At 43.3% G+C, this 57,671-nt stretch carries 45 protein-coding genes and 7 pseudogenes (1 of these 52 running past the window's edge); 44 read left to right on the top strand and 8 right to left on the bottom strand.

Annotated features, from left to right (window positions below; all coding sequences use genetic code 11):
* The 3 genes and pseudogenes from HH215_RS35335 to HH215_RS37210 all read left to right on the top strand — a co-directional run.
* Nucleotides 1-788: the 3' portion of an EAL domain-containing protein gene (locus HH215_RS35335; protein WP_169284746.1), read on the top strand. Its footprint begins 643 nt before the window's first position; the window shows 788 of its 1,431 coding nt (coding positions 644-1,431); the start codon falls outside the window, past its left edge; its stop codon occupies nucleotides 786-788.
* Nucleotides 737-1,891 (top strand): PAS domain-containing protein, encoded by a 1,155-nt coding sequence (locus HH215_RS35330; RefSeq protein WP_169284745.1) that lies wholly within the window; start codon nucleotides 737-739, stop codon nucleotides 1,889-1,891. The genes HH215_RS35335 and HH215_RS35330 overlap by 52 nt, the downstream gene beginning before the upstream one ends.
* A 15-nt stretch (nucleotides 1,892-1,906) precedes the next feature.
* Nucleotides 1,907-2,017, top strand: a pseudogene (locus HH215_RS37210) (ATP-binding protein); the annotation flags it as partial.
* A 756-nt stretch (nucleotides 2,018-2,773) separates the two neighbouring features.
* On the opposite strand, the gene HH215_RS35320 reads toward HH215_RS37210, so the two are convergent.
* From HH215_RS35320 to hxlA, 3 genes are read right to left on the bottom strand one after another with little or no spacing between them, the layout of a single operon-like run.
* Nucleotides 2,774-3,490, bottom strand: coding sequence for a 3-ketoacyl-ACP reductase (locus tag HH215_RS35320; protein WP_169284744.1), 717 nt, complete (start codon nucleotides 3,488-3,490; stop codon nucleotides 2,774-2,776).
* Nucleotides 3,491-3,512: 22 nt separating this feature from the next.
* Nucleotides 3,513-4,070: a 6-phospho-3-hexuloisomerase gene (gene hxlB, locus HH215_RS35315; RefSeq protein WP_372490926.1), complete on the bottom strand. Its 558-nt coding sequence runs from the start codon at nucleotides 4,068-4,070 to the stop codon at nucleotides 3,513-3,515.
* 9 nt (nucleotides 4,071-4,079) lie between these two features.
* Nucleotides 4,080-4,712: a 3-hexulose-6-phosphate synthase gene (hxlA, locus tag HH215_RS35310; protein WP_169284742.1), complete on the bottom strand. Its 633-nt coding sequence runs from the start codon at nucleotides 4,710-4,712 to the stop codon at nucleotides 4,080-4,082.
* A 150-nt stretch (nucleotides 4,713-4,862) separates the two neighbouring features.
* Between hxlA and HH215_RS35305 the strand changes: the two genes are divergently transcribed.
* The 4 genes from HH215_RS35305 (at nucleotide 4,863) to HH215_RS35290 (ending at nucleotide 9,733) form a co-directional block, all read left to right on the top strand.
* Nucleotides 4,863-5,225, top strand: a complete 363-nt coding sequence (locus HH215_RS35305; RefSeq protein WP_169284741.1) for a winged helix-turn-helix transcriptional regulator — start codon at nucleotides 4,863-4,865, stop codon at nucleotides 5,223-5,225.
* Between the two features lie 865 nt (nucleotides 5,226-6,090).
* A complete protein-coding gene (locus tag HH215_RS35300; RefSeq protein WP_169284740.1) occupies nucleotides 6,091-7,548 on the top strand; it encodes a spore germination protein in 1,458 nt (485 codons plus the stop codon).
* Nucleotides 7,545-8,660, top strand: a complete 1,116-nt coding sequence (locus tag HH215_RS35295; RefSeq protein ID WP_169284739.1) for a GerAB/ArcD/ProY family transporter — start codon at nucleotides 7,545-7,547, stop codon at nucleotides 8,658-8,660. The genes HH215_RS35300 and HH215_RS35295 overlap by 4 nt, the downstream gene beginning before the upstream one ends.
* Before the next feature lie 2 nt (nucleotides 8,661-8,662).
* Nucleotides 8,663-9,733: a Ger(x)C family spore germination protein gene (locus HH215_RS35290; protein ID WP_169284738.1), complete on the top strand. Its 1,071-nt coding sequence runs from the start codon at nucleotides 8,663-8,665 to the stop codon at nucleotides 9,731-9,733.
* A gap of 110 nt (nucleotides 9,734-9,843) precedes the next feature.
* On the opposite strand, the pseudogene HH215_RS35285 reads toward HH215_RS35290, so the two are convergent.
* A pseudogene (locus HH215_RS35285) lies at nucleotides 9,844-10,118 on the bottom strand (IS110 family transposase); the annotation flags it as partial.
* Nucleotides 10,119-10,317: 199 nt separating this feature from the next.
* On the opposite strand from HH215_RS35285, the gene HH215_RS35280 reads away from it, so the two are divergent.
* The 16 genes and pseudogenes from HH215_RS35280 to HH215_RS35205 all read left to right on the top strand — a co-directional run bounded on the left by HH215_RS35280 (nucleotide 10,318) and on the right by HH215_RS35205 (nucleotide 34,106).
* The gene (locus HH215_RS35280; protein WP_169284737.1) at nucleotides 10,318-11,967 is read left to right on the top strand and encodes a hypothetical protein; all 1,650 of its coding nucleotides are present in this window, start codon (nucleotides 10,318-10,320) and stop codon (nucleotides 11,965-11,967) included.
* Nucleotides 11,968-13,029, top strand: a complete 1,062-nt coding sequence (locus HH215_RS35275) for a hypothetical protein (RefSeq protein WP_169284736.1) — start codon at nucleotides 11,968-11,970, stop codon at nucleotides 13,027-13,029.
* A gap of 340 nt (nucleotides 13,030-13,369) precedes the next feature.
* Nucleotides 13,370-13,855 (top strand): aldo/keto reductase, encoded by a 486-nt coding sequence (locus HH215_RS35270; RefSeq protein WP_169284735.1) that lies wholly within the window; start codon nucleotides 13,370-13,372, stop codon nucleotides 13,853-13,855.
* Between the two features lie 253 nt (nucleotides 13,856-14,108).
* A complete protein-coding gene (locus tag HH215_RS35265) occupies nucleotides 14,109-15,533 on the top strand; it encodes a Wadjet anti-phage system protein JetA family protein (RefSeq protein ID WP_169284734.1) in 1,425 nt (474 codons plus the stop codon).
* Nucleotides 15,533-16,141 (top strand): DUF4194 domain-containing protein, encoded by a 609-nt coding sequence (locus HH215_RS35260; RefSeq protein ID WP_169284733.1) that lies wholly within the window; start codon nucleotides 15,533-15,535, stop codon nucleotides 16,139-16,141. The genes HH215_RS35265 and HH215_RS35260 overlap by 1 nt, the downstream gene beginning before the upstream one ends.
* Nucleotides 16,110-19,517 carry an ATP-binding protein gene (locus HH215_RS35255; protein WP_169284732.1) on the top strand — a complete coding sequence of 1,136 codons (3,408 nt, stop codon included), beginning with the start codon at nucleotides 16,110-16,112 and terminating at the stop codon, nucleotides 19,515-19,517. Before HH215_RS35260 ends, HH215_RS35255 begins: the two co-directional genes overlap by 32 nt.
* A gap of 38 nt (nucleotides 19,518-19,555) precedes the next feature.
* Nucleotides 19,556-20,857, top strand: a complete 1,302-nt coding sequence (locus HH215_RS35250; protein WP_169284731.1) for a Wadjet anti-phage system protein JetD domain-containing protein — start codon at nucleotides 19,556-19,558, stop codon at nucleotides 20,855-20,857.
* A gap of 616 nt (nucleotides 20,858-21,473) precedes the next feature.
* Nucleotides 21,474-22,766: an RES domain-containing protein gene (locus HH215_RS35245; RefSeq protein WP_169284730.1), complete on the top strand. Its 1,293-nt coding sequence runs from the start codon at nucleotides 21,474-21,476 to the stop codon at nucleotides 22,764-22,766.
* A 41-nt stretch (nucleotides 22,767-22,807) separates the two neighbouring features.
* Nucleotides 22,808-24,799, top strand: coding sequence for an ATP-dependent nuclease (locus tag HH215_RS35240; protein WP_169284729.1), 1,992 nt, complete (start codon nucleotides 22,808-22,810; stop codon nucleotides 24,797-24,799).
* The gene (locus HH215_RS35235; RefSeq protein WP_169284728.1) at nucleotides 24,792-26,783 is read left to right on the top strand and encodes an ATP-dependent helicase; all 1,992 of its coding nucleotides are present in this window, start codon (nucleotides 24,792-24,794) and stop codon (nucleotides 26,781-26,783) included. The genes HH215_RS35240 and HH215_RS35235 overlap by 8 nt, the downstream gene beginning before the upstream one ends.
* 14 nt (nucleotides 26,784-26,797) lie before the next feature.
* Nucleotides 26,798-27,145, top strand: a pseudogene (locus HH215_RS37125) (IS5 family transposase); the annotation flags it as partial.
* Nucleotides 27,126-27,428 carry a transposase gene (locus HH215_RS36645; protein ID WP_248551630.1) on the top strand — a complete coding sequence of 101 codons (303 nt, stop codon included), beginning with the start codon at nucleotides 27,126-27,128 and terminating at the stop codon, nucleotides 27,426-27,428. The pseudogene HH215_RS37125 and the gene HH215_RS36645, both read left to right, overlap by 20 nt.
* An 843-nt stretch (nucleotides 27,429-28,271) precedes the next feature.
* Nucleotides 28,272-29,501 (top strand): DUF4062 domain-containing protein, encoded by a 1,230-nt coding sequence (locus tag HH215_RS35220; protein WP_169284725.1) that lies wholly within the window; start codon nucleotides 28,272-28,274, stop codon nucleotides 29,499-29,501.
* A 475-nt stretch (nucleotides 29,502-29,976) separates the two neighbouring features.
* The gene (locus HH215_RS35215; RefSeq protein WP_169284724.1) at nucleotides 29,977-31,626 is read left to right on the top strand and encodes a hypothetical protein; all 1,650 of its coding nucleotides are present in this window, start codon (nucleotides 29,977-29,979) and stop codon (nucleotides 31,624-31,626) included.
* A complete protein-coding gene (locus tag HH215_RS35210) occupies nucleotides 31,626-32,684 on the top strand; it encodes a hypothetical protein (protein ID WP_169284723.1) in 1,059 nt (352 codons plus the stop codon). Before HH215_RS35215 ends, HH215_RS35210 begins: the two co-directional genes overlap by 1 nt.
* 396 nt (nucleotides 32,685-33,080) lie before the next feature.
* Entirely contained in the window at nucleotides 33,081-34,106 is a 1,026-nt protein-coding gene (locus HH215_RS35205) for a tyrosine-type recombinase/integrase (RefSeq protein WP_169284722.1), read from the top strand.
* A gap of 71 nt (nucleotides 34,107-34,177) precedes the next feature.
* Here the strand turns inward: HH215_RS35205 and HH215_RS35200 are convergent, their stop codons facing one another.
* Nucleotides 34,178-35,149, bottom strand: a complete 972-nt coding sequence (locus tag HH215_RS35200) for a tyrosine-type recombinase/integrase (protein WP_169284721.1) — start codon at nucleotides 35,147-35,149, stop codon at nucleotides 34,178-34,180.
* Entirely contained in the window at nucleotides 35,146-36,099 is a 954-nt protein-coding gene (locus HH215_RS35195; protein ID WP_248551631.1) for a tyrosine-type recombinase/integrase, read from the bottom strand. The genes HH215_RS35200 and HH215_RS35195 overlap by 4 nt, the downstream gene beginning before the upstream one ends.
* A gap of 441 nt (nucleotides 36,100-36,540) precedes the next feature.
* Between HH215_RS35195 and HH215_RS35190 the strand changes: the two genes are divergently transcribed.
* The 12 genes from HH215_RS35190 (at nucleotide 36,541) to HH215_RS35135 (ending at nucleotide 48,239) form a co-directional block, all read left to right on the top strand.
* Nucleotides 36,541-37,044 (top strand): NUDIX domain-containing protein, encoded by a 504-nt coding sequence (locus HH215_RS35190; RefSeq protein ID WP_169279568.1) that lies wholly within the window; start codon nucleotides 36,541-36,543, stop codon nucleotides 37,042-37,044.
* Nucleotides 37,045-37,363: 319 nt separating this feature from the next.
* A complete protein-coding gene (locus tag HH215_RS35185) occupies nucleotides 37,364-37,768 on the top strand; it encodes a RidA family protein (RefSeq protein WP_169279567.1) in 405 nt (134 codons plus the stop codon).
* A gap of 625 nt (nucleotides 37,769-38,393) precedes the next feature.
* Nucleotides 38,394-38,615, top strand: a complete 222-nt coding sequence (locus HH215_RS35180) for a helix-turn-helix domain-containing protein (RefSeq protein WP_169279566.1) — start codon at nucleotides 38,394-38,396, stop codon at nucleotides 38,613-38,615.
* Nucleotides 38,616-38,973: 358 nt separating this feature from the next.
* Nucleotides 38,974-39,852, top strand: a complete 879-nt coding sequence (locus HH215_RS35175; protein ID WP_169279565.1) for an AraC family transcriptional regulator — start codon at nucleotides 38,974-38,976, stop codon at nucleotides 39,850-39,852.
* 151 nt (nucleotides 39,853-40,003) lie between these two features.
* On the top strand, nucleotides 40,004-41,056 hold the full coding sequence (locus HH215_RS35170; RefSeq protein WP_169279564.1) for a Gfo/Idh/MocA family protein: 1,053 nt from the start codon (nucleotides 40,004-40,006) through the stop codon (nucleotides 41,054-41,056).
* A gap of 33 nt (nucleotides 41,057-41,089) precedes the next feature.
* Entirely contained in the window at nucleotides 41,090-41,911 is an 822-nt protein-coding gene (locus HH215_RS35165; protein WP_169279563.1) for a sugar phosphate isomerase/epimerase family protein, read from the top strand.
* Nucleotides 41,901-42,818, top strand: a complete 918-nt coding sequence (locus tag HH215_RS35160) for an ABC transporter permease (RefSeq protein ID WP_169279562.1) — start codon at nucleotides 41,901-41,903, stop codon at nucleotides 42,816-42,818. Before HH215_RS35165 ends, HH215_RS35160 begins: the two co-directional genes overlap by 11 nt.
* A 19-nt stretch (nucleotides 42,819-42,837) precedes the next feature.
* Nucleotides 42,838-43,737, top strand: a complete 900-nt coding sequence (locus tag HH215_RS35155) for a carbohydrate ABC transporter permease (RefSeq protein WP_254450422.1) — start codon at nucleotides 42,838-42,840, stop codon at nucleotides 43,735-43,737.
* A gap of 64 nt (nucleotides 43,738-43,801) precedes the next feature.
* Nucleotides 43,802-45,409, top strand: a complete 1,608-nt coding sequence (locus tag HH215_RS35150) for an extracellular solute-binding protein (protein WP_169279561.1) — start codon at nucleotides 43,802-43,804, stop codon at nucleotides 45,407-45,409.
* A gap of 64 nt (nucleotides 45,410-45,473) precedes the next feature.
* Nucleotides 45,474-46,481 carry an ROK family protein gene (locus HH215_RS35145; protein ID WP_169279560.1) on the top strand — a complete coding sequence of 336 codons (1,008 nt, stop codon included), beginning with the start codon at nucleotides 45,474-45,476 and terminating at the stop codon, nucleotides 46,479-46,481.
* On the top strand, nucleotides 46,459-47,592 hold the full coding sequence (locus tag HH215_RS35140) for an N-acetylglucosamine-6-phosphate deacetylase (RefSeq protein ID WP_169279559.1): 1,134 nt from the start codon (nucleotides 46,459-46,461) through the stop codon (nucleotides 47,590-47,592). Before HH215_RS35145 ends, HH215_RS35140 begins: the two co-directional genes overlap by 23 nt.
* A 134-nt stretch (nucleotides 47,593-47,726) precedes the next feature.
* A complete protein-coding gene (locus HH215_RS35135; RefSeq protein ID WP_169279558.1) occupies nucleotides 47,727-48,239 on the top strand; it encodes a DUF2179 domain-containing protein in 513 nt (170 codons plus the stop codon).
* Nucleotides 48,240-48,595: 356 nt separating this feature from the next.
* Here the strand turns inward: HH215_RS35135 and HH215_RS35130 are convergent.
* Nucleotides 48,596-48,952 (bottom strand): annotated as a pseudogene (locus HH215_RS35130) (transposase); the annotation flags it as partial.
* Nucleotides 48,953-49,319: 367 nt separating this feature from the next.
* On the opposite strand from HH215_RS35130, the gene HH215_RS35125 reads away from it, so the two are divergent.
* From HH215_RS35125 to HH215_RS35085, 9 genes and pseudogenes are all read left to right on the top strand, one after another.
* On the top strand, nucleotides 49,320-50,129 hold the full coding sequence (locus HH215_RS35125; protein ID WP_169279557.1) for a class I SAM-dependent methyltransferase: 810 nt from the start codon (nucleotides 49,320-49,322) through the stop codon (nucleotides 50,127-50,129).
* A gap of 286 nt (nucleotides 50,130-50,415) precedes the next feature.
* Nucleotides 50,416-51,114: an MBL fold metallo-hydrolase gene (locus tag HH215_RS35120; RefSeq protein ID WP_169279556.1), complete on the top strand. Its 699-nt coding sequence runs from the start codon at nucleotides 50,416-50,418 to the stop codon at nucleotides 51,112-51,114.
* A 291-nt stretch (nucleotides 51,115-51,405) separates the two neighbouring features.
* Complete coding sequence (locus HH215_RS36635; protein WP_254450651.1) at nucleotides 51,406-52,008, top strand: AraC family transcriptional regulator; 603 nt, start codon at nucleotides 51,406-51,408, stop codon at nucleotides 52,006-52,008.
* Nucleotides 51,953-52,183, top strand: coding sequence for a GyrI-like domain-containing protein (locus tag HH215_RS36630; protein WP_310735627.1), 231 nt, complete (start codon nucleotides 51,953-51,955; stop codon nucleotides 52,181-52,183). The genes HH215_RS36635 and HH215_RS36630 overlap by 56 nt, the downstream gene beginning before the upstream one ends.
* A gap of 278 nt (nucleotides 52,184-52,461) precedes the next feature.
* On the top strand, nucleotides 52,462-53,109 hold the full coding sequence (locus tag HH215_RS35105) for a TetR/AcrR family transcriptional regulator (protein WP_169279554.1): 648 nt from the start codon (nucleotides 52,462-52,464) through the stop codon (nucleotides 53,107-53,109).
* Nucleotides 53,110-53,178: 69 nt separating this feature from the next.
* A pseudogene (locus HH215_RS35100) lies at nucleotides 53,179-55,498 on the top strand (ABC transporter permease).
* Nucleotides 55,499-55,502: 4 nt separating this feature from the next.
* Nucleotides 55,503-56,263, top strand: a pseudogene (locus tag HH215_RS35095) (ABC transporter ATP-binding protein).
* Nucleotides 56,264-56,323: 60 nt separating this feature from the next.
* Nucleotides 56,324-56,761: a GNAT family N-acetyltransferase gene (locus HH215_RS35090; RefSeq protein ID WP_169279551.1), complete on the top strand. Its 438-nt coding sequence runs from the start codon at nucleotides 56,324-56,326 to the stop codon at nucleotides 56,759-56,761.
* A gap of 62 nt (nucleotides 56,762-56,823) precedes the next feature.
* Complete coding sequence (locus tag HH215_RS35085) at nucleotides 56,824-57,114, top strand: hypothetical protein (RefSeq protein ID WP_174887715.1); 291 nt, start codon at nucleotides 56,824-56,826, stop codon at nucleotides 57,112-57,114.
* A gap of 101 nt (nucleotides 57,115-57,215) precedes the next feature.
* On the opposite strand, the pseudogene HH215_RS35080 reads toward HH215_RS35085, so the two are convergent.
* A pseudogene (locus HH215_RS35080) lies at nucleotides 57,216-57,434 on the bottom strand (transposase); the annotation flags it as partial.
* Between the last annotated feature and the right edge of the window lie 237 nt (nucleotides 57,435-57,671).

Genomic DNA, 57,671 nt, shown 5'->3' with positions numbered 1-57,671 from the left:
AAGGAATCGAATCGAAAGAGCAATTGATATTTCTCCAACAAAACCTCTGCGATTTAGGGCAAGGTTATTTGTTTAGCAAACCTTTGCCGCCATCGGAATTTCTGGTGGCATTCCATCAAATAGAGAAGATTTTTAGTAGAGATGGAATACCTTCAGCATTATTCAGAGAAAAATGGTTACAAGAAGCTTTGCACAAAACAAAGCAGGAATTAGCAGTTACGTTGAGATACCAGCAAGGTATGACTTTTAAGTTGACTCGGCATGATGGAAAATTTATTCATACTTTGTGTGATGGTGAATTGTTATATCGCATGGGTCTAACACCCGAACAAGTCGTAGGAAAGGAGCCTCATGAATTCCTCCCGCTCAATGATGCTGAACGGAAGTCTCAATATTACGAAAGAGCTTGGGGTGGAGAGGAGAACGTCACTTATGAAGGTCAATACAACGGAATTTGGTATTTGGCTTCCTTACGCCCTATCCATAGAGGGAGACAAGTAGCAGAGGTAATCGGCTCGGCTGTCGATATAAGTGATCGTATCAAAAAAGAAAGGGAAGCGTCTCTTCTCACACAATACCTCGTGGAGCAAGAGTCAAAATACCGATTGATTGGGGAGAATTCACAAGACCTGATTGCCATCTTGGATACTAATGGTGTATTACAGTACGCTTCGCCATCCCACATTCGGATGTTCGGGGGGAAGCTTCCCAATTTGAAGGAAACTACCCTTTCTCTATGGTACACCCCGATGATCTTGCACTCATCAGAGAACGTTGGGATGAAATGATATCCACCAAGACTTCGGTACGTCTTGAGTGGCGATTCGTTAAAGTGGACGAGACCTGCATTTGGCTCGAAGGCATAGGGACTCCCATTCTAACGTCCGATGGTAAGATTGATAGCATCTTAGTAACTGGTCGGGAGATTACAGAACGCAAGATACAGGAATGGAAACTCCGTGAGAGCGAACAACGGTATCGTGATATCTCTGAACGTCTCGCTGAGAGAGAAGAAAAGTATCGTTTTATTGCCGAAAATACCCAGGATTTAGTCGGTGTCGTGGATATGGAAGGTATAGTTCTATACGCCTCGCCGTCCCATGAATTGGTCTTGGGGTTTTCGTCCAGCGAATTTGAAGGAAATTCTGCTTTTTATTTCGTTCATCCTGACGATCTTGCGTATGTTAAGAAGCAATTCAATGACATGGTTACATTAAAATCAACGTTCGATTTTGAGTGGAGGTGTAAAAAAGCAGATGGCAGTTGGGTATATATCGAGACCAGGGGCACTCCTATATTTGATGAAAATCGCAAAGTAGTGCAATGCGTGTACGCGTCTCGTGATATTTCGGAACGAAAGAAGGCAGAAGAACTCCTTCTACGAACTGAAAAGCTATTGATAGTAGGTCAAATGGCTGCAGGGGTTGCACATGAGTTTAGAAATCCTCTAACCTCGATCAAGGAATTCGCCCAGCTGTTACAACAAGGTAACGAAAAACCCGAGTATATTGAATTGATTCTATCTGAGGTTGGGAGATTGGAAGCTATAGTATGGGGATTTTTAACACTTGCCAAACCCCAAGCTCCGGAAATGCAGGAAGTTGATGCGGCGGTTGTTTTACAACAGGAGGTGTTGTTATTCAGTACACACTCCATATTAAACAACATTGAAATTATTGAAGAACACGACTCGGAAGTACCACGTATTTACTGCTATGAGAATCAAATCAAGCAAGTAATTATTAACATTCTCCAGAATGCGGTTGACGCTATGCCAAACGGTGGAATCATCAAAACACAGATTCTATGCCACGATTCAGAATTTATCAAATTTCGATTTGTAGACCAAGGAAGTGGCATTTCATTGGAACGAATTAAATCCATTGGTTAACCCTTTTATAGTTCCAAAGAAAAGGGGACGGGATTAGGCCTAACGGTCAGCAACAAGATTGTCCACGTACACGGAGGGAGTATTCACATCGAAAGCACGGTCAACGAAGGAACCATTGTTGATGTGATTTTACCCATCAGATACGGACAGAGCTTGCTCCAGGAATCCCAGTTACGGTTGTATTCGTACGTCACCGATCCAAGAATGAATGGCTTGCCATTCTGATCCCTAATATTGAAGAAAAAACTCAAAATTTCACTCGAATCAGAAGCAATTTCCTCGGCCGCTTCTTGTAAAACAATCGGTGTACGCACTTTTATTGACTACAAAGTCCTGATTCTTAATGGAATTTTGTCATTCGTCGGTAACCAAAGTTGAGATGATTCATTATAGATTTCATCAATTCGATGCATGATCCTTAAAGTGGCTATTGTCTTTGCTCTACGCCAATCGGCGAGAGACTGCGTGCTCTTGCGACCCCTTTGTAGACCGAGAGGGGATTAGTAAGCATGTCGGTGACTATTGCTGAATATCACCGACATTGTCTGTCCCTAAATTTCTGTGTTGGAAGGGGTAGAGGTGCGAAAAAAGGCCGGTGTGGGTAGGGTGAGGGAATGGGGAAGATGAAGCCCGATTAGCTTGGTATAGAGCTAATCGGGCCAATTTCATGCCATTTTTTCAAGTCAAGGCTTCGGGTTACCTAAAACGATAATAACAGTGACAGTAGTGTTAGTATGACTTGGAGTCACCCACATGTGAAGAATGCAAAGAAATTAATGTTAATGTAATCGAGCATGTGAAAGGTTACATTCAAAGAAAGGTTCAAAAAAAGGGCATCCCGCAAAGGTCCGGTCGGGATGCCCTTTCTGTGTATGCCGGTGATTATTGCGGGTTGGTCGTGAGAATGCCCGCGGTTTTTAAAACGACGCGCGACGGCAGCGTGAGGGCCGCGATCGCCAGCTGCGCCACGTCCTCGGGCTGCATCATCCGCTCCTCCGGGCCGACCGGCAAGCCCGTCCTGACGGCGAGTTCCGTGTTCACGGTGCTCGGCGTCAAGGCGGCGACCCGGATGTTGGACTTGCGGACCTCATGGAAGAGGGATTCCGTCAGGCCCATCACGGCGAATTTAGACGCGCAGTAGGCTGAACCCGTCGCGAAGCCGCGTTCTCCGGCCGTGGACGCGACATTGACGATGTCGCCGGACTTGCGCTCCAGCATCGTTGGCAGCACGGCGCGTGTAACGTAGTACGTCCCCATCAGGTTGACCTGAACGATATGCTGCCACTCCTCGGGATCCATGTCCGTCACGGTACCGAACGTCGCCGTTCCCGCGTTGTTGATCAGGATGTTGACGGTGCCGAGCTCGCCGATCAAGCGGGCGACAGCCGCTTCGACCTCGCCGCGGTTGCCGACGTCGGCCATCGCGATGGCGGCGTCGACGCCGTACGTCTCCTTCAGCTCTTTCTGCGCGCGTTCCAGGTCTGGCGCGGAACGCGCCATCAGGCCCGGACGCACGCCTTCCTGCGCGAGGGCGCGGGCGACCGCGAGTCCGATCCCCTTACCCGCGCCTGTAATAATAGCCGTTTTACCTTTGAGCATGCTTGCCTTTCCCTCCTGTCCGTTATTCCAGATTCGCGTGATTGCCGTACATCTTGCCGGAGTTCTGGCGCTGCGATTCCATGATCCGAAGGATGACGGCGTCTAGTACAACCAGAAGCGTCTGCTCGAACAACGATCCCATCGGCTGCACCGTCAAATCCCTGCCGGACGCCTGGTCCTTCGGCGCTCCCGGCAGCTGGACGACGATGTCGGCCCGCGCTCCGATCGTCGACTGCGGTTGGATGGTGAGTGCGGCGACGTCCGCATCCAGCGCCTTCGCCTTTTCGGCCATGCTGATCAAGGTCTGCGTCTCGCCCGAACCGGAGCCGATCAGCAACAGGTCACCCATAGTAATACCTGGTGTTACCGTCTCGCCCACGACATGGGCTTGCAGCCCCAGATGCATCAGGCGCATCGCGAAAGCCTTCATCATGAGGCCGGAGCGTCCCGCCCCCGCCACAAATATGTGTCCGGCCCCGAGAATCGCTTCCGTCAGCCGTTCGCCGGCGTCTTCTGTGAGCAGCGATGCGGCATGCTCGAGCTCTTGCACGATATGCGCCGCATGGCGCTTGATGGACAGCGCCATCGCTTAACGCGCCGAAATCAGCCGCTTAATTTCGGCCGCCGCGGCACGCTTGTCCGCCTGGCCCGTAATGCCGCCGCCGACGATGACCAGATCCGGGGACGCCTCGATGACTTCCGGCAGCGTGGCGAGCTTGATCCCGCCTGCAATCGCCGTCTTGGCGTTCTTCACGACGTTTTTGATCACGCGAAGCTGTTCGAAGGAATTCTCGCCCTCCGCCTGTAAATCATATCCGGTATGCACGCAGATGTAATCAACGCCGAGCGCATCGACTTCGCGCGCGCGTTCCTCCAGGTTTTTCACGTTGATCATGTCGACCAGAATTTTCTTGCCGTGCTTGCGGCTTTCCTCCACCGCGCCGCGGATGGTGGAATCGTCGGTCGCGCCCAGCACCGTGATGATGTCGGCCCCGGCTTCGGAAGCCTTCATGACCTCGTAAGCGCCCGCGTCCATGATTTTTAGATCGGCCAGCACGTCCAGATTCGGGAACGCCTCCTTGATTTCCTTCACGGCGAGAAGCCCTTCGTTAATGACGACCGGAGTGCCGATCTCGACGATATCGATATATTCCTGTACTTCCTTGACGACTTCCTTGGCTTCCTGGATGTTCACCAGATCGAGTGCAAGCTGAAGTTTCATGATGAATGAGTGCCTCCTTTGAGTGTGAATATACTAAGTATGCGCTAGGCTGAACTTAATTATAAGGAGAAGGTATCAAAACTGGAAGTAGGCACAATTTTGTTATATAGTGTCTAAAAGTATACTAAGGTGTAGGAGGCGGACTGCAGCATGAGCAGAAATGAAGACAAGGTATTCAATTGCGAGAAAGAACTGACGCTCTCCATTATCGGCGGCAAGTGGAAAATGATCATCATGTGGCACCTTGGAAAAGAGGGCACCAAACGGTTCAGCGAGCTTAAATCGCTGATTCCGGACATCACGCAGCGCATGCTGACGACGCAACTGCGGGAGCTGGAAGACGACGGCATCGTGAACCGAATAGTGTATCCCGTCGTGCCGCCTAAAGTGGAATACAGTCTGACGCCCCGCGGCGAGAGCCTGATTCCCATTCTGGATCTGATGTACGAGTGGGGAAAGGACTATATCGCGGATATGGGAGAGCAGGTAACGATTCGCGGCACCGAGAGGTGAACGGCGGAAGGCGAGCTCGGTTAGTAGCAGCAATATTAGGGAGTCATTAAGAGAGGTTTTTGGGTGTTATTTTTTATCAGGCATGGAGTTAATGCTCCAAATTTTGCATACTCGGAGTGAAACACATGTCTACTGTAATTGAAAAGTTACTAAAAACTGATGAGGATATTAAAATAGATATTATTAAGGACTTTGTGTCTGATCTATGAAGGAAGTAAGTGTTCAAAAACTAGTCAATAAATACGGTAAAGATGAGTTCGTAAAAATGCAAAAAATTTAGAAATAATAACTAGGCACAACCTTCATTTAAACGAAGGTTGTGCCTTCTCTGATACTGGTTATTATCGTGGGATACGCCCGCCTTAGGCACATGTTATAGTATTTCGAGGAAGGTGGCATTTTTGGAAAGAAAGAAAAGTGCCGTTGGGTATATCCGGGTATCACGTGGTGATACGGGGAACCGTACCACAAAAGAAGTAAACTTTTTGGCATTACATGCTTGCGGGGCGAAGAAAGTCGCCCCCCGAAGAGGAACTATGCTTAACTTACATAATGGTTAATCTCGAGGAACTACATACCTAGATAATCTGATGACTTTACTAACCTCAGCTGCTTAAGATGGTCTAATCACAGCTACATCGACAAATTCCTTACACTTAAATTATTTTTGATTATCACCTCGGCATATCTAACACCAAATAAATCCACTACTCCCTTAGGCTACATATAGTATTGTTGTTTGACTCAAACCACATCTCAAAACGTTATGCGGTTTTGAAATACAAATTGCAGGTCGTATGATTTTTCGATTACAGGGCAAGATATTAACCACATGATTTTGATTACTTTAATAATGGAGAAGACTATGGTTGAAAAATACGACCCTCAAATAAAAAATCATCAAATGTCCACATGGCTTGATGAATTAAAACAGAAATTAAACCATATGGATGATGCCGAAGTCGTTGAACACAGAATGGGTACCAGTGCTTCAGTCCATCTTGTATACATAAAAACGTTAATAGATCAAGAGCGTTTAAACGAGGCGATTATTCAGCCACTTCATCGTTGTGCTGACAAGTCGCTTTCTTCATGCATAGCCAATGCTAAAGTTTCGGAAATTATATCGATCGAAGATGCTGAGCAAAAAATAATGCAAGGATTTATTCTTCTAAACGATTCAGTCAACGATCAATGGTTAGGCGTCCAACTGGAAAATCCTTTGGGTCGGGCAATTCAATCTTCCCAAACGGAAACTGTTATATATGGAGCGAAAGACAGTTTCAGCGAACAAATCGATAAAAACATTACAATGTTACGCAGGCGTTTGCCTATAACGACATTAAAAACGGAAAGCTTCACTGTCGGTTCACTGAGTAAAACGAAAGTTGTGTTACTGTACATAGACGGATTAATTAATCCGGAATTTGTTTCCCTTGCAAGAAAGAAAATTGAAAGTGTGGATTTCGATCAGTTTTTAGACTCCGCTCAGCTTGCAGCTTTTATGGAAGATCATCATCATACGGTCTTTCCACAGTTACTACAAACGGATCGGCCGGATTCCTGCGCCTACGCCTTAGGTGAGGGAAAGCTGACGCTATTGGTCTCCAATTCACCGTTTGCCTTAATTGCTCCCATTACTTTTTTTCATTTATTCCAATCGCCTGAAGACTACTTCCTTCGTTGGCCGGTAGCCAGTTTTTTACGTTTAATCCGGTACGGAAGTTTTATTGTTTCTTTGACGATGATTCCTTTTTATGTTGCATTAACGACATTTCATTACCAAATGGTTCCGCTGCCGATTCTCTTCGTATTATTGGAATCGAGAAGCAAATTGCCCTTTACTCCGTTTGCGGAAGGATTTTTCATGATCGTAACGCTGGAAATCATCAAAGAAGCAAGTTTGCGAATGCCGACCAAAACCAGTCAAACGTTAGGGGTTATCGGTGGTATCGTCATTGGACAAGCGGCTGTAGAAGCAGGCTTTGCAAGTAAAGTATTAATTGTTTTGATGGGTATATCCGCTATTGCTTTCTTTTTAGTTCCCAATTATCAAATGACAAAATCCATGGTTCTGATGCAAGTGTTTCTTCTTATCCTTGCATCGTTTCTTGGGTTGCCGGGAATCGTGATCGGGCTGATCGGGATTCTTGCACATCTCCATGGATTAACGTCATTAGGTCAACCTTATTTAGCGCCGATTGCTCCTTTTTATGGGAAGGATTGGATCGACCTCTTTATCCGCGGCCCATTAATTTGGATGAAAACGCGTCCGGGTTATCTAAAACCACTACGGAAATGGCGGCAGGAGATGAAGAAATGAAGACTTTATCCTTATACAATCGAACTTCCACCCTTGGTGGCATCTATTTCCTTTTATTGGTTAATCGCACGCAAATGCATTATTTTATTTTAATCATGCCGGTTTATTTGGTTCATTCGTATATGGTTTGGGGAATTGTCGTCATGGGGCTGCTGTCCCAACTTAATTTGATGATGCTGTCCAAATGGTTTACTTCCAGTTATGCAACGAAAGGCTATCAAGGATTTGTACAGCTTTTCGGGAAACGGATGGTTCAAATTTTCGCAATACTTGGTTTTTTGATCATATTGTTAAAAATTTCAATCATCACACTGGGATACGTTGAAATGCTCCATAGTTTTATTTATCCATCAATGAATAAAAAGTGGCTGGTCCTAATGATTCTTTTGATCAGCTTATTTGTGGCTTCACATGGAATGGAGAAAACATTGCGTTTTGTTGTCATCGCCTTTCTTTGCGGGGCTTGGATCTTAATCGTGTTTATTCCTTTTTTCTTTCCGCCGATTGCAAATTACCGCGATTTGTATCCTTTCATACCCACCGAATGGTCAGGACAATCATGGCAGGGTTTGTTGTTTATTTGGTCGGCATTTTCCGGTCCAGTATATTTGGCCTTTATGGTTCCATGGTTAAGCTCCAATAAAAAAATATCGAAATATCTTGTCATTGGAAACATGCTGACGATCATGGAATATTCATTATTGTTCATTGCTTCAGTATTGTTTTACGGTTCGAACTTCTTAAGCAAGATCAATTTTCCGGTAGTATATATGGGAAGCTACATTCAAACGAGCGGTTTAGAACGAATCGATTACATCCTTATCTCTTTTCATATGTTTAATTATGTGTTTGACATTTCAATTCTTCTGTTGTGTCTTTATGGAGCCGGAAGAGTCTTTATGAGAAAAATGAACGAACGCACGACTCGGATCGGATTATTGTCGAGTTGGTTCGTCATTTTGATAAGCATCATCATAATGGATCAATGGTTATGGGAAACGGTTCCGGGTCAAAAGATGTTACTGAACATTCAAATCTGGCTCGGCGCATTCATTTATTTACTTGTTCCTACGATCCTTTTCACTGTGGTTAAACGAAAGGAGAGTATGTAGGCATGGTACCATACAAGCACTATGGTTTATTGGCGATTGTAAGCCTTATGTGGATGGCCGGTTGTTCTTCTCCATATGTCGAGAACAATATGATCGAAGAGATCGCTCCGGTAGTTTTTTGGTCGGTTGACAAGGGGACGGAAGGAAAGTTGAAAATCAGCACTTTAGTACCACCACTCATCAAAGAAAAAAAACGTCTTCTCTCCAAGGAAGTCGATCTGTTAAAGCAGGGAGGCAAGGAGTTTAATTTAATTTATTATCGGGAATTAAAGCAGGGGCAGCTGCGAATGTTATTAATCAATGAGGAGCTGGCAAAAAAAGGAGGCATTGAAAAGCTGATCAATACGATATTGGTTGATCCCGATATTTCAATGCGTGTCTATTTATTGATTGTCAGAGGCGATTTTGATGAATACATAAAAAATCAATTGACGAAGCAAGAAAACCAAGATTATTTTCTTTACCGGATGTTAAAGCATTACGAGGAGCATAACCAAGGTGAAATGAGCATCGTCAATATTCATCAATTTATGAAGATGTTCTATTCCCCTCTTAAGGATCCGATCCTACCGGTTTTTCATTCGGATAAGAACAATTTCAATTACGTAGGGACAGCCTTCTTCCAAAAAGATAAAGAAGTAATGGTCATTCAAGACGTGGACGATGAAATTTTTCAACTTCTGGATAACGATCATTTCTTAAAAGTCTTGGCCATTCCAAAGTTATCTATCAGTTTAGGACGTATTCGATCCAATGTTCGCATGAAACTATCGAGGGACTATTCATCCTTGTCTTTACACGTGGGATTGAACGGAAGAATTGAGGAATACCAGGGAGAAAAGAAAATTCAAAGTGAGGAACAATTGGAGCATTTAATTCATGAGATTGAGGTCTACCTTGAGGAACAAACGTCAGATTTATTAAATAAAATGCAACAGTGGAAAGTGGATCCCTTAGCGGTCGGAACACATTCGCTTAAGCCGTTTTCTAAAGAAATAACGGAAGAGCAATGGTTGAAATATTGGGAAAATATAAAAATTGATGTTGACTATGACATCAAAATACATCCTTAAATTAATATTGAGCGGTTGATGTGATTCAAAACAAGCAAATCGTTCCGAGCCGCTTGAAAGGTTTTTGTTTGCATTAAAATAGATGCTTAGCCGTCATTTATGATAGATAGGGTTTTACGGCCCGGAACATTCTCTTGATCCGCTGGGCGTTTACAACAAGTGCTTCCATATCCTCAAGCTCCAACAAATTGTATATCGGTTTCCTGTATGGTCCTGTACTTTCCATAGCAGCATGAGTGCATTTTTTGGTCTTGAGCACCATGAGCAAGATCAAATCGTCGGTCATGGTGCCCAACCTACGGATTTCCTTACCTTCAGACGTAATGGTGCAGGCAACGATGTTCTTTTTATGAACGTCAAGTCCGCAAACAAGTATGTCGAAAATCTATTATAGAGTTTCGATCATAATTGTCTGTATGAGTTAACAACGGTAGAACAGGGCTGTTTCCAATCATTAGGGAAACACCTGCCAGAACGTGTAAATGAACACTTCGAATGAGTAAGACTTGACGAAGAAAAGAATCCATCCATAGATTCGGAATTTTTGCATTTGAACCCAAACGATTTGAAAGTGAGGGAACTATATGCTTTCAGTTGAACAATACATAACAAAGATGAAGAAAAAAGATAACCTTGATGAATTCAATTTTAAAAATCATGCCGAAAATATGTCCACGGTTCTGAAGTATGTCATGGATTATTTCAATCATTATCTGAATCCGGAAGAATACGATTATGAGAACATCAAGACAGAACAATCAGCATTAAAAATCACCCAAGAGATAGAAGGCTTATTTCCTGAAAGCAAGGGCTTTGTTATTGAATACTATAAAAAAACAAAGAGCCGGATAGATCGATTACTGAAGTCATGGATGTATGAACGGAAATACGTTCATCTTATTTACAGTACCGAGGAGTATGAGAATACGATTCATAAGTTCTGTAGCAGTGCAAAAATGAAAGGAACAGAAATTGATCAGTATCGGGATCAATTGATCATTCTGGCAAAAGAGATAAAAGCAAAAGAGACAGAAAAACCGTCCATTTCTGGATTCAAGTATTTGGATAACTCTTTGGTTAGCTGGGTAAAGGAGGCATTCCGCAGTTACGGTGTGAATTTATTCGAATTTGCTCAGAGCTATACAGGCACTTTTTTCAACGAGTACATAGAGCGCATTTATATTAGGGAATCGGAGCAGTTCTATTACATTAATCGTTACAACCACAGATACAACGATAATCCTTTTAACATGGATATTCTTTATAGAGAGAACGAGCATCGCCCTTTTATTAATGGACGTAAAGGCGAACTGGAAATGCTGATCATGTATGTATGGGTATTTGAAAATGCAAATGATGAGGACTACTGGCCCGAATATGTAAATCTATGTATTTCGACAGGAAGAGTGAGCTTGGTTAAACGGATTAATGTGTTAGTGCCAGTAACAACGAAAGACATGATGTACCCGGCAGATGTCAAGAGTAATATGATTTTTCTAGAAACGACAACAGGTACTTTAAAGGTTGCTCCAAATGAGGCATACATTTTGCGTCTGAGCTATGAGAAAGACAATGATTTATTGTGGAAAGACACAGCAAGGCTTGATGTTGTTATAAAAAATCTGATGGACACGTTTTCCCAGTATGGAATACCTGATACACTGGAATTATTATCCCCATTGCGGTCTCAAACCTACGGTGAAGAGGAGTTCTTCAAGCAGTTCTCAATTCTCGAAAAAAGCCTGAAAAAATATAAAACTATAAAAATTGCTTTAGTTAATGGACCGCAAAAGCAAAGTGGAAAGTTAAAGTATTTGATGCAAACAGCAGAGGATGTTGTGAATATCCATAAAATAGTAAAAGAAATGAAGTTTAAATTAAAGTTTACTATAGATATTTCAAAGCTGATCAAGCGGAAGACTTATAAGGCCGAATTCGAGGAAGACTTCAATCGACTTACTGAGATCAGAACGAGCATCATTGGAATTCATTTGTCCAAGCTTCCTAACCGAACGGGATTTTCTCATAAACATTATAAAGATGGAAATACGTATCTATATAAATATGATTATCCTGAGAACTCGGATTTCTTAGGCTCGTTTTCAGCATTTTTAAATGATAATTTGAGCCGTTATGTAGTGCCTGAGGGGATGGCTTCTGAAGTTGAGCTTGAAGAATTAGTTGACGATCTGCTAAGAGGTGGTTTCTCTTTTTTTGGTAAGGAGGGCGAATAGGTGGTGTGGCGACACGGTTTTATAGAACTAAAGGACATGAGCAATTATCCGATAAATCAGCTAAAAGAGCTTGATGCAATTGAACTGCTGATGCCGGAATCAATGACCAAGTTCAATCAATGGCGTAAGGATATTCAAACTGTGAAGCACAATAAGTACTTGCATCCGTTGATCCTAGAATATCAGGATGAGATTGCTTACCGTAATGCTCGTGATGAAGAGCATCAATTTTACAAAGAGATTGATTCGTATTCACAAAGGATTTCAAAGGTGGAAAACCGCAAGAACAAAGCTGTATTGTTCATAGACGTATCCGAAAAGCAAGCGAATCGAGCATATAGAATTATGAATCGCTTGATTGATGCAGTTAGTGAATTGGGTGGGAGTGTGAGCGTTTGTGCAGGAGAGCAGGACAATATCAGGATACGTTTACTGAACCATGAGTATTCCGTCTCATTGATTGAGATTATGGTCAAAAGACGTTCTCTTTTGTCAAAGTTACAAGCTGGAAGTATGACGGCTGGCTTATGTCCCATGTATGAAAAGATCCCCAGTGGTTTGTTCAAAATGGAGTTTACAGAGATTCTCGGATATGCATCTAGGAATAAAACGGTGCAACCCCTTTGTTTTAACGAAACTCTGGATCACTCTCTTGAAAAACAAATAGGTGAGATTCTCACGGATTTTTTGAAAAATGCAATTGGGATAAGCGTATCTAGATATATAGCTGAGTACGAATATGAAGTGAAGAAAAAAGAGCAGGAACGTGTTGAAGCCTTAGAAAAGGCCAGGAAGCGGGAGCTTCAGCAACTTGAAGAGTACAATCTTCACAAACAGAAACTAAAACAAAACATTGAGAATCAAATGAAGAACTGGTATAAAGCGAACAAGTTGCGTGATTACGCCGAGGAGCTGGAGCGATTTATTATAACATGTGAGGACGAGAAGACAAAAGAGTCATTCTCCACGTATATCCAACTGGTGCGGGAAGCTGCGGAGGATTATGATCCAGTAGTGGATATAATGTATAGGGTACAGGAGTTAGAGCATGGCAGTAAATGAATCCTCCCCACAGTGAGCTGCGGGGAGGATTCATTTACTGCTCGTTCATGTATTAAAGATACTTTTGATAGTCTACTCTTTATGCGGCCTTCATGTGTATACTTTCGTGCAGACCTGGTGGGAAGGACTAAAAATCCGAGCTTCGCCGATTAACCATAACTTAGATTCAATCAAGGCCCGGTGAAAGTGGATTGATCTGGCTGGGCGCCTCTACCCTATACGCCAAGCAGTTTATGGAAGCTATAGAAATCCAGCGCGCCAAAGGCTGGCATCGGTTCATTGTCATGCAAAATAACTATAATCTGGTTTATCGGGAGGAAGAACGGGAAATGCTGCCGCTGTGCGAGTCGGAAGGAACGGGGTCACACCCTGGTCGCCATTGGCGCGCGGACGGCTATCGCCGCCCTGGGAGGTTGAACGCAAACCGAACGTGCAAAAACGGACCGTCTGCGAGCGCAAACTCATATCCAAGCCAGATATGGATAAGACGATTGTTGACAGGCTGGCCGAGGTGGCTGGAAACCGCAGTCTTCCCATGACCCAAATTACGCTCGCCTGGCTGCTTTCGAAGCCTGTCATTGCCGCTCCGCTTGTCGACGCAACCAAGATCCAGTATATAGAGGATGCGGTCACCGCCGTATCGCTCCATTTATCGGAAGAGGAAATCAGTTTGCTGAAAGAACCTTATCTGCCACATGCGCCATTAAGCCATTACCGTTTTTTGAAAGATAGGTTTTTGTCCCCTAATCAATCCCGATCGTTAATTAAAAGCAAGCGAACCTGTCTATTGCAGATTCGCTTGCTTTTTGTGTGGCGTGAATATTAAGTGATTCTTCACTCTTACAAGATGATTAGTAAGTCAAGAGGCTTTAGATGCAGGAAAAATAAGAAAAATGTAGAAATATATCATAGTGGCTTGCATTCAATTTGGATGGAAGTATGGATATTGGAATTGGGTCGGGGAATTGTCATTCTATTTCAAGGCTAAATGTCCTGAGTCTATTTTGCTATAAACTAGAGAGCTTGGTGTTCTGTCAGTAAATAATCTGTCATTTTCTTCAGGGAATGAGCTGAGTGGTGTGAAATTATTTGATGTAATTCCCGATGGACTTTTCTTATTGTTAACGGGATCGAATAAACAGATTTATGCGGAGATTTTGTTGCTTCTTTATGAGAACGTTCAAGCTGAGCGGTTTGGCATTCGATATGAAGTGATGAGGGACCTGATTCAGGAATTGCTTGAGACTCACGAAGAATTGGGCCAATCTATCCACGAACCGGATCATGATGAAAAACCATTGCTCCAACGCGAACCTGAGCAAATTTCATTAGAGGAGGCTACACGGGCGAAAGCAAATGCTATTCTCAGACGATTGGAAACCATGCGTTGGATTAGTGTTGAAACTCGCAGTCAGTTTGACCGTTATTTGGTGTTGCCTCATTACTCCAGTAAGCTTATCGGTCTATTTAAGGAATTATGTGAAGCAAAATCGGTAGAATATCAGCGATTTGCTTTTCTTATATATCAATCGCTCACAGGTGAAGCTGCCAAGCTACAGCCTTGTTCTGCGGTACTTAGCGCTGCTGATGTCAGCGCACAGTTCCGACAAGAACTCATCGCGCTGTATAACAATATGAAAGCTCATATGGAACAGGTTGTTCGTAAAACTTCAATTCAAGATGTATTGGATCATCACTTTGAACAATATAAATCACAAATTATTGATAAGAGCTATCACCGTCTTAAAACATCGGATCATGTAGCCCGGTACCGTATGCAAATTTTAAATACTGTGCAGCAATGGCTGCTTGATTCGGCAATAATGGAAGAAGCGGCTCTTGACGGGGTGAAAAGCGGGCTATACGCCGTACTGGAGGAAGCTGAAAGGGCAGTTCGTCAAGCGTTGTTTTTCATCGAAGAAACTTTCCTTGGACTGGATGAATTATTTTATCAAATTGATGTCCGTCACAACCAGTATTTACGTTCTTCATTTGAACGAGCTCGTTATTTGAGCCAGCAGAGTGAAGGAACAGAACAGCAAATCGCTAAGCTGCTAGAATTGCTTGGCAAGGTATCGCCATCTGAGGAACAAGATCGGATATTTGCAATACGTGAGATCAGAGCGCTATCTGATCACTCATTGTTGCCGCCGCGGCGGAAAAGGGCACCCCATCAACCAGAGGCCCATATTGTTATTGATATGCCTGAGCACATAAGGCAGGAGCTGAAGGAAAAAAGCGTTGAAAAAATGCGTAAAGCTATAACTCGCAAAAAAGTCAATGATTATGTATTGCAAAAGCTGGATGGCAGGACTGAAATGGAACTAATGGAACTGGCTCCTCATAATGCTGAAGAATTTATTTTACTCGGATATGTCTACTTATACGGCAACGACGGCGGGTCTTCGTTTCGCCTTCAGCGTCGGACCGATCGGCAAGTGCTTGTAATCGGTAATTATCGGTTCGACAACCACACCATTAAACGGAGAGGGGGGCAGTCGTAATGGTGTTTCAAGAATTAGGCGATTCGGAACGTGAAAAAGTGCGGGAAGCAATAAACAGATTATTAGAAGTGAATATGCTTGTCAAGGAAAAGGAAAGGGAGATGTATGCGGTAATACGTCGGAATCGTACCAACTTAGCTTCCTATTTTCAATTTTTAGGTTGGGAATTAACTGTCGATGAACGGCATGAATGCGTTTATTTGCATATTTATGACAGCCGATTGCGAAAAAGGCTCGATCGTGATCATACGATTTGGTTGCTAATCCTCCGGATCTTGTATGAGGAAAAGAGACAGGGATTGTCTCTGGCTGATTTCCCGATGGTGACACTCTATGATATTCGAAGTAAATATGAGACTTTTCAAATGGAATGGGTTAAGCCTACCGTGTTAGACAGGCTAGTACGATTATGTGTCCAAGTTCAATTAATGGAACCGCTTGATGCGGAACAGAGATCGGATGATGCCCGTTTTAAGCTGTTCCACACATGGATGTATGTAATCCAGGCGGATGAGATGAAACAATTGACGGAGCGTCTTGAACGATATGAATCAGAAAAGAAGGGGGGAATACTGGATGAAATGGATGAAGCGGCTGCGGTTGATTAACTGGCATTACTTCACGGATGTGACCATAGAGTTTGGTAAACAGACGCTTATCACCGGCCAAAATGGAGCTGGAAAATCTACCATTATCGACGCACTTCAAGTTCTGTTCGTTGCTGATCAGCGGCTAATTCGTTTTAATGCGGCTACAGATGAAGCAAAAAGGAGCTATATCAATTACTTAAAAGGAAAAATCGGAAACGACGAACGCTCGTTTCTTCGTGATGGGGATTTTACAACCTACATCGTTTCCGAATTTCTGGACGAAAAGAAGCAGGAATCGTTTATTATTGGGATTGCCGTGGATGTTTATCGGGATCGTACGTACGATGAAGAATATTTTATACTGGCAGAAACCAGGCTGGAACAGCTTGATTTCGTAAACTCTCGTCACGAATTGTTGAATCGGGAAGAGTTTCATCGTCGTTATGGCGGCGCATCTGGAACGATTGGAAAAAGAGGAGTTCGAAACAAAGCGTTGTTTGAACGTAACAAGTCCAATTACTTAAAGGCGCTGCTTGCAAGGGCTGGAGGATTACCTGAACGTTTCTTCAAAGTATTCACTAAGGCGCTCTCGTTTAAGCCGATTTCTGACATCCGCGATTTTGTCTATGACTATATTCTTGACCGACGGGAACTTCAATTAGATTTGTTAAAGCATAATTTTGAACTTCACGAACGGTACAAACTGGAACTGGAGCGACTGCAGGAACGAAAAGTACAACTGCAGAGCATTCAGGAGAGTTATCGGATGTATGTAAGATACCGGGAGACGGCGAAGGAGCAGGACTATGTGATTCGTCGTTTGAGATTAGAGATAGAGTGTGAATACAAAGAACAAAAGGAGCGCAACCTGGCCCACTCGCAGCAACAGTTAGCCTTGAATGTGGATAATATTGCTTTAGCAGAAACCAAGCGCCAAGAAGCAAGCGAGGAAAGCAAAAAAGCGTACCAACGTTGGCAAGATAATGCGGCTGAAAAAAGAAAAAAAGAGCTTGAATTGAAAGTAAAGGAAGGTCAAGCAAAGCTTGAGGAATCCAGAAGGCTTAAACAAACGTATGAAAATCAGCTGCTACAAGAGGTTGAGCTTGTAGGACAACTTATCGGTTGGTCTGACAATGAATACTGGATATTAGAAACTCAGGAAAAAGCGGCTAATAATAAGCATCAGGAGACGTTGCAATGTCTACTGGAAATCGTCCGGTTTTCGAAATTGGAAGAGCATGAGGATGAAGAATGGCAGAAGCGATTGGAGACTATAGGAGGCGAATTGTCGAAGTGGCATCAGCGCCTTGTTGTTGGCGAGTCTCGTTTACAAGAACAGCTTAAAGCCGACGAAGAACAAATTCGGGAATTGGAGCGGGTTATTAGAGAACTGGAACAGAAACGGCGCAGTTATTCGGAACCGGTTCGCCAATTGAAAGCTTTATTAGAGGAAAGATTAAATGGCCGTTCGGAGGTATGGATTTTTTGCGAAGAGACCGAACTGATGGATGAGGAATGGCGAAACGCTATTGAAGGATACCTCAATACCCAGAGGTTTGACATATTGGTCGAGCCCAATTATGTTTCGGAAGCGTTACGCATTTATGAGCAGGAGAAGTGGAAGTACAAATTGGAAGGCGTAGGTCTGGTAGATACTGAAAAGGAAAAAAGATTTCTTGGCACTTCCGAGAAGGGGGCATTAGCCCATGAGGTGGAAGCTATCCATCCTGTCATTCAGGCTCACGTTGAGCATCTGCTTGGCAGGGTTATGAAAGCGGCAAATGAACAAGAGCTTCGACGCCATCGTACTGCGGTAACGAAGAGTTGTATGGTATACAGTAATTATGTAGCGAGACAAATGGCCAAGAAGCAGTATGAAGTTCCGTATATGGGGGCAAAGGCAATTATTCGCCAGTTGGAAATTCGACGAGCTGAATTGACAGAGCTCCAGGAAGCGCATGCCCATCGCAGGCAATTGCATAGTGTTTTCCAGACTCGAATGCGCCTAACCAAGGAAAAAGAATCCCAATATGCTCGTCTTGCAGCAAATACGGGTCTTATGCGGGAACTGGACAAGCTTGCTTTCGAGCTAGAACAAGATCGGAACAGTTTAAGAACGCTGGATTTGACAGAATCTGAGCGTTTAAAAAGTGAGTATGGGCGTTGGAGCAAGCAGGAGCAGGAGTGGCTAACCAAACTAGGAGAATATAAAGAGAGAAAAGGAAAGCTGGAGGAAGAATGCAAGCAAGGCGTTGCCAGTGTCCACATACAAGAAAACAAGATCCGAGATGCAGAGGAAAGTTGCCATCAATGGGTAAACGATTGGGGTTTAGAATGCGAGCAACGGGCAGTGCAACGATATGAAGAAGCCATGAAGCAAACAATACCCACCGCGCAAAAGCTGCAGAATTATACAAGCAGTTGGAGAGGGCAGCAGACACTTCGTGATGATCAGTTCAAAGCAGTTGTTACATTACGAACTCGTTATAATGCCAGTAGCGCCGATATTCATGATGAAGAAAATACGGTCTACGATCAGTTATTTGAAACGATTGAGCATCTGAATATTCCAGAGTATCAGTCAAAGGTGGAAGCGGCTCGAGCAGAGTCCGAGGAAGAGTTTAAATCACACTTTATTTTCAAATTGCGTGAAGCTATTGAGATGGCCCGTCGTGAGTTTGATCAGCTTAACTATGCCTTGCGTCATTTTCCTTTTTCGGATGATCGGTATCATTTCGAAGTAAGAGCCAATGAACGTTATAAAAAGTTTTATGACGCTATTATGGACCCTATGCTTATGGAAAAAGGTTCATTGTTTGAGCTTCCTGAAAGCGAGCGTACAGCCAACCTTCATGAATTGTTTGAAAAACTGGTGCGGGGTGAGGTTGGTGAACTAGATGAGTTTACAGATTATCGACAGTACCTGGATTTCGATATAGTTATTACTTCAGGCAATGGGGCGAAGTCCAGATTTTCGCAAGTGTTGAAGGAGAAATCTGGCGGGGAGACGCAAACGCCTTTCTATATTGCTATTTTAGCATCATTTCATCACTTGTATTCAAACAATAAGACATCGCGGCTGGTCGTTTTTGACGAAGCGTTCAACAAGATGGACGAGCAACGAATTCAATCAAGCCTTCGGTTAATCAAGAGATTAGGGTTGCAATTGATTGCCGCTGTTCCTGATGAGAAGATGCAGCATATGGCGCCAGAAGTGTCGACTACCTTGTTTGTCAGCAAGCACAACTATCAATGCTACGTGGATATGATTGATCGTTGGGAGGAGCTTGACGAATCAGAAACTGATAAAGCACACGATATCACTTTGGACGACGATGTCGATGAAATAAGTGGGGCTATGGACATTGCCGAGCGGCAAGAAACGTTATTTTAGACAACACCCCCCAATGTCAGAGACAGGAGAGGTAATGAGTGCAGATTGAATCGGATCGATTGGAGGAGGCCTTCAAACAACATTTTTCTCGCAAGCTCCTAAGTACGCTTCTGGAAAAATATGAACAGAGCCAGTCCTTCCAAAGCGGAGAGCCTGGCAAACAACGGCCGCAACTCGTCATGTCTAAAAGTCCGTTTAACTCGGACTATACAGATGAAATGGATTTTATGAAACGTCAATGGATGAACGAGATCCTGATTGATTTGGAGTACAAGGGAATCATCTCTTTGAGATGGGGAAAGTTCAGTAATTTTCAAGAAGTTGAGCGCATTTATCTCAACTGGGACATGCTTGTTGAAGCTTATTCTCTTTCCGGGAGAATGTCGCTTAGAAAAAAACTGAATCGCTTACGAGAGATATTTGAACCTCTTGTACAACATCCGTGGGCTTGGGTTGCAGATTGGGGAGAAAGGGTTCGGGCAGGACTACTGGAAGGAAAGACGTCATATCTCGATCTGGATAATCCATCTGGCTACGTTGATCTGGTGCGGACGTTGCTACAACTGTCGAAGCTTGACGGAAAGGTTGTTTCACTCAGATTGTTTAGCCAGCAGTTATTTCAGGATTCCAAGCATCTGGAACGGGAAGTATTAAAACGACTGCTAAATGTAGTGAAGCAAGCCTCGGGGGAACAGAGAGAAACAGATGAGGAATGGCTTGATTTCATCGGACTAACCCGTAATCCGCAGTATGTTTATCTATGCGGTCCTCTCAGGGCTCGGAGTAAAAGCGGAGGTTGGATTTCTACAGAAGAACTGATGGGTGGTGTTGGGTTATCCCGTCAGACGGTTGAACTCATTAACGATATGACTACCGATGCACGTCGAATAATTACGATTGAGAATTTGTCCAGCTACCATCAATGGGTCGAACAACGTGAATTATATGCTGCTGAAGAGTTGATCATCTACACGGGGGGATTTCCCCATCGACTTTTGCAGCACTTCCTGAAAATGTTGTCGAATGCAGTGGATAAGGGAGATAAGCCCATTCCAATCATGCATTGGGGGGATATTGATCTAGGGGGCATCCGCATTTTTGAATTTATCAAAACTCGGCTGTTTCCCTCGTTGGAGCCAATTTGGATGAATTCCGCCGTCCTCCTGAATTACGAGCGGCAGGCCGCCTCAGTATCTGATGAATATGCATCTCGAATTCAAGCGGCTCTGGATGACCCTGGATACGCAGCTTGGATTCCAGTAATGCAAACCATGCTGGAGCGGAGAATTCGGCTGGAACAAGAAAGCATTACTGAAATTGAACTGTCGTCGGAAGACTAACGATCGATGTAAGGTGATCTGGTATAGGTTGACCGATTAATAAATTTAGCCTCCTGATACTTCGCGACTGAGGTGAGTCTTGAGGTCGGCCGGATTTCGATCGCTTATAAATTTATAATAAGGCGGCAGTAGACTAAGCGGCGCAGGGATAACTCCCTATACACCGTTATTTTTCATATATGTTCTTTGATTCTCAAATGAGTTGTTCGCAAAGCGAGCCAAATCTTACTTTATGGGACAGCCCTGAAATTTTCAAAACCATTGCTCCAATAACATTTGGGATGGTTGTGGAGTTGGCTGATTCGAGTGTCGTTCTCTCCGAGTTCTCTCAAACGTCCAATTTTAGTCGCCTTTCGATGATTTCCCGCAATACCTTGTAGCACTGGGGAAAGGTGGTGTGAAACGCCGAAATCCCTTGACCTTATAGGATTTTTGAGGTTTTTTGTTCCTCTATAGGGACATGCTTTCCGCTTGCTTCCTTTTAATGTGCGTGATCGTCGAATTATCAGTGCGATCTCACAGACAAGAGGAGGAATAAAAGGATTTTGATCAGATATGTCGAATTATGAAAAATATTGCACCATGTTAAATTTTACTAAATGGGCGAGTGGGAGATATGAACGAGTGCTACGTCATTTGCAGGAGTTGTTTTGACGATCTAATCGAAGTCATTAACAGGCTAAATATAAAAGTAAGTATTAGCAGAAGACCTCGGATCATAAGAGAAACAGAAAAAACAAAGTATAATTGTTTACTGTGTAATTTAAAGCTTGAAGCTTACGTTGAGTATTATCCTGAAGAGTATTTTGAAGAGAAGATCATACCCATCTTCGTGTTAATCGGAGGCAAGCTTTCAACAAAAATTTATGGGTGTTTCAAATGTGTTGGCGCGCAGCTTGATTATGATGTTTATCGTTGGAATAAAGATGAAGAAGACCCGAGTAATTTTATTGAAAACAACGCAGGACAATCCGTTGAAAGCTTTTTGTGGGGGGAAGGAATAGACGATAAGTTCCAAAAGCTAATACTTGAACATCTACGATGTCAAACTTGCCACTATGGTGAAGAGCCAATTGATTATTCCCATAATCCGGATGGAGGTACTTTTGAATCTTATGATCAAGTATATGATGAATATGAAACAAATTCGGTATTTGGATTAGATGACTTTGACTTTATTGAGTTTTCTCAGTTTGCCCAAAAATATAATATTGATCTTAGTTGGCAGGAACTCCATGAGTTTAAACAGCATCTTTTGAAATATCCTCTTCTGGCATATAAGCATGAAACGGGGAAAAAAGTATATGATCTTCTGCAAAAACATTATGAAAAGGGAGACTATATAGCATTAAGAAGTGGGACTCAACTTTTCAGGGGAAGGGCACGAAAAAAAGATAGGAAACATGTATTTGGAGAAGATGAAATCTGGAATCCACCCGAGGGATTGCCTCAGCACGGACGTTATAATGCTGTTGGCATATCTGTTTTATATCTGAGTAATCGAATGAAAGCCATCCCGTATGAAATTCATCCGTTAAACGATGAAAATATTGACATTGCTCTTTTTAAAACGAGAAAAAAATTGAAGTTGTTTAACATCGGTTTGTTTGATCATAGTTTCCAGGGTTTTTTTAATGAGATAAACGAAGAGAGTAAGCCCTTAAAAAAGGCTTATCTACTAACCAATTATATTGGTAATTGCTGTGCTGAAATTGGATTTCATGGTGTGGCTTATCAAGGTGTAAGCGATAGAAAATATACAAACTATGCATTGTTTAATTTTGAAAAGAACAATGAAATACGAATTGTTGAGGTTGTCAGTTTTGAAGTGGAAATTATATATAACCTGAAGACAGAAGCCAAAAGTACAAAACATAAAGGGAATGAAGATACCTTTCCAGAGTTCTAACACGTATATCAAATTTCAAAGGCTTAGAAAGAGGTGGGGTAATGTACATATCTGAGCTAAAAGTGGCTGGGTATAAAAATGCGAAGGAAACCTCACGAATAAAATTTAACAAAGGACTTAATGTTTTAGTCGGTGAGAATGGATCAGGGAAAACCACTATAATAAATGCATTGAGGTTAATTCTCAAAGAAAATGAGTTTTCATATATGAATATATCGGAGGATGACTTCTTTATATCGCTCGATAAACAAGTTTCTTCTGAAAATATTAAAATTGATATCACCTTTGATTCATTAACCCCAGATGAAGAAGTAACCTTCTTATCATGGTGTGATGCTGAGTTCAAAGCACAACTCCATTTAGAAGTAAACGCCAATCCCAACCGGAAAGGCTACTATAAAAAAGAAATTTGGGGAGGACAATCAAAAGCAAGTATTTTCGAAGAAGAAACCTTCGAATGTATTGATTGCATTTATTTTCCACCATTAAGAGATGCTGAAGAGAAATTAGTGAACGGAAAAAAATCTCGTCTTGCTCAGCTTTTAAAAAAGCAATATGGTGATAATAAAGAGAAACTTGTCGATAGCGTCAAAGGTTTTAACGACATAATCACTAGTAATGCTGATGGGAACTATAATGAAATAGAAGCAGCTAAAAAGAACATAAACACAAAATTAGTGGAAACCTTGGGAAGTCATCTTGGACAAAGTGTCAATTTGCAGTTTGCAGAGACAACTTTTAATAAAGTGGTTGAGAGTATTAAAATGGTGTTTTTTCCTCTTAGCGGAGAGACGGATCCCAATAAGTTCAGAGATATTGCAACAAATAGTCTAGGTTACAACAACCTTTTATACATCGCTACAGTATTCGCCGAACTTGAGTTGCTAAAAGACAATAACTTGGTGACGGTATTACTGATTGAGGAGCCTGAAGCTCATTTACATCCTCAATTGCAAGTAAAATTTATTAAGTACCTAAAGCAGTTGACAGATATGTTGCATAATACTCAAGTGGTCATTACAACACATTCCCCTGTCTTAGCTTCATCAATAAGTATAGACAACTTAATTCATATCGTGCAAAAGGATGAGAATTTTGTTGCAACTGCTTTGAAAGATATCAATATGGGCAATAGTAAAGGTTATTTAAATCGGTGGTTAGATGTTACAAAATCAACGTTACTTTTTTCAAAAGGAATCATTTTAGTAGAAGGTATCAGTGAAGCCATGTTAATTCCTGTGTTAGCGCAAATAACGCTGGCAAAATATAATATTTCAGTAATTGAAACTTCAAAAAAACCATTGCCGAGTTCCTTGGAAGAGGCAGGGGTCTCAGTTATAAATATAAATGGCATTAATTTTAAACATTTTTTGAAGTTGTTCTCCGATTGTGATGATAGTTCGGGAGAAGAAACATTACCAATCCGTTGTTCTGGTATTACTGATAATGATCCGGGGAAAACGGAAATTTCTTTATTCGATAAAGTTGGAATGCCAATTTTGAGTGATGACGGAAGGCCCAAAAAAAAGTTAATCGAGACATACCCACTTCCCAGTAATACTTCAAAAGGAAACAATAGCGCCTTAGCATTAATTGAAGATGTTAACAAAAGCAAGTGGGCACGATTATTTCATTCGCCATTAAAAACTTTTGAATATGATCTTGCTATGGAAAAAAACACAAAATTAATGGCGCAAACGCTTAAAATTTTGTGGCCTACTGGAAATGGAAAGGTAAGTAAGGATTGTGAAAAAATTATTGAGTACGATAATAAATACGTTGATGAGAATCTTTTGAGTGAGGATGCAAAGTTTATTATTGAGCATATTGAGGATGAGAATATAGGTAAAGGAACTTTTGCTCAACAATTTGCAGAAATAATCGAAACTCAAATCAATAATGAACTGTTTAAGATTGCTTCAGAAAAATCTAATTCGACGGCAATATTGCAAAATATCAGCAAGCTGATAAATGTCCCAAAATATATTGAGGATGCAGTAATTTGGTCTTGTGGTGGTGATTTACATGACTAAAGAAGAAATGCAAGAGGTACTGTCAAAAGTTTTATGCAGGAAAGACCACCCTCTTCATTGCGACAGTTGTTCTCATAATCCAAACAAGGAATCATCGTCGCAGGAAGAGCGGTATGTTTGCCGCATTTCAGAAAAGACGGAGCAGCAGCTCCAATATATATTTTCCTCAATTAAGCAAAACATTTTTTTAGAGGCATGCGCTGGAAGTGGGAAAACCGAAGTTGTTGGGATGAAGATGTCATATGAAATAAGCAAATGGACAGATAGAAACAACGGAATAGCTGTACTAACGTTCACAAATGAAGCTACAGAAACAATAAAAAATCGCGTTGAGCAATTTTCGAAACTATCCTCATTACACCCACACTATATTGGGACACTAACAGGATTTCTTCATGGATTTATTGCTCAAAAATTCGGCTACAAATTTTTTGGTAATAATGGGAGAAATGGCGACTTTTCATATCGGTTGGTTGATAAAATGATGGATACTTTTAAAAATCATTGGCTAGAGAATTATAAGTCAAAAATTCCCTATGTCTATGGAGTTGGAAAACAAGAAAGTATTTACGCAAATCAAATATATTATGATTATCAGAAAAAAGATTACTATATACAATTCTCCGAAAATTACAAATTAACTATTACTGAATACTATAACTCAAAAAACTTTCAGAGATTTGTTCAAGATACTCGAAATAAATATAATAATAACGAGTTATATAAAATTGAATACGTTAAGAAACAACTCATAAGTGACAAAGTTAAATTTTTAAAAGATGGATTTGCAAATTTTGAAGATATGAATAACATTGCTTTTAAGGCTTTGCAAGAAAATATAAAAGTAGCTTCAATAATATCCAAGAGGTTTCCAATAATTATAATTGATGAGTGTCAGGACTTATCGTGGATCGAAATTCAAATCCTTGAGAAATTAAAAGATGCTGGAAACATACTTCATTTTATTGGTGATTTAAATCAAGCCATCTACGATTTTAAGAATGCCAACCCAACATATACAAAGGAGTTCCTGTCTAACTTTATTTGTTATAAATTAACTGATAATTTTAGAAGCTGTCAACCGATTGTTGATGTATCAAATCGTATATCTTCTATCACAACAACAATAGCAGGAAGAACCAACAATAAATTAAGTGACAATAGTGTTTGTTACTATGAATATGATGACTTACAAGTACTTCAAGAAAAATATTTGTCATTCTTAAACCTATTCAATATCCAACCTGAAAGTTCCTCTATTTTAGTTCGTCAACTTTCATTAAAATCAAATTTGCAAGTACGTTTAGATCAAAGAAGCGTTCATTTGATATTAGATGCAATTCAACTTTGGAAAGCGAAACAACAATCAACTAGAATAATGGCGTTAGAACTTGCAGGAAAGCAATTGCAAAAATGGTTAGGTGGATCGAAAAATAAAGATAATTATTTTTGTCCAATTGATATTAAATCTGCATTCAGATGGCGGATTTTTATCAAGGATTTCCTTCAAGCCTGTTGCTCAAACTCTTTTATAAATAATTTTGAAAATAAAAAATATGGTGAGTGGTATAAAACAGCAAGGGAACAACTCCCTTCTATCTTGCTGAATACATATAAAAATTTAAATGAATATGATGAAAATCCGCGTGATTTTAATAGTTTACCTATTTTACGTACACCTTCAGGTACAGCAGAAAGTGCCATCGACGCGATATCAATGCTTGAGACCTCTATGTCAATAAGAATTAATACAATCCACTCTGCTAAAGGTTGTGGTTTCGAAAGTGTAATGGTCGTTTCGAGTAAAGATCAAAAGAGTATCGGTGGGCATTGGAAACAGTGGATGGAAGAGGAAGGCGAATCAAAACGAATAGGATATGTTGCAAGCACCAGAGCTAAATATTCATTAATATGGGCTGTGCCGAAACTAAATGCAAAAGACAGGAACCAATTAGAGACTTATGGATTTAAAAGAATTGAATAGTTCTATGTACTAGGGTGTGTATTCAAACTACTAAAACCCGCAATGGTTTGGTAAATTATTCATATGAGAAGACGATACGAGACGATCAATGGGAACAACTAAAAGATCTTTTGCCGCTAGAACGAAAACTCCAAAGAGGACGCCCTGCTACGGATAACCGTAAGATGCTCAATGGCATGCTTTGGGTGATCCGTTCAGGAGTGCCGTGGCGGGACTTGCCAGAATACTATGGCTCCTGGAGCAGCGTCCACAGCCGATTCCGCCGATGGGAGAAGACGGGCATATTCGATCGCATGCTAGAGGTGCTGTCCACTGAACCTGATTCCGAAAGTGTCATGATTGATGCCTCCATCGTCCGTGCTCACCAATATGGCGCGGGAGCAAAAGGGGGCAGCAATTCAAGCGATCGGACGATCTCGAGGAGGCTTAACCTTCAAGATTCACGCGGTTGTGGATGCTCTGGGCAATTCCCTCCAAATGGAAGTGACGGCAGGCAATATCAACGATTGTGTGGCGGGTTACGAGATATTGCAGTCCCTTGATATCAAGGGCAAACACATTTTAGCTGATCGTGGGTATGACACTGATAAAAATCATCTCGTTGTTGGTGGAAAAGCAAGCGAATTCTGTGATTCCCAGTTGTAAACATCGTACCGTTCAACGATCGACCGACTGGTGGTTGTTTAAAGAGCGATACTTGGTCGAATGCCTCTTCAATAAACTGAAACATAATCGGCGACTGGCTACACGTTACGATAAATTAACGTGTACTTTTGTTGCTTTTTAAAGTTAGCTTCCTCCATGATTTTGTTGTCATGAGGTTAGAATACACAGCCTAGCAGAGCTGGCTTTCATTATATAAGATGCTGCTGGTGGGTTAAAGGCGTTATGGAGCGAAGAAGCCAAACTTTGCAGTGGAGCGATTCAATGGAAGGCGCGTTTATTGAATCGCGGCGGAAAAAATTCCAGTGTTTACGCTCACGTCATTGACGGTGAATAATGCACCGACAAAGTACGTGAACGGCGACATTCCAGCGATAAGGCTAATGCGAATCATTAGATTAAGGAACTATTAACGCTGCCTCTCGTTTTTCTCCAATAATACCATATCCCCTATTTTCTAGTCCTTCATAAAAAGATACTATTTGGCTCCCCAGGCTCGTTCAGTCATACGGAGTAAGCGAACGATGGCTACTAAGAGCCGAGAGCTGCAGCTAAGTGGTCTTAGGTTACATTGACGCACTTTTCCTTATTTGCGTTCCGATTTTTTTCAAAGACCAGGAAGTTTGAAATGATAAGCCATTCCGGAAGTGCAGACGATTAAAACAAAGAACAAGAACAAAAGGAAAGGTCAAAAGCCAGGTCAAGTACGGCATATCGGAGATATCGGAGACACCCTCTTGAGTATTCAGTATAGTTTGATAATTTTATGCAGGTGTTTAGGATATCTGATACTATTATATTATGATAACTCTAGGAGTGAGTTAGTTGGCTTATTCAGCGCAAGTTTATGAAATAGTAATTGCATCACCGGGTGATTTGAAGAAAGAGAGAGAGATAGTCAGAGATTGTGTTCTTCAATGGAACAGGGATCATTCAAAATTTTTTAATCTAATCTATATGCCCAGGATGTGGGAGACAGATACTGTTCCTGAAATAAATATACGTCCGCAAGAAAGCATAAATAAACAGATCCTCCACAATTCCGATATTATGATAGCCATGTTTTGGACAAAGCTTGGTAGTCCGACGGGTAAAGACCAATCAGGAACCGTGGAGGAAATCAATCAGTTTATATCCTCAGAAAAACCAGTAGCATTATATTTTTCAGACAAAAAATATTCGCCATCTACCATTGACCCAATGCAACTCGAAGCACTGAGAGCTTACCAAAGTTCTATTAGAGACAATTCTTACTACAATGTGTTCAAAAGTACTAGTGAAATAAAAGAGCTGGTATTAAAGTATCTCAATGTAACTGCCTCAGAAATAACTAAAAAAAAAGAAAGTAATCTGTTAATTGATATACAAGAAAATGAAAAATCGAAACCCAATTCATTAGATGACTTTCATAGCTATCTTTCGTTGGCAAGTCACGCTAACGCAGATGGATTCTGGTTGAGCATTGTAGCCGGTTACGATGATGGTTACTCTAGCTTCAATACAAATGAAAAGGAATATATATTTGACTGGGCGACCACAGTATTACAGTCCGTTTATCCAGAAAACGTGGGTTCAAAACGCTATGGCAAAGATTTTGTCTCAGTAACATGTAAAACGCAAGATACAACTGCCCCAGTGTTTCAAGTTCGATATGATAACGTTGGTGTTGCAATGATCCAATGGAGGGCGATAAACCCTTTCATTCCGCTTAACTGGTTAATAACACTTTGTTTAGTTTCAGTAGCTCAAGTCGTAAATAGTCCGATTGTTTCAGGCCAGAGATTAAGAAAGCTAGGGATTACGTTAAGTAATTCTCCAGAAGAGGGTATAAATACTGATGTTGTTTTTTCATCATCAATGTCAGATGTACATTTTAACTCCCGTAATTCGATTTGGACGTCAACTGTAGATGAAGATGTTAATATTGATAAAGTCATTAAAGAATTTGTTCGGAACACTCTTCAAGAGTGGGGATACTATGATTTTGAAGATAGCTTAGATTCCCTCATTTTGAAGAATGTTAAACAGGACTACTTACTCCTGCTAAACGATTAATTTTGCTCCGCTAAAATTTGTCGATGGTAGTGGAGCAGGGCTGATTCGAGTGTCGTTCTCTCCGAGTTCTCTCAAACGTCCAGTTTCGCTCACTTTTTGATGATTTCCCGAGACGCCTTGTGGCACTAGGAAAGGGTATGTGAAACGCCGAAATCCCTTGATCTTGTAGGCTTTCTGCAGTTTTTTGGTTCCCCTAAAGGGACATGATTTCCGCTCGGTTCCCTTTACCGTGCATGATTCAGGTTCGTGTGGGCTAACCCCCCGTGGAGGTTCGAGCACTCTCGACCGTACCATATACTCAAATCAAACTCTTCTTCGGAAGGGTTTTTATTTATGCCTAATTCCCCACTTTTACTAACTATACACACTTTATCACAGGAAATTCCTATCGTCTGTCGAAAATCATTAATAAGTTGCCTATGGATTTGAAATTTTATGTATTTGAATCCTGACGATTTGAAAGTGAGGGGACTATATGCTTACAGTTGAACAATACATAATAAAGATGAAGAAAAAAGATAACCTTGATGAATTCAATTTTAAAAATCATTCCGAAAATATGTCCGCGGTTCTGAAGTATGTCATGGATTATTTTAATCATTATCTGAATCCGGAAGAATACGATTATGAGAACATCAAAACAGAACAATCAGCATTAAAAATCTTCCAAGAGATAGAAGGCTTCTTTCCTGAAAGTAAGGACTTTGTTATTCAATACTACAAAAAAACAAAGAGCCGGATAGATCGATTACTGAAGTCATGGATGTATGAACGAAAATACGTTCATCTTATTTACAGTGCCGAGGATTATGAGGATACGATTCATAAGTTCTGTAGCAGTACAAAAATGAAAGGAACAGAAATTGAGCAGTATCGAGATCAATTGATCATTCTGGCAAAAGAGATAAAAGCAAAAGAGACAGAAAAACCATCCATTTCCGGATTTAAGTATTTGGATGACAATCTGGTTGGTTGGGTAAAAGAGACGTACCGCAGTTATGGCGTAAATTTATTCGAGTTTGCTCAAAGCTATACAGGTGCTTTTTTTGATGAGTACATTGAACGCATTTATACCAGGGAATCAGAGCATTTCTATTATATCAATCGTTACAACCATAGATACAATGATAATCCGTTTAATATGGATGTTCTTTATAGAGAGAACGAACATCGTCCTTTTATTAATGGTCATAAAGGCGAGTTGGAAATGCTGATCATGTATGTATGGGTATTTGATGATGCAAGTGATGAGGGCTACTGGCCTGAGTATGTAAATCTATGTATTTCTACAGGAAGAGTGAGCCTGGTAAAACGGATTAATGTGTTAGTGCCGGTAACGACGAAAGGCATGATGTACCCTGTAGATATCAAGAGTAATATGACCTTTCTAGAAACGACAACAGGTGCTTTAAAGGTTGCTCCAAATGAAGCGTACATTTTGCGCCTGAGCTATGAGAAAGACAATGATTTGTTATGGAAAGACGCAGCACGACTTGATGTTGTTTTAAAGAATCTGATGGATACATTCTCCAAGTATGGTATGCCTGACACACTGGAATTGTTATCCCCTCTACGCTCTCAAACCTATGGTGAAGAGGAGTTTTTCAAGCAGTACTCGATTCTCGAAAAAAGCCTAAAAAAATATAAAACCATAAAAATTGCTTTAGTTAATGGACCTCAGAAGCAAAGTGGAAAGTCAAAGTATTTGATGCAAACAGCAGAGGATGTTGTGAATATCCATAAAATAGTGAAAGAAATGAAATATAAATTAAAGTTTACTATAGATATTTCAAGGCTGATCAAGCGGAAGAATTATAAGGGGGAATTCGAGGAGGACTTCAATCGACTTACTGAGATTAGATCGGGCATTGTTGGAATTCATTTGTCAAGGCTTCCTAGCCGAACGGGATTTTCTCATAGACATTATAAAGATGGAAATAGGTATTTATATAAATATGATTATCCTGAGAACTCGGATTTCTTAGGCTCATTTTCAGCATTGCTAAATGATAACTTGAGCCGTTACTTAGTGCCTGAGGGGATGACTTCTGAAGCTGAGCTTGAAGAATTAGTTGATGATCTGCTAAGAGGCGGGTTCTCTTTTTCCGGTCAGGAGGTCGAATAGTGGTGTGGCGACATGGTTTTATAGAACTAAAGGACATGAACAATTATCCGATAAATCAGCTAAAAGAGCTTGATAAAATTGAACTGCTAATACCGGAATCAATGACCAAGTTTAATCAATGGTGCAAGGATATTCAAGCTGTGAAGCACAATAAGTACCTACATCCGTTAATCATAGAATATCAGGAAGAGATTGCTTACCGCAAGGCACGTGACGAAGAACATCAATTTTATAAAGAGATTGATCCATATTCGCTAAGGAATTCAAAGGTTGAAAACCGCAGGAACAAAGCTGTGTTGTTCATAGACGTATCTGATAAGCAAGCCAATCGGACATATGGAATTATGAATAGCTTAATTGATGCAATTAGTGAATTGGGTGGGAGGGTGGACGTATTTGCAGGAGAACAGGACAATATCCGGATACGATTACTAGACCATGAGTATTCCGCCTCATTGATCGAAATTATGGTCAAAAGACGTTCTTTTTTGTCGAATTTACAATCTGGAAGTATGACGGGTTTAAGTCCCATGTATGAAAAGATCCCCAGTGGTTTGCTCAGGATGGAGTTCACAGAGATTTTCGGTTACGCACACAGAAATAAAACGGCCCAATCCCTTTGTTTTAATGAAACCCTGGATCGACCGTTTGAAAAACAAATAGGTGAGATTCTCATAGATTGTTTGAAAAATGCCATTGGGATAAGCGTATCTAGACATATAGCTGAGCGCGAATATGAAGTAAAGAAAAAAGAGAAGGAACGTCTTGAAGCCATAGAAGAATCCAAGAAGCAGGAGCTTCAGCGACTTGAAGAGTACATTCTTCGCAAACAGAAACTAAAACAAAACATTGAGAATCAAATGAAGAATTGGGTTAAAGCGAACAAGTTGCGCGATTACGCCGAGGAGTTAGAGCGATTTGTTGTAACATGTGAGGATGAGATAACCAAGAAGTCATTCTCCACTTATATCCAATTGGTGCGAGAAGCTGCGGAGGATTGTGATCCGGGAGGGGACATATTGAATAAGGTACAGGAGTTAGAACATGGAAGCAAATGAATTCTCCCGCAGCTTGCTGTGGGAGAATTTGTTGCTTCTTATCCATGTAATAAAGGCACTTTCAATATGCTTCTCTTTAAGCGACTTTCATGTGTGTACTTTCGGACAGACCCGGCGGGAAGGGATAGCAATAAATCCGGGCCTCGCCGGTTAACCAAAACTTAGTTTTAATCGAGGCCCGGTGAAAGTGGATTGATCTGGTTGTCGCAGTAACCGCACAAGTTTATCATTGGAAAACGCTGTGATCGGATCTTTGGGAGCATTTCAATCTGACAATCTGCTTCGCCTGAGGCTATAGAACGCTGACAAATTGATTTTTAGAGGGTCCGGTTTTGTCCGGAAAATGAAACGAATAGTGAGGGGGATTTCAGAGTACATCTGTTTGGAGGGACGAGGATGAGCGGAAATGTTGTAAGCCTGTTTCGGCAAAGTCAGAGTGATAGATCGAATAAACGACGCAGAAATGATTTATACGATGTAGAATCGTTTTCCAACGCGGGTTATCGGCTAACGTGGGAAGAAGCCGTGAGATTATTTGTTCAGGCCCGCCGCGCTGAAACATCAAGCGAGGATACCGTAAAGTTTGAAATGAGCACTTTGAAATGTTATGAGCGAATTTTGCGAGAGCAAGAGATCGAAGCCGACATCTATCATGTATCGACTGACTTGCTGCGAAATAAGTTTATTATGGCTATGGTTGAGAAAAAAGGCTACAAGCTCAATACGATCAATAATCGAATTAAATCCATCAAGCGTTTCTTTTTATTTTTATACGAAGAAGGCTGGATTCCAGACAACCCGGCAGAACACTTACGAACACGCAAAGGTCATCAACCAACCATTCCATCCTTCACCGAAGAGCAAGTTGTAGCCCTGCTCAAGCAGCCGAATCAAAACACGTTTACGGGGTTTCGTGATTTTGTCATTCTATCCTTGATTTGCGACAGTGGACTGCGCGTCGGCGAAATCACAAAACTCAAAATGAATCAGGTCGATATTAAAGAGAATCAGCTTCTTGGTGTCATTGGGAAAAGCAAGAAGCCGCGGGACATCCCTTTTTGTGATGATGTGCGTAAGCTCTTAATCCGATATATCAAAGCAAGAGGGGACATCCACTCATCTCATTTTTTTGTCACACTGGATGGTCGTCCGCTCGGTGTTCGCTCTTTTCAAGGAGCTCTACATCAATACGGTAAAGATGCCGGAATCACTAACGTTCGGGTAAGTCCTCATACGTTAAGGCATACCTTCGCCAAAATGTACATTATCAATGAGGGCGATCCGTATAGCTTGCAAGATATTCTCGGCCATACTTCTCAGGATATGGTGAAGCGTTACGTTAACTTGTGGCGTCCAGAAATGAAATCGAAGCATGCGAAATCTTCCCCCGTGCGCCGACTGTATCAAAACAGGTTGATTTAAATATTTCAATCAGGTTGAAGAGCGAAGGCCATTCCGTTGTGAATGGCCTTCGCTGCTGCTTATGGCAAGGTTCAAATAATACGTTTCATGTTTTCAACCGGGCTATACTTTTTGTGCTGTTGCTTAATATCGCTGCTAAATAGCTCAACATAGTATTCGACCATTTTAAGCGTGGCGTGGCCTAATATTCGCCGGAGCGTGAACGGATCACCGCCATTTAAGATATAGAACTTGGCCATCGTATGCCGGAAGGTATGAGGGGATACCCTTACCCCATTAATGCTCGAAGCAAGACCGTAATCATGCATTTTCTCCTGTAGCGCTCGGGTGCTGATCTTTTCATTGTTCAAGTTTACGAACAGCGCTTCCGTCTCCAAGTCTCCACGTATATCCAGGTAACGGCGTATCACTTTAGCACACGTTTGTTGCATAGGCACGCGGCGGGCTTTTCCCCCTTTTCCTTTTGTAATACGAATTTCTTGTTCCTTAAAAAAGACATCGCCAATCTTCAAATTACATAATTCACTGATTCGCATTCCCGTTTCAAAAAGAACCAGCATCATGGTGTAGTCCCGAAAGCCCGAGAACGTATTTCGCACCGGTTGCTCCAACAAGGCGACGACTTGTTCTTTGGTAAAGGTTTGAATCATCAACTTTTCAGCTTTGGTGGCATGAATCTCGTTTGCAAGATTCTGAAGGAGCCAGCCTTCCTCAAATAAATATCTCAGGAATTGCTTAATGGCCTTTATGCGTCCATTTACGGTATTGTCCGATTTTCCTTGTTCGAATAGATAGGCAATAAAATGATTCTTAATATCTCGGGAAGTGACAGAGTAAATATCCAGTACAATCTCCTGGTCCCGGAAGGCAGCTTCCAATTGTTTTGCGCTATCCTGATAAAAACGAATCGTGAGTGGCGAAAGTTTTTTTGATTTGCAATCGAGAATAAAAGAGTGAAGCAGATCGCTATAGCTTAACTGTTGCTTGGCGTCGCTCGCCTTATCGACCTTTGTTAATTTGTTTTGTCTGCGTCCGATAGTCATTCCCCATGCACCTCGCTTTCGGTGAAGATAGAGGGGAATTCCTGAATGATCTGTTCCAGCGGACTAAACTTCTCATGTTGGATCTGCAAATCGCGCGAGAAAAGTTCAACATACATTTCAGTTGTTTCTATCCGTGAGTGCCCGAGAATATTTTTTAACGAGAAAATATCGCCACCGTTTAATAAATACTTTTTTGCAAAGGTATGGCGAAAAGTATGGCAGGAACATTGAACATCCTGAATGTTTGCGGTTTTGCATATCCGCGAAATCATGGTTCGAATGCCACCTTCATCGAATGGGCGATTGTCCAACGTGATCCACAGCCGATCCGTGTACAACGTTCCTCGCTCCAGCAAATAAAGATGTAACTCATGAGATACAATTCGCTGAATCGGCACCATTCTGGCCTTTCTGCCTTTCCCATGCCGAACACGTACCATTCCTTCATCTAATAGAACATCTGTGATTTGGAGTTGAGTGAGTTCGTTCAGGCGTATGCCGGTTTCAAGCAAAATCAACATCATCATGTAATTACGGAAGCCAGTAAATGTTGAACGATCGTGTTGAGTGAACAGTCGCGTCAAATGAGCATCCGTGAAAGTATGCATCAAAGAGGGTTGGACTTTAAAAGGCTTTAGTCCATCCGCAATATTGCAATCAGCTTGTTTCTCAGCCACGAGAAACGCGAAAAGTTCTTTGATAATAGCCAGGTTGCAATTGACGGTTCTCAGGGACAATGCCCCATCAAGCATACTGGGGATGATGCGATGTTTTAACAAATCGGAAGTCAAATCAAACCATTCGAGATTTTGGGTTTTTAAGTGCTGTTCGATGTTTTTCAATCCGTCCCGATAACGGCGAATAGTCGTCTTGGCCAAGTTTCTGGACTTGCAGTCCATGAGGAACAAATGAACCAGGCTTGACCAATCGATCATATTAGGTTGAGACACTTCGCATTTCCTCCCTTATTGGATATGCGAAGCAAAGCAGATATACGAAGTGAGCAGGGGGAGGTTCGTAAAACATTTGGATGTACGACTGCGTTTAACTTCCACGAAATTTCGGGTTATTTACAGCCTTTTGGAAGGGTTTTACAAACGCGAAAATCCGTTGATATATAAGGGTTTTTCGGCACTTTTAGGGGGAGTGCTCACCTCCTCCCGGTTCGTATAACACCATATTCACGCATCGGGCCATTCGGCCCTCGGTCCGACAGAAGTTGAAGAGGATTCGATCGGAGTGAACTCAGAACAGGGAAGTGGGAACAGCCGGACACATCCAACTCCCTAACCGCATCTCGGCCGCCCTTCGGGCTTAAGGGAGCTGGACGTCGTGAATACAAGAACGTTATGTGAAATCCCAGCAAGTTTATTAAAAACTAGTGGAAAGAAGTGTTTGCTCTGAACATTAGAACTGCGGCTCGAGCTGTAATAATCAAAGACGAAGAGTTACTCGTTTTGAGAAGAACTGGTGTTCAAGGAGCATTTTATGTTCTTCCAGGTGGAGGACAGAATCATGGGGAAAGCATTATTGAAACCCTGAAAAGAGAAGTAAAAGAAGAAGTTGATTTAGAAGTCATTTGGAATGAACTCATATTTATTAATGAATTTATAGCTAGAAGGGACTCGAAATTTTTTGAATTGGAACCACAAATACACCAAATAGATTTTACATTTCACTGCACGGTAAACCACGATCGAATTGCTTTAGTAGGTCAGACTCCAGATTTACATCAAGTAGGAATTGCATGGATACCAATAAATGAAATTATCGATTATGTAGTGCATCCAAAAGATGATCTTAATTTTATAATGGGAGCTCCGACTAGAGATGCTTTAACAGAATGGATAATGAATAGAAGTATATATAAAACGCCTAGATTAATTGAAGGTTAAGCTTCGAAGGCTGGGACATCACATAACACCATATTCACGCTTCGGGGCATTCGCCTCTCGGTCCGGCCGTAGTTAGAAGTGGATTCGGGGAGGCGATTGGCAGCAGCAGGGAAGCAGAATCAGCCGGACACATCCAACTCCCTAACCGCATCGCGGCCGCCCTCTGGGCTTAAGGGAGTTGGACGTCGCGAATACATGAACGTTATCGGAAATCAATGCAATATAGAGTAATCCAAATGGATTAATTCTTATAATACAAAGTCTTCAGTATTTTATTAAAAACGTAAAAATACAAAATGACAAATGGGTGGTAATAAAAATGGTCAAAATATCTTTGATACGTTTAACCAATCTAGCTTCCGTAGATTATGCTTATGCTTCATGTATTCCTTCGGGTATGGATATATTTTTTATGGCAGGAGCTTGCCCGCTTAATAAAGAAGGAATTGTATTGGGCATTAATAATTATGAGTTTCAAGCAAAACTCTGTGTGGAAAACTTAGTTGAAGCATTAAGGGGATTTGGCGCCTCGCTCAAAGACATTACGTATACCAGAGTCCTTGTTGCGTCCTCCAGTCGAGCTGACTTAGTATCCGCATGGAGAGCGATAAGAGAGGAATTTGGCGAAAATGATGTTCCAAGTACGCTATTAGGAGTTACAGTGTTAGGGTATGAAAAACAGCTTGTGGAAATCGAAGCAGTTGTAGCATTAGAGAAAAAGTAATAATTATTTAATACGCAACAAATGGGGGGCATTGATTTCCGATAACATCGTATTCATGCATCGCAGCCTGATGGCTGCTCGGTCCGCCCGGGGCATTTCGAGGGAGTGGATATAGGCGGACAACCCTGCGAGGCTAAGTGGCGAAGCCACCCGGCGACTTCGTCGCCTTAAGCCTCTCGGGTTCGTGAATACATAAGACGTTATTCGACAAGCTCAAAAAGAAAAGAGCGTTAAAAGCTCTTAAATTCGAGACATATGTAGTTCTTCGAATAGACATATGGCATCCTTGAAACCTTGTAGATATATTTTACTTTCGAGTAATGTTTGTTTGGAGCTTAGTAGAGGAAAAGGGCATGTTGGAGGTTGTCGGGTAGGGATTCTCGGATTATGTTATAGTTTTGTATAGATTCATTTGAAAATAGTATAAAATCAGAATCTGTAGTTGTAAGGTCGCCGTGTAATAGTTTTAAACGAGTACGAACTAGCGGATCAATTATTATCTCTAATGAATTTCGCAAGATTTAGACCTTGTATGATTTATATTTACAAAGTAAATATTTTTGAGTAAATAAAGATTGTTCAATATAATTAAAGAAACATTTAACTACTTTATGAGGAGTTCGCGATGATCAGTTATAAACCATTACTAAAATTGCTGATAGATAGGGAAATAAAGAAGCAGGATTTATTGAAAATGACTGGGATTTCTTCTGCAACAATGGCAAAGTTAAACACAAATGAATATGTTTCTTTAGAAGTAATTGATAAAATTTGTTCAGCACTAAATTGTCAACCTGGTGATTTGTTGGAGTATATTCCTGAACGAATGAAGGAAGAAAGAACCTAAAAGAAAGTAAAGATGTGTGGGGAAATTCAAAGAAGGACCCCGTCGGCCTACGGGATGTTTAGTGAATAATTTATTTGAAAGTTTAATGAACACCACATATGGCGCATCGATGGAGACACTATTTTGGACGATTCTTGCCAGATCTTCAGCAATTTGTTCAGGGCTTGAATCTATTTGCGAAGAATCATACGGAAGTTGCAATTCAAGTAAAGCGGGCTTTCATTCGATCTCGAGTGAAGGCCCGTATTTTATGCCGCCCCGATTGACAATAAAAAATCGCCATTTTATGATGAGGTTAATTTCACGTTCCATGTGCAAGAGTATGCTGTAGCCAAAAAAAGATCGGGGGGCGCAGGATATGATCCATTTTGACGGCAAGAAATTTCATTACGACACTAGGTACTGGGATCATCCACAGCAGTATACCTCTATCAGTCTTTACCAAATCGGGGACTTGAGCTGTCTCGGCGGATTTGAAGTCGGCAACCATATTCAGCCTTGTTACGAGATCAGTTATATTTTGTCCGGTAAAGGCGACTTTTACGTAGATGGTAAGCGCTTCCCCGTCGAGAAGGGCGATCTCTTCCTCTGCCTGCCGGATCAGTGCCACAATTTGATCGCGGATAACGAAGACCCGTTCCGCTACTTGTACTTGGCTTTTTATTTCAATTCAAACCTTGGGATGGACAACCCGTACCCGAACATTCAGAAGACGCTAGATCAGGTGACGTGCCCCCGCGTGAAGGACGCGTTTTCGATCGAGTTGTCTTTTACCGCGCTGCTTAAGGAGCTGCATTACCCAACGGATTTTTCCCAGCAGATGCTGGAAACATATATGACGCAAATTATTATTTTGACGCACCGTAATTTCCAGAAGTCCGATACGGTTATGCGCAAGCCGCATACGACCGACCAATTCGGCAACGAAACGGTGTATTCGGTCCTCTCTTACATTGAAAACCAAATCTACGACATTACAAGTCTGACGGAAATCGCGGATCGGCTCAACTACAGCTACTCCCATCTGTCCTACATTTTCTCGAACGAGATCGGCATGTCGTTGCAGACTTATTATAATCAGAAGCGAATCGATACGGCCGAGCGGCTGCTGCGCGAAACGACGTTGTCTATTAACGATATCGCGTTAAAGCTGCGGTACCAGTCTATTCATTCCTTCAGCAAGGCATTCAAAAAGGTAACAGGAATGGCGCCGAGCCAGTACCGAATGATCGGTTGACAGCACACGCACCGGCCAGCTTCATAAATTTGAACAAATTAATCGAATATAGAAACAAATACAATGAATCTTTCGAATGGTACGATGAAACCCAGATGACGGTTGAACAATTCAGCCGATCATCGGGGTTTTTTTTGTTAGGGGGATGCTTGTGGACAAAATAAAAGTCGGAATAATCGGCGCGGGTACGATCGGGCACTGTCATGTAGCCGCCTATCGGAAACGCGCTGACGTCGATGTCGTTGCGGTATGCGATAGTAATCGCGACAGGGCAGAGCAGTTCGCCCGCCAGTACGAAATTTCCCGCGTTTATGACGATTACCGGACAATGCTCGAGGAAGCCGCTCCGGATGCGGTGTCGGTATGCGTTTGGAACAGCCTTCACGCGTCCGTCTCGATCGATGCGCTGAACGGCGGCGCGCACGTGCTATGCGAGAAGCCGCTGGCCGTAAGCGCCACGCAGGCGGTGGAGATGCAGTTGACAGCAGAGCGGTTCGGCCGCGTGCTGATGCCGGGTTTTTGCACGCGATACGAAGAAGGCGTCAAGCTGCTGAAAAACGCCGTGGACGAAAACAGGCTCGGCCAGCTGTATTATGTGAAAGCGGTTTATTTGCGCCGTCACGGCAACCCCGGCGGATGGTTCGCGGACAACAACCGATCCGGGGGCGGGCCGGTCATCGATCTCGGTGTGCACGTGCTTGATCTCGCCCGATTTATCGCCGGCGGGCAGGCCGTCTCGGTATATGCCGTCACCCACAAAATGCCGGACGAGCAGGTGGCCTCCAACGCGCCGCATATGAGCGCCGACAGCGGGCAAATTCACGATGTCGAAGATTTTGCCTCCGCGCTGATCCGGATGGACAACGGTGTGACGATCCAGTTCGAGACGAGTTGGAATCACCACGTCGAATCGGATGTGTTCCAGCTCGAAGTGTTCGGCAGGAAGGGCGGCGCGACGGCATACCCGAAAGTGCGTATCGCAACGGACGATTTCGGCGTCGCCTGCAATATCCAGCCGCTGCATTCGAACAACGAGCATAATCCCAATTACGATTTCGACGAGGAAATCTCCCACTTTATCCAGGTGATCAAAGGTGCCGAACAGCCGATCGTGACCGCCGAAGATGGCGTGGAGTGTATGCGCATTACGGATGCGATCTACGAATCGGCAAATGAGCAGAGAGAAATCAGGATAACGAGATAGAATGGGAACCTAAAGAAAGGCGGAGGAACCGGAATGAAACTGAGCGTAAGCATGTGGACTTTTCAGGAACTGATATACGGTGGAGCGATGGACTTCGCCGCGTTCGCCGAATACTGCGCCTCGCGCGGTGTTAGGAACGTCGAACTGCTCGATTTTTTTGTGCTCGACAAGTTGGACGAATGTATGGCCGTCATGGATAAGCTAGGGCTTTCACCCGCCGTATGGTCGATTTGCAACGATTTCGTTCAGCCGGACGAAACGAAACGCCTCGAGCAAATCAATTACATGATCCGACAAATCGATATCGCCAAGCAGATCGGCACGCCCGTCATGCGTGTATTTTCCGGGGACGTCAAGGACGAAGTTGCGTTCGAAGACAGCATGGCTTCGATCACAGCTTGTTACGCGCCTTGCATCCGGTACGCGGAACATGCCGGGATCAAGCTTTGTCTGGAAAATCACGGCGTGTTCGCCGCTCGCAGCGGAGAGGTGACCGAGCTGCTGGATTCGTATCGGTCGCCGGCATTCCGGTCGACGTTCGATACCGCCAATTTTCTATTCGTCGACGAAGCGCCTGAGGTAGCGGCAGAGCGGCTGAAAGGCCGGGTAGATCTGCTGCATCTGAAAGACTACCGCCACTCGGCTCAAGAAGGCGAAGGCTGGCCATCGCTGAACAAGGTGTGGTATACGGGCTGTCCGCTCGGTCAAGGCGATATTCCGTTCGATAGCGTCATTCGGACGCTCCGGTCGGGCGGTTTCGACGGAACAGCTTCAATTGAATTGGAATGCGACGATCCGATCGCATCCTGCGACGAGAGTATCGCTTTCCTGAGGAGAGCCGGGTATGCAGAGTAGCTACTTTCGCGTTTTGTGGAAAGATGTGGTCAAGGACAAATGGCTGTATCTATTTCTCGCTCCTAGCATCATCTTGGTATTCGTATTTAGCTATGTTCCGCTCTACGGCATCGTGCTCGCTTTCAAAAACTATAACGGCCTTACTTCCATTATGGAAAGCAAGTGGGTCGGGCTGAAATATTTCGAGCTGATTTTGAAGGATCCTCTTATTCCCCGGGCTTTCATGAATACCGTGAAGCTTGGCGTGTTTTCCCTGCTGTTCTGCTTCCCGGCCCCGATATTGCTGGCGCTTATCTTCAACGAGTTGAAGCAGGGCAAGTTCAAAAAATTCGCGCAGTCCGTTTCTTATTTGCCGTACTTTATTTCCACGGTTATCATCGTCGGGATGATGAAGGAAATTCTTGCGATTGACGGCGTCGTCAACCATTTTCTGCGATCGATCGGCCTGCAAGCGATCAATTTCATGAGCGATGCTTCGAGCTTTCGGACGATCTACATCAGCTCCGAGATTTGGACGGGGATCGGCTGGGGCAGCATCCTGTACCTGGCCGCCATATCTTCCATCCCGGACGAGATGTACGAAGCGGCCACGATGGACGGGGCGAATCGCTTGCAAAAAATTCGCCATATCACTTTCCCGGCGCTACTTCCGGTCATCAGCATCCAGTTCATATTGTCCGTCGGCTTGCTGCTCGGGGCGTCTTTCGAAAAGATTATTTTGATGTACTCCCCGGCAACGTACGAAACGGCGGATATTCTGGCGACCTACGTATATCGAAACGGCTTGCAAAACGCTAACTACAGCTACGGCGTAGCCGTCGGGCTCGTCAATTCGGTCCTATCGTTCCTGTTGGTGTTTTTCGCCAACAAGGTCATGAGAAGATTGACCGGGTATTCTTTCTGGTGACCAGAAGCTTCGGAAAGGAATGGATTTGAAAATGCGGAACTATGCCGAACACCGATCGGATCTCGTGGTAAGGGCGGTTGCTCTGATTGCCTCGCTGCTTATGATTTTCGTCATGCTGTACCCGTTTATTTATATCGTGGCCGTATCTTTCAGCAAAAACGAATACGTCACGATGGGAATGGTCACCTGGCTACCGAAGGGGTTTAATCTGAACGCCTACCGAGTCGCTTTGTCCGACCCGCTAATTATTAGAGGATATATCAACACGATCTTCTATACGTCTGCGGGCACGGTGCTGTCCGTCGGGCTGACGCTCCTCACCGCATACCCGCTGGCGATTAAGCAGTTCAGGGGCAAAAAGCCGTTTTTGATCTTTCTGACGTTTACGATGTACTTTTCAGGGGGCTTGATCCCTTATTACATGCTTGTCCAAAACCTGCACATGAAAGACACGCTTTGGGCATTAATACTGCCCGGCGTCTCCGTCTGGTACATCATTATTTGCCGTACCTTTTTCCAGGCGAACATTCCGATCGAACTGCGAGAATCGGCGCTAATGGACGGAGCGAACGACTTGACGATTCTTACCCGGATTTACACGCCGCTGTCGAAACCGATTTTGGCTACGCTCAGCTTGTGGCTCATCGTCGGGCATTGGAACTCCTGGTTTAACGCCATGCTGTTTATCGAAAATCAAAACTTGTATCCACTGCAGTTGGTCGTGCGAAAGGTATTGATCACTTTCGAGCCCACGAGCCATATGCGCAGCATTATCGCTGCGTATAAACCGGCGGGGGTCAGCGAGCAGACGGTTCGCAGCGCAATTATCGTCGTTACGATACTGCCGATCGTCATGATCTACCCGTTCTTGCAAAAGTATTTCGTCAAAGGGATTATGATCGGCGCGATCAAAGGCTGAAACCGCAGTGCGGCGCCGATCTGACCGCATATTGAACAAGCGAACAGAGAAGGGAAGGGTAAATGTGAAAAAACGGAGTTTCATGTTTCTGATTGCGACCGTGCTGTTATTCGCCACGGTGGGGTGCCAGAGTTCCAAATCCGGATCGAACGCAAGCCCGGCAGCCGGTAAAACGTTCGAACCGCTGAGCTTTCCGCTCAAAGATCCGGTAACGATGAAAGTATTTTCCTGGTATCAAGGGGACTTTAACCCGGAAAACCCGCTCGTCAAGGAGTTTGAGCGTCTGACCAATATCAAGCTTGACTACAACGCGCCCGCCGACGGGTACGCAGAGAAGCAGTCGCTCATTCTGGCGTCCCCATCGGGCGACTGGCCGGATGTTATGCTGCTCGGCGCTTCGGGCGGACGCGAAGTGAACGAGATTAGCCAAATGTACGGTCAGGCAGGAAAGTTCGTGAAAATCAGCGATTATCTCGATAAGCTGCCGAACTTGAAAGCTTATTACGATCAATATCCGGAAGCGAGAACGCTTTTTGAGGACGGAAAAGGAGACACGTACATTTTCCCTTATTTGTATCCGTACAAGACGGTGCCGACCGGATTTTTCTATAACGCGAAAGCGTTCGAAGCCGTCGGACTGGACGCGCCGAAGACGGTGGACGACATCTACGATGCGGCCAAAAAGCTGAAGGAGAAATTCCCGACCTCTTATCCGGTAACTTCATACACCATTCCTGAAACGCTGACCGTCTGGAGCAGAGTATTCAGCACTTCGTCCACGCTGGCTTTTGATCAGGAACAAGGTAAGTATATCTTCGGTCCGTTCACTCCCGAATATCGCCAGATGCTGGAGTTTCTGCACAAGCTGTTTGCGGAGAAATTGTACGATCCGCAGTTTCCGCAGTATACGTTCGCAGGCGACGACTGGCGCCAGACTTTGGCAACCGAGAAAAGCTTCATAACGGAAAGCTACGTGTGGGAAATGCAGTACGAGAATACCGCCAAAAGCGTAAACGTCATCGCCAAAAATATGAACCTGCAAGACAAGGTGCAATTCAAATATATTCCGCCGCTCAGCGCGAACGGGAAGCCGTCCAAATATCGGGGTTTGACGACGGTTAGCCCGTCGTACGGCATGGTCATCAATGCGAATTCGCCGTACGTCAACGAAGCGCTCGCGCTGCTTGACTGGCAGTTGGGCGAAGATTTCTTCCGCTTGCTCGGTTACGGCATCGAAGGGGTCACTTATGAGATGAAAGACGGCCAGCCTGTGTTCATGGATAACATTACGACGACGGACGAACCGGGCAAAACGCCATTGAACGATTCCATGAGCTTTTACGCAGGACTCAACATTTACGAAATCTATCCCGATCCGTACGGTTGGAAAACGAATCTCGAGAAGTTCACCGGTTACACGATGGAAGAGATGGGCGAGTTCGCGGCATGGCCGGACAGCTGGATGGTCCGCTTCGATCAGGAGAAGAAGGATGAGCATGCGCTCGCGTTGACGCCTTCGACGACGTTGGTGGATGAAATGTCTTATAAATTCATTACCGGAAAAGCTTCGTTCGACGATTACGACAAGTTTATCGAAACGTTGAAAGGCTACGGCATCGAGAAAGTCGTCGACGATTACAACAAGTTTTATCAGGAAAACGTGAAAAAATAAGGCCGTTTGCCCAAGCCCGCATCGGTTCGATGCGGGCTTGTACGCCTCAAGAAGGAAGGACGACATGCGAGCGATCGGCATTGATATTGGCGGCACGAAAATTGCCGTGGGATTAGTGGACGACGGAAAAATCGTGAAGCGGCACGTCATCACCAACCGCTTCTTCGGCGAGCCGCAGCGGATGGTCGCGGCGATCGGCAAAGCGATCGCCAGGCTGCGGGCTGCGGACGGCAGTAGTATGGTCGCGGTGGATGACCGCGTGGGCGATGGCGATGGCGATGGAAGTAGTGGGGCGATTGGCGTCGGCGATGCTGGGCACGAGGCTGCCGGCAGCGGCGATATTGCCGGAATTGGCGTTGGATGCCCGGGATGGGTCGTCGACGGCATTGTGTACGATGCGGTTAATCTCGGCATAAGCAAGTTTGCGCTGGAAGATGTGCTAGCCGAAGTTAGCGGTTTGCCGACGCGGGCTGAGAATGATGCCCGGACAGCGCTGCTATGCGAACGAAGATACGGCACGCTGCAAGGGAGCGTAAACGGAGCGACGGTGACGTTTGGCACCGGCATCGGCGGGGCGCTTATGCTGGAGCGCCGCTTGTACCGCGGCAGCTTCGGTTGCGCCGGTGAAATCGGGCATTTGACGTTAAGCGGCAGCGACGAGCCTTGTCCATGCGGGAAAATTGGCTGCTTCGAGCGGACTGCATCCGTGACCGCGCTTGTGCAGCTGGCGAAGAGGCATGGGCTGAAAGCGGAAGACGGGCTGGCGGTATGTGCGCTCGCTAAGGCCGGAGACGAGGTGGCGATCGATGTGCTGGAACGTTATACGGATGCTGCGGCCAAAGGCGTCATCGAGCTTGTCATGCTGCTCGATCTCGATACAGTCGTCATCGGCGGAGCGATATCCCGTCAGCGCAAGTTGTTCGTCGACTCGCTGCGGAAGAAAGTTAATTTGCATCTGCCGCGCTGCCGGGTGACACCCGCCGCATTCGCGAATGACGCTGGCATCATCGGTGCGGTAGAGCTAGTCAGCAAAGGAGATGCAAGGCAACGTGCGAGCGACGAGATTTTATAATGCGACTTTGGTGACAGGGACGGGTGTTTTTCGCAATGCGGCTTTTGTCGTGGCGAACGGCCGGTTTACCGAAATCACCGGGGCTGCCGGGGCAATAGGTGCAGATGACATTGACCGGGATGACCGAGCAAACAAGGATTCCCTCGCATACTGCGATCTCGGCGGGCAGATCGTTGTTCCCGGTTTTATCGACACGCATATTCACGGTGTGAAGGGCTGCGATTTCGAAGATCCCGACTGCGATTTTGCGGCAGGTGCCCGGCTGCTGAGGATGACAGGTACGACCTCGTTTTTTGCGACGATATCGCCATTCACCCCTTTCGGCGCACGCAAGCCGCCTTATCGCACGTTGACTTGCGAGGGGCTGGAGGGATTTCATCTGGAAGGCCCGTATCTTAACCCGGCGAAGCAAGGCGGATTTTACAAAGGGCAAATACGGCCTTACGACGAAGCTGAAGCAGATGACATCATCCGGTCATTCCGGGGTGCGATCCGCATCGTCACTGCCGCGCCGGAATGTGTAGACCTCCCGTCGCTGGCCGCGCTTTCGCATAAGCACGGGTTCGCGTTGTCAGTCGGCCATACGGATGCGGATTACGATACCGCGCTTGAGGCGTTTGGCGCCGGCTTCTCTCGCGCGACCCATCTGTTTAACGCTATGCGCACCTTCGATCACCGCGAGCCAGGCGTACTGGACGCCGCGTTGCTGGATGATCGGGTGCACTGCGAACTTATCGCGGATTTGCGCCATCTTTCCCCGCAAGCGCTTAAGCTTGCGCTCCGGCTGAAGCCGATCGGTACGCTGACGGCGATTACCGACAGCGTATGCCCGGATGCCCCCGGCATTACGGTGCGCGGTTCGGTTGCCTACAAGGGGGACACGGTGTACGGCTCGCAAAGCACGATGTACGAGCTGTTCCGGCACTTGACTGGGCCGCTGCTTGCAGTGCCGCTTGCAGACGCCGTTAGGCTGACTTCGGTTAACGCCGGCAAAGCGCTTGATCTAGACGTCGGCGACATCGTCCCGGGCATGCGGGCGAACTTCATCGTGATGGACAGCGATTACCGGATTGAAACCGTTTATACGGCTTCCGATTTCGGCACGAATTAATAAAACCTGTCAGGGACGGCCCTGACGGGTTTTTGATACCTGACCGATGCGAATAGCGGACATATTGAAAGTTTGGCTCGTTTTGTTATGGGAGAATGGTTCATGAAGTCTGAAGAAGAAGGAGCGTGCATCTTTTGTTCAAGATATTGACTCTCATCTTCGTCATTCAGATCGTGTATGTGTCGGCCTTCACCTTGCGCATGATTCTGACGATCAAGGGGCAGAAGTATATCGCTGCGCTCATCAGCACGGCTGAAGTGACGATCTACGTGCTGGGACTGAATATGGTGTTGTCTCATCTGGATCAAGCCGCCAGTCTGGCGGTTTATGCGATCGGCTATGCTCTGGGCGTGCTGGCCGGTTCGTGGATCGAGCAGAAGCTGGCGCTCGGCTACGTCACCCTGAAGGTAATCAGCAATAATCCGGAACCAAGGCTTGCGATGGTTCTTCGCGACGCTGGTTACGGCGTGACGACATGGCTCGGTTCCGGTAGGGACGGCGACCGTCTTGTGATGGAGATTTTGACCAGGCGCAAAAACCAGAAGCAACTGCACGACCGTATTATCGAGCTAGACCCCAAGGCGTTCGTTATTTTTCACGAGCCTAGTTTGATTCGCGGCGGCTTCTGGGCAGGGGCGGTCAAGTAATGACCGACGTCCGCAAACGTCAATTTTGTCGGAGGAAAATACGAGCTAACCTAGCCCGATAGAATCGTAAGTGACCACGACGCGTAACTACTCAGGTCCCATAAAAAAAATCCGTGGAGGCGATATCCTTTGAAATAATTCCTATGCTTATTGTCGAACTCTAAATAGAGAGAGACGACGAGGTCGGAACGGATGAAACCCAGTACGGAACATATCTAGTAAAATACGTAAAACTCGAAACGGGTCGTCGTGCATTCAATTGTGAAAAGAGATTTGATTCGGCTTAAAAGAACATACTCAAACAAGCCTACCTCAAGACAGAAGCTTTATGGTAAAATGTTCCTTATGTGACGAGCTTATTCCTTATAAAATGGCGTCCGACTTTTCAACACACCGTAAATAATGCGCAAAAGCTTGTTGGAAGTGGCGACAATGGCAACTTTGGCTAGCTTGTTTTGAGAACGTTTTAACTGATAATATTTCGATAGAATCTCATTTCGTGGAAAGTTCACTTGCTTCGAAATACCGGCAACGGTAGCTTGATAGAGAGCGGTAAGGAGGCATGAAGAGCCCCTCTTCGAAATGTGATTTTGACTGGTCTTAAAGGTTCCCAACTCGTAAACAGATGAATCCAGCCCGGTAAAAGCGGTCAACTGTTTAGCGGTAGGGAACCTTTTTATATCCCCAATTTCCGCAAGGATAGTCGCTGCAGACTCCCTAACCGCATCGCGACCGCCCTTCGGCTTAAGGGAGTTGGACGTCGTGAATACAAGAATGTTATGCGAAATCTTTGTAAATCAGTGGTTCAAAGAAGGGGCCAACTTCAGCTAAACCATATTCACGCTTCGGCCATCCGGCCCTAAGTCCGGCAGAAGTTAGAAGTTAAATCGGAGAGGAATTTCAGTCTAGAGGAAGCATTTTCAGCCGGACAAATCCATTCCCCAAAGATAGGAGCTTTAGGGGAATGGACGTCGCGGCTAAGACAACGTTTTCGGAAATTAATGCAAATCTGAATTCAAAACTATATTGTATGTAGGATTGTATTAAAACGACAAATACATTTCTGGAGAAGGTGTCTTCATGGAAAAGAAGTCTGCAAATAGATCAATCATTATTAACGCTGGCGAAGTTGGCGTCGCCATTTCGGAAGACATGGATAAGAATGTTGTTCATAAGACAAACAGCTTCTATTGGGATACAAAAGGCAATGACTTTTTAAGAGCAATCGTGCTTCCTTACTATGGAGCGTTTATCTCAGAAGAAAATTGCCAGCTTTTTGGCGATATTTCAGGGAAAAAGTTATTGGAGATCGGCTGCGGCAACGGTCAATCCTTGCAATATCAAGCGGAACGCAATGCATCTGAACTATGGGCAGTGGATATATCGGAAAGACAAATCGAAAAGGCAGCGCAGCATTTAGAGTCATTCGGTGTATCGGCAAAATTGATCTGTTCTCCCATGGAAGAAGAATGCGGCATACCTGCGGATTATTTTGACTATGTTTACTCGATTTATGCCATCGGTTGGACAACCGACCTTGAGGGTACCTTTGGCCGGATCGCTTCTTACCTTAAAAGAGACGGTGTATTTATCTTCAGCTGGTCTCACCCCATACACAGATGTGTCACTGAAGATAATGGTAGGTTTGTTTTTAAAAAGAGCTATTTCGATGAATCTTGGTATCCAGTAGCTGTTGAAGGTGAACTACTATTAGCGGACCGTAAGCTATCAACCTATGTGAACGCGTTGGCGAAAGCGGGATTTGTGGTTGAGCAAATGATTGAGCAAACGGATGAAGAGATTATGCAATCGAGAGACGATAACAGCGATATAGCAAAGAGAGCAAAGATACTCCCTGTAACTTTTGTGATTAAGGCAAGGAAACTATAACATCTGGTGTCAAAGCAAATTTTACATAAAGATCATTAGTTGAATCGAGAAGACATTGATATCCGATAACACCATATTCACGTATAGGACGGTGCTCCTCGGTCCGGTAGTAGTTAGAAGTGCATTCGAAGTGGCATTTCAGCAGCAGGGAAGCGAGTTCAGCCGGACACATCCGCACCGACTAACCGTATCGCTGTCGGCTCCTCCGGAGCCTTAAGTCGGTGGGACGTCGAGGATATGACAGCGTTATGTGAAATAGATGCAAAGACTAAAGGAGTGAAAAAATATGCAACTCTATGCCGTTAAGTTCGGCGAATCTTTTTTGAACACTAAATATATCTATCGTGATGTATTTTCTGAAGAATTAATTCGTATCTCATGGTCTTACTACATAGCTAAATATAATAATAAAACGATATTATTTGATGTTGGATTTCGTGACCCCGTTATTGCAAAAAATTGGGGAATAGATCTTATTAATGTCGATAAAGAAATTAAGCATATATTTAACTCTAATCATGTTGATGTTGTTTTTATTACTCATAGTCATTTTGATCACATCGATAATATTGATTTGTTTCCTGACTCACAAATAGTTATTGGTTACGATGAGTATCTACATGCCTTAAAAAATGGGAGTCTAACTGTAAAGGAAAGGCTTCTCAAAGAAAATGTAATTACAGTCAAAGATGAAATAATAATTGATAATAAATTTAATTTCAAAGTCATAGGGGGGCATACAATCGGTTCATCAGTAATCTACTTGGAACACAATGAAAAGAATTATGTAATTACTGGAGATGAATGCTACAAGTGCGAAAATCTGATTACGAAAAAACCGATTGGCATCTATTCGAATACAGAAAAAAATGAATCTTTTATTAACGATGCTTTTAATAAGGGATGTATTCCATTGCCCTATCATGACTTAACCATTTTTCAAACTTACAAGGAAATTTCAAGAAATATTGTTCAGATCCTTTAATGAGAATCTCAAGGAAAGCAACTACAGCATCTAACATCATATTCACGCATTGGCCCTCGGTCAGGCCGAAGGATTTCGGTGAATCAGAGTGGCAGGACGTCATGAAATACAAGACGTTATAAGAATTCGGCGAAAGGACTTATGTACAATAATGAATAAGAGCAATTACGTTGATCGAATTAACAATGTATTCGTATTAATTGAAACAAACTAAATGACAAGTTAACACTCGACTCTATGGCAGAAGCTGCCCATTTTTCGAAGTATCACTTTTCAAGAGTTTTTACGGCAATGGTAGGAATGACACCTTTAGCTTATTTGACTAAAGCAAGGTTAGATAAATCAATACATTATTTGGCTGATGCTCAAAAAACAATACTCGAGATTTCCATTTTGTGCGGCTTTGAATCAGCCTCAAATTTTAATGCTGCTTTTAAAAAGCAATTCAATAAAACGCCAAGTGAAGTTAGAAAAAATCTAAACAAAGATAGCAATATTTCTCTATTTCTTGGCAATATGCAAGAAGATGAATCAAATTCTTCTCGTTATGATGAAAGTATTAAAAACAACTTTCTGAGGAGGATTTGGCAAATGAATGTTTCAATTAAAGAACTACCTGAGTATGAGATTGCATTCGTAAGACATATTGGTAGCTACTTGGATACTTATAAGGCATGGCAGAAATTAGGCGAATGGACAAGTAAGCATCTGTTTGTACCCTCCGGAACAATATTTCATTGGAATTTCTTTAGACAATCCAATGTAACGGAAGAAAACGAATGCCGTTATGACGCATGTGTGACATTACCATACTCGTTCATCAAAGATAATAATTCCGATGTTCAAATCAGGAAACTGCCAGGCGGACTTTATGGATTGTATAACTTTTTATGACACCATCGATAAGCTAGGTATTGTATATCAAAGCATTTTCGGTCAATGGCTACCGAATAGCGAGTTTGATCCAGATGATAGAGATTGCCTTGAATTCTGTATGAATAATCCATTTGAGGATCCGGAAGGGAAAGCGAAAGTCGATTTATACATACCTATTAAAGCGAGAGATTAAATGAAAGCATTAAAAGTTGCCGGCATCTTATAAAACCATATTCACGTATCGGGCCATTCGACGCTCGATCCGGACCGGAGTTAGGCGGGTTCAATGCCATTATGCAATATGATAATTAAAAATAAACGAGTCAGGCATATAGGATCATGCCTGACTCGTTTATTTTTGCAAAGCATCTAAATTGTAATAAAACTAGCACACACACTAAGTTGACAATAAAAATCTAATGCCATTATATTATAGACAGGCAGTCGGTCAGTAAATTAAGGATGTGTAAAATGAGAGTTGTAAAAGAAGCCGAGGAACGTAGGAATGAAATACTTGATGCTGCGGACGAGCTATTCGGTTCGAAAGGCTTTGACGGCACAAGTACAACAGATATTCTCGAAAAGGTCGGAATTGCGCGGGGAACGCTGTATTATCACTTCAAGTCGAAGGAGGTAATTATGGACGGACTGATTGAGCGGTATAATGTCCGCTTGCTAAGTGCGGCGCAGGAAATTGCTGCAGATCAGAGCATACCCGTAGTCGAGCGCATTATCCGCGTTGTTATGGCACTGAACCTAAGTGGCGGTAGCAGCAAGGAAATTATGGAGCATATACACAAGCCGCAGAACGCGCTTATGCATCAGAAAATACAAAGGGTCATAATCAACGGCGTTACGCCGATACTGACGGGAATAATCCGCGAGGGCATTCAGTTGGGACTGTTCAGCACCCCGTTCGCGTATGAAACCATGGAAATGATTGTGATTTATGCGAATACCATTTTTGATGATGATATGGTTACAATGACGGACGAGGAGCGTGTTTCACGCATACAGGCATTTGTTTTCAACGCAGAAAGGCTGCTTGGTGCCGAAACGGGAAGTCTTATGTACGTAATGCAGATGTTCGGCAGCGGAAATCAAGGCAGCAATGAATAGTTCGGGGAATCCTTCGGTAATTCTGTCTAACTAAAAATCAGTCAAAATGCTTGCGATAAGAGGTGGCTTATGTATACCAGATTAATCCGCAATGACATTCTAAAGAGCAAAATGATAACGCTGACGACCATGATATTTGTCGCTGCCGCATCAATGCTTGTTTCACTCGCGGCGATACTCGTCGTCAATCTTACGGGTGCGCTGGATACGCTAATGACGCAAGCGAAAACTCCGCATTTTATGCAGATGCATGCTGGTGACATTGATACTGCGCGGCTTACAGCTTTTGCAGAGCAGAACAGCAATGTCGATGAATTTCAAGTGGTTGAATTTCTGAACATTGACGGGGCTCAATTTACATTTGGTGATAAGTCGCTTGCGAACAGCGTTCAAGACAACGGTTTAAGCGTACAGAGCGAAAAATTCGATTATCTTCTTGATCTTGACGGAAACGTCATCAAAGTATCAGACGGCGATATTCATGTTCCGGTAAGTTATATGAAGGATAACACTGCAAAGATCGGTGACAAGGCCGTAATAAGCGGAAAAGAATTTACCGTTGCGGGTTTTCTCCGCGATTCAACAATGAATTCTTCGCTTTCCGCCTCAAAGCGATTTCTAGTCAGCAGCAGTGACTATGCGGAAATAAAAAACCTTGGAAGCCCAGAGTATCTGATTGAGTTCAGATTAAAAGATTTGTCGGCGATAGGCTCATTTGAAACCGCTTATGCCTCCGCAGGTCTTGAGGCGAACGGACCATCGGTTACATATTCGCTTTTTAGAATGATGAATGCAATTTCCGACGGGATGATGATTGGGGTTATCCTTCTGGTAAGCCTGCTTGTCGTTACCATCGCGTTCATGTGCATACGTTTTACGCTCCTTGCGAAAATCGAAGACGATTATCGCGAAATTGGTGTTATGAAAGCTATAGGGCTGCGCATCTCCGACATCAAGAAGATTTATTTAGCGAAATACGCGGCAATTGCGGCTGCAGGCTCTATTCTCGGTTTTGCTCTTTCGTTTGTAATTAAAGGCATGCTTCTTGAAAATATACGGCTTTATATGGGCGAAAGCAAAAATTCTTCATTTGCCGCGGTTTTAGGAATCATCGGCATATTGCTTGTATTCCTTGCCATCATTGCCTATGTAAACGGAGTGTTGAAACGCTTTCGGAAAATATCCGCCGCAGAAGCCATACGTTTTGGGAATTCGCAGGAAAAGACAGCCGGCACAAAAACGTTTTACCCTAAGCGGAAACAGGATATTTAACACGAATATTTTTCTCGGTATTAAAGATGTTCTTTCAAGAAAACGGCTTTACGCCACAATGCTTGCTGTTCTGGTGATTTCGGCATTTATCATGATTGTTCCGCAGAACCTGTACAGCACGATTTCCTCAAAAAGCTTCATCGGCTATATGGGAATTGAAACTACGATCTGCGCATACAGGTCGGCAATATCGATAATATCTCTGAAAAAGTCGCTGATATCGTAGAGACGATGAGAAGCGATCAAGACATTTCAAAGGTTGTCGTCCTTACAACAAAAACATTCAAAGCAAAGATGGAAAACGGATCGGAGGAAAATATCAAAATTGAACTCGGCGACCATTCGATATTTCCTATCGAATATTCCAAGGGCAAAGCACCTGCCACAGATGACGAAATTGCGCTTTCGACTATATACGCCGATGAAATGAGCAAAAAGGTCGGCGATGTCATTACGCTGGTTATTGAGGGAAGGAGATAGATCTCATAGTTAGCGGAATCTATTCCGACATTACCAACGGCGGCAAAAACCGCCAAGGCCGTATTCACCGACAAATCGGTCGGTAATATGTGGAACATTGTCAGCGCCGAACTTTCGGATAAATCCCTTGTTGAAGCGAAGGTTGCGGAATATGCAGACAAGTTTGATTTTGCAAAGACTTCAGATGTTGATGAATTCGTTACGCAGACCCTCGGCTCGACAATAAGTTCCGTCCAAACGGCCTCCTACTCCGCAATTGCAGTTGCACTGGTTTAAACGGTGCTTGTTACGCTGTTATTTATGAAAATGCTTGTCGCAAAGGATAGATATTCCATTGCAGTCATGAAAAGCGTTTGGTTTTACAAACTCGGATATTAAGAAGCAGTTTGTTTCGCGTTCGATATTCGTTCTGATTGTCGGAATTGTTCTTGGTACGATTCTAGCTAACACTCTCGGAGAGATGCTGGCGAGTCTAGTTATCTCTACGTTTGGAGCCTCGAAGTTTAACTTTGCGGTTAATCCGCTTTCGGCGTATTTGCTTAGTCCGCTGATGATGATTATCGCGGTACTTCTCGCAACAACGATCGGCACATCGCGCGCGGGACAAATAAAAATATCCGAACATATAAAGGAGTAGTCGCATGAAAAAAATAATTATCGTGACAGAATCGTAAAATCTTTCGGCGAGGGCGATGAAAAGCGCAATGTTCTTGACGGAGGTGTCCGTTGAGATTAACGATGGAGAGTTCGTTGCGGTCATGGGACCTTCGGGCTCCGGTAAATCAACGCTGATGTTTGCGCTGAGCGGAACAGATAACGTTAATGGCGGGAAGGTCGTATTTGACGGTAAGGATCTATCGGCTGCCTCTGAGAATGAGCTATCGGATATACGCAGAACATCAATGGGATTTGTTTTCCAGCAGCCGACGATGCTCAAAAATCTGAATATCCTCGATAACATCATTCTTCCGTCCATGCGCGACAATCGAAAAAACGTCGCGGAAATTTCGGGAAAAAGCTAGATCACTTATGAAAAGAGTAGGCATTGCAGAGCTTGAAAATCGCGACATTACACAGGTTTCGGGAGGTCAGCTTCAGCGTACGGGAATATGCCGAGCGCTTATGAACAGCCCGAAAATCATTTTCGGTGACGAACCTACGGGTGCGCTCAACTCAAAATCCGCGCAGGAGATTATGGACATATTTTCCGAAATCAACGCGGACGGAACTTCGGTTATGTTTTGTAACTCACGACGCAAAGGTTGCGGCACGGACGGAGCGTATTATGTTTATGCGTGACGGAAAAATCGTGTGCGAGTTGAAGCTTCCGAAGTTTGACGGGACGGATATGGATGGCAGGGTCGAGAAAGTAACGGTGAAAATGTTGGAAATAGGTGTATAATTTGTTTCACAGTCAATACCGATGTATAGGATTTCACTACATAACGGGAGGAATCCTATTTTGATTACTATAAGAGCGATTAATAAGAGTAATTGGGAAGAATGCATTCAATTGAAACCTAGCCAAGATCAAGAAAGTTATATTGTCTCTAATCTATATTCCATTGCGGAAGCACAATTTTTGTCTGGATTTATCACAAAAGCAATTTATTTTGAAGAGAATCTTGTTGGATTTTCAATGTATGGATTAGACTCTGACGATGGTAACTACTGGATTTATAGATTTATGATTGATGGTCGTTTTCAAGGACGTGGATATGGCGAACAGGCTATGAAGTTGATTATTAATGATATTCAAACTAAAGAAGATCGAACAGATGTTATTTTACTAGGGTATAAGTCAGATAATGCGTCCGCTAGGAAACTTTATTCTAAAGTGGGTTTTGAAGAACAAGGAATGGCTCCTTGGGGAGAAGTGCTAGCGAAGTATAGTTTTTAGTAAGTTAATCAACTTCGTTCCTTTAAGGTGGTGGGACGTAAAAAGGAGTTCTCATATTTGCGGTGATTGAAGCCACTGAGAAAGAAATTAGAATTTATTTCAGAACAGGAATTGCCGATATGATTTTCAACGATCTTAAGCTTCCTATAGCTGCAGGTACACCGGATCCAGATCATTTGATCCTACTCGTGGACAGTGATGATAATGTGCTAGAGAAAAGCGGAATTTGGAGTAACCTCAAGGCGATGAAGGCAGGAAATGTCTATCGAATGACAAGCAGACAAATTATAACGAAGCATTTTTTGCAATCGGCAAGCAATCGGTCTTGGAGCAGATTTCGGGTGATATCCTGAAACATACGAAAAAATAGATTGAGTCGGTATAAAAGAACATACTCAAATAAACCTATCTCAAGATAGAAGTTTTATGGTAAAATGTTCCTTATGTGACGAGCTTAATCCATACAAAAAGGCGTTCGACTGTTCCGAATCCCATAGATCACGCGTAAAAGCTTGTTGGCAGATGTGACAATGGTAACTTTGCCCGGCTTGCCTTGAGAACGTTTTAACTGATTGGCCTTAAAGGTTCCCGACTCGTAAACAGATGAATCCAGCCCTGCAAAAGCGGTCAACTGTTTAACGGAAGGGAACCTTTTTATATCCCCAATTTCTGCATAAGTGAATTTATTGGAGGACTTCAGAGAAATGGTTAAAAGATCCTGGCAGTCACTATCATTTTATTGGCTATTATTTTTATAGTAGTAATTCTTTCAAACTCTTATGAAGAACCTTTGGAGCACGTGATGGTTGATAGCTATGGTCAGCCAATGATTGATTTTGAATTGAATAATACAGACTCAAAATTATATTCAGTAACTAGTGATTCAGGAAAACCAAAACTATTAAATTTT

This window comes from Cohnella herbarum (assembly GCF_012849095.1).
GTDB classification, from domain to species: Bacteria; Bacillota; Bacilli; order Paenibacillales; family Paenibacillaceae; genus Cohnella; species Cohnella herbarum.
Note: the sequence above shows the minus strand (reverse complement) of the source record. Positions and strands in the feature narration are given on the sequence as shown.

Coding starts and splice junctions, on each gene's coding strand:
- HH215_RS35330 (WP_169284745.1), top strand. CDS start 737: ATGGTACACCCCGATGATCTTGCACTCATCAGAGAACGTTGGGATGAA.
- HH215_RS35320 (WP_169284744.1), bottom strand. CDS start 3,490: ATGCTCAAAGGTAAAACGGCTATTATTACAGGCGCGGGTAAGGGGATC.
- hxlA (WP_169284742.1), bottom strand. CDS start 4,712: ATGAAACTTCAGCTTGCACTCGATCTGGTGAACATCCAGGAAGCCAAG.
- HH215_RS35305 (WP_169284741.1), top strand. CDS start 4,863: ATGAGCAGAAATGAAGACAAGGTATTCAATTGCGAGAAAGAACTGACG.
- HH215_RS35300 (WP_169284740.1), top strand. CDS start 6,091: ATGGTTGAAAAATACGACCCTCAAATAAAAAATCATCAAATGTCCACA.
- HH215_RS35295 (WP_169284739.1), top strand. CDS start 7,545: ATGAAGACTTTATCCTTATACAATCGAACTTCCACCCTTGGTGGCATC.
- HH215_RS35290 (WP_169284738.1), top strand. CDS start 8,663: ATGGTACCATACAAGCACTATGGTTTATTGGCGATTGTAAGCCTTATG.
- HH215_RS35280 (WP_169284737.1), top strand. CDS start 10,318: ATGCTTTCAGTTGAACAATACATAACAAAGATGAAGAAAAAAGATAAC.
- HH215_RS35260 (WP_169284733.1), top strand. CDS start 15,533: ATGGTGTTTCAAGAATTAGGCGATTCGGAACGTGAAAAAGTGCGGGAA.
- HH215_RS35255 (WP_169284732.1), top strand. CDS start 16,110: ATGAAATGGATGAAGCGGCTGCGGTTGATTAACTGGCATTACTTCACG.
- HH215_RS35245 (WP_169284730.1), top strand. CDS start 21,474: ATGAACGAGTGCTACGTCATTTGCAGGAGTTGTTTTGACGATCTAATC.
- HH215_RS35240 (WP_169284729.1), top strand. CDS start 22,808: ATGTACATATCTGAGCTAAAAGTGGCTGGGTATAAAAATGCGAAGGAA.
- HH215_RS35235 (WP_169284728.1), top strand. CDS start 24,792: ATGACTAAAGAAGAAATGCAAGAGGTACTGTCAAAAGTTTTATGCAGG.
- HH215_RS36645 (WP_248551630.1), top strand. CDS start 27,126: ATGCCTCCATCGTCCGTGCTCACCAATATGGCGCGGGAGCAAAAGGGG.
- HH215_RS35215 (WP_169284724.1), top strand. CDS start 29,977: ATGCTTACAGTTGAACAATACATAATAAAGATGAAGAAAAAAGATAAC.
- HH215_RS35205 (WP_169284722.1), top strand. CDS start 33,081: ATGAGCGGAAATGTTGTAAGCCTGTTTCGGCAAAGTCAGAGTGATAGA.
- HH215_RS35200 (WP_169284721.1), bottom strand. CDS start 35,149: ATGACTATCGGACGCAGACAAAACAAATTAACAAAGGTCGATAAGGCG.
- HH215_RS35185 (WP_169279567.1), top strand. CDS start 37,364: ATGGTCAAAATATCTTTGATACGTTTAACCAATCTAGCTTCCGTAGAT.
- HH215_RS35180 (WP_169279566.1), top strand. CDS start 38,394: ATGATCAGTTATAAACCATTACTAAAATTGCTGATAGATAGGGAAATA.
- HH215_RS35175 (WP_169279565.1), top strand. CDS start 38,974: ATGATCCATTTTGACGGCAAGAAATTTCATTACGACACTAGGTACTGG.
- HH215_RS35165 (WP_169279563.1), top strand. CDS start 41,090: ATGAAACTGAGCGTAAGCATGTGGACTTTTCAGGAACTGATATACGGT.
- HH215_RS35160 (WP_169279562.1), top strand. CDS start 41,901: ATGCAGAGTAGCTACTTTCGCGTTTTGTGGAAAGATGTGGTCAAGGAC.
- HH215_RS35155 (WP_254450422.1), top strand. CDS start 42,838: ATGGATTTGAAAATGCGGAACTATGCCGAACACCGATCGGATCTCGTG.
- HH215_RS35145 (WP_169279560.1), top strand. CDS start 45,474: ATGCGAGCGATCGGCATTGATATTGGCGGCACGAAAATTGCCGTGGGA.
- HH215_RS35125 (WP_169279557.1), top strand. CDS start 49,320: ATGGAAAAGAAGTCTGCAAATAGATCAATCATTATTAACGCTGGCGAA.
- HH215_RS35120 (WP_169279556.1), top strand. CDS start 50,416: ATGCAACTCTATGCCGTTAAGTTCGGCGAATCTTTTTTGAACACTAAA.
- HH215_RS36635 (WP_254450651.1), top strand. CDS start 51,406: ATGGTAGGAATGACACCTTTAGCTTATTTGACTAAAGCAAGGTTAGAT.
- HH215_RS36630 (WP_310735627.1), top strand. CDS start 51,953: ATGTTCAAATCAGGAAACTGCCAGGCGGACTTTATGGATTGTATAACT.
- HH215_RS35105 (WP_169279554.1), top strand. CDS start 52,462: ATGAGAGTTGTAAAAGAAGCCGAGGAACGTAGGAATGAAATACTTGAT.